This window comes from Sphingobium sp. TA15 (assembly GCF_037101235.1).
GTDB classification, from domain to species: Bacteria; Pseudomonadota; Alphaproteobacteria; order Sphingomonadales; family Sphingomonadaceae; genus Sphingobium; species Sphingobium indicum.
The window spans coordinates 1,010,111-1,063,615 of the sequence record NZ_AP025355.1; the positions used below are offsets into that span (position 1 = coordinate 1,010,111).

At 61.2% G+C, this 53,505-nt stretch carries 66 protein-coding genes and 2 pseudogenes (2 of these 68 only partly in view); 16 read left to right on the forward strand and 52 right to left on the reverse strand.

The annotated features are described in order from the left end of the window. The 6 genes from Sj15T_RS04945 to Sj15T_RS04970 all read right to left on the reverse strand — a co-directional run. On the reverse strand, positions 1-132 hold the beginning of the coding sequence (locus tag Sj15T_RS04945; protein ID WP_253720633.1) for a hypothetical protein. It extends 903 nt beyond the left edge of the window; 132 of the gene's 1,035 nt are visible here — the first part of the coding sequence; its start codon is at positions 130-132; its stop codon lies off the left edge, out of view. Next, positions 38-262 carry a hypothetical protein gene (locus tag Sj15T_RS04950; protein ID WP_013040152.1) on the reverse strand — a complete coding sequence of 75 codons (225 nt, stop codon included), beginning with the start codon at positions 260-262 and terminating at the stop codon, positions 38-40. Before Sj15T_RS04950 ends, Sj15T_RS04945 begins: the two co-directional genes overlap by 95 nt. 2 nt (positions 263-264) lie before the next feature. Then, on the reverse strand, positions 265-471 hold the full coding sequence (locus tag Sj15T_RS04955; RefSeq protein ID WP_013040153.1) for a PRTRC system protein C: 207 nt from the start codon (positions 469-471) through the stop codon (positions 265-267). A 45-nt stretch (positions 472-516) separates the two neighbouring features. Next, positions 517-945: a PRTRC system protein E gene (locus Sj15T_RS04960; RefSeq protein ID WP_013040154.1), complete on the reverse strand. Its 429-nt coding sequence runs from the start codon at positions 943-945 to the stop codon at positions 517-519. Positions 946-979: 34 nt separating this feature from the next. After that, entirely contained in the window at positions 980-2,641 is a 1,662-nt protein-coding gene (locus Sj15T_RS04965) for a PRTRC system ParB family protein (RefSeq protein ID WP_013040155.1), read from the reverse strand. Between the two features lie 353 nt (positions 2,642-2,994). Next, positions 2,995-3,282, reverse strand: a complete 288-nt coding sequence (locus Sj15T_RS04970; RefSeq protein WP_253720634.1) for a hypothetical protein — start codon at positions 3,280-3,282, stop codon at positions 2,995-2,997. A gap of 285 nt (positions 3,283-3,567) precedes the next feature. On the opposite strand from Sj15T_RS04970, the gene Sj15T_RS04975 reads away from it, so the two are divergent. Next, positions 3,568-4,155 (forward strand): hypothetical protein, encoded by a 588-nt coding sequence (locus Sj15T_RS04975; protein WP_013040159.1) that lies wholly within the window; start codon positions 3,568-3,570, stop codon positions 4,153-4,155. A gap of 26 nt (positions 4,156-4,181) precedes the next feature. Here Sj15T_RS04975 and Sj15T_RS04980 read toward each other — a convergent pair whose 3' ends face one another. The 14 genes from Sj15T_RS04980 to Sj15T_RS05045 form a co-directional block, all read right to left on the reverse strand. Further along, positions 4,182-4,601 (reverse strand): hypothetical protein, encoded by a 420-nt coding sequence (locus Sj15T_RS04980; protein ID WP_013040160.1) that lies wholly within the window; start codon positions 4,599-4,601, stop codon positions 4,182-4,184. Beyond that, positions 4,588-4,860 (reverse strand): type II toxin-antitoxin system Phd/YefM family antitoxin, encoded by a 273-nt coding sequence (locus Sj15T_RS04985; protein WP_013040161.1) that lies wholly within the window; start codon positions 4,858-4,860, stop codon positions 4,588-4,590. The genes Sj15T_RS04980 and Sj15T_RS04985 overlap by 14 nt, the downstream gene beginning before the upstream one ends. Positions 4,861-5,002: 142 nt before the next feature. After that, on the reverse strand, positions 5,003-5,641 hold the full coding sequence (locus Sj15T_RS04990) for a DUF1419 domain-containing protein (RefSeq protein WP_013040162.1): 639 nt from the start codon (positions 5,639-5,641) through the stop codon (positions 5,003-5,005). After that, positions 5,634-6,023 carry a hypothetical protein gene (locus Sj15T_RS04995; RefSeq protein WP_013040163.1) on the reverse strand — a complete coding sequence of 130 codons (390 nt, stop codon included), beginning with the start codon at positions 6,021-6,023 and terminating at the stop codon, positions 5,634-5,636. The genes Sj15T_RS04990 and Sj15T_RS04995 overlap by 8 nt, the downstream gene beginning before the upstream one ends. 88 nt (positions 6,024-6,111) lie before the next feature. After that, entirely contained in the window at positions 6,112-6,546 is a 435-nt protein-coding gene (locus tag Sj15T_RS05000) for a DUF4262 domain-containing protein (RefSeq protein ID WP_013040164.1), read from the reverse strand. Between the two features lie 36 nt (positions 6,547-6,582). Then, complete coding sequence (locus tag Sj15T_RS05005; protein ID WP_041385895.1) at positions 6,583-7,242, reverse strand: hypothetical protein; 660 nt, start codon at positions 7,240-7,242, stop codon at positions 6,583-6,585. A 553-nt stretch (positions 7,243-7,795) separates the two neighbouring features. Next, positions 7,796-8,599, reverse strand: a complete 804-nt coding sequence (locus tag Sj15T_RS05010) for an N-6 DNA methylase (protein ID WP_013040166.1) — start codon at positions 8,597-8,599, stop codon at positions 7,796-7,798. A gap of 267 nt (positions 8,600-8,866) precedes the next feature. Beyond that, complete coding sequence (locus Sj15T_RS05015; protein WP_013040167.1) at positions 8,867-9,106, reverse strand: hypothetical protein; 240 nt, start codon at positions 9,104-9,106, stop codon at positions 8,867-8,869. 1 nt (position 9,107) lies between these two features. Next, positions 9,108-9,473 carry a transposase gene (locus tag Sj15T_RS05020; RefSeq protein WP_338756205.1) on the reverse strand — a complete coding sequence of 122 codons (366 nt, stop codon included), beginning with the start codon at positions 9,471-9,473 and terminating at the stop codon, positions 9,108-9,110. Beyond that, on the reverse strand, positions 9,470-10,591 hold the full coding sequence (locus tag Sj15T_RS05025; RefSeq protein WP_013041582.1) for a phosphoadenosine phosphosulfate reductase family protein: 1,122 nt from the start codon (positions 10,589-10,591) through the stop codon (positions 9,470-9,472). Before Sj15T_RS05025 ends, Sj15T_RS05020 begins: the two co-directional genes overlap by 4 nt. Continuing rightward, complete coding sequence (locus tag Sj15T_RS05030) at positions 10,588-11,040, reverse strand: hypothetical protein (protein WP_013041583.1); 453 nt, start codon at positions 11,038-11,040, stop codon at positions 10,588-10,590. Before Sj15T_RS05030 ends, Sj15T_RS05025 begins: the two co-directional genes overlap by 4 nt. After that, the gene (locus Sj15T_RS05035) at positions 11,037-11,501 is read right to left on the reverse strand and encodes a hypothetical protein (RefSeq protein ID WP_013041584.1); all 465 of its coding nucleotides are present in this window, start codon (positions 11,499-11,501) and stop codon (positions 11,037-11,039) included. Before Sj15T_RS05035 ends, Sj15T_RS05030 begins: the two co-directional genes overlap by 4 nt. Before the next feature lie 11 nt (positions 11,502-11,512). After that, complete coding sequence (locus tag Sj15T_RS05040) at positions 11,513-12,160, reverse strand: hypothetical protein (RefSeq protein WP_013041585.1); 648 nt, start codon at positions 12,158-12,160, stop codon at positions 11,513-11,515. Positions 12,161-12,317: 157 nt separating this feature from the next. Beyond that, positions 12,318-12,806 (reverse strand): hypothetical protein, encoded by a 489-nt coding sequence (locus Sj15T_RS05045; RefSeq protein WP_013041586.1) that lies wholly within the window; start codon positions 12,804-12,806, stop codon positions 12,318-12,320. A gap of 114 nt (positions 12,807-12,920) precedes the next feature. On the opposite strand from Sj15T_RS05045, the gene Sj15T_RS05050 reads away from it, so the two are divergent. Continuing rightward, positions 12,921-13,115 carry a hypothetical protein gene (locus Sj15T_RS05050; protein ID WP_013041587.1) on the forward strand — a complete coding sequence of 65 codons (195 nt, stop codon included), beginning with the start codon at positions 12,921-12,923 and terminating at the stop codon, positions 13,113-13,115. A gap of 30 nt (positions 13,116-13,145) precedes the next feature. On the opposite strand, the gene Sj15T_RS05055 is transcribed toward Sj15T_RS05050, so the two are convergent. The 25 genes from Sj15T_RS05055 to Sj15T_RS05175 all read right to left on the reverse strand — a co-directional run bounded on the left by Sj15T_RS05055 (position 13,146) and on the right by Sj15T_RS05175 (position 37,131). After that, on the reverse strand, positions 13,146-13,808 hold the full coding sequence (locus Sj15T_RS05055) for a hypothetical protein (RefSeq protein WP_253720782.1): 663 nt from the start codon (positions 13,806-13,808) through the stop codon (positions 13,146-13,148). Positions 13,809-14,146: 338 nt separating this feature from the next. Then, positions 14,147-15,013, reverse strand: a complete 867-nt coding sequence (locus Sj15T_RS05060; RefSeq protein WP_013041590.1) for a hypothetical protein — start codon at positions 15,011-15,013, stop codon at positions 14,147-14,149. Between the two features lie 139 nt (positions 15,014-15,152). Continuing rightward, complete coding sequence (locus Sj15T_RS05065; protein WP_013041591.1) at positions 15,153-15,683, reverse strand: hypothetical protein; 531 nt, start codon at positions 15,681-15,683, stop codon at positions 15,153-15,155. 110 nt (positions 15,684-15,793) lie between these two features. After that, entirely contained in the window at positions 15,794-16,342 is a 549-nt protein-coding gene (locus Sj15T_RS05070; RefSeq protein ID WP_013041592.1) for a hypothetical protein, read from the reverse strand. Positions 16,343-16,367: 25 nt separating this feature from the next. Next, the gene (locus Sj15T_RS05075) at positions 16,368-16,868 is read right to left on the reverse strand and encodes a hypothetical protein (protein ID WP_013041593.1); all 501 of its coding nucleotides are present in this window, start codon (positions 16,866-16,868) and stop codon (positions 16,368-16,370) included. 56 nt (positions 16,869-16,924) lie between these two features. Beyond that, positions 16,925-17,626, reverse strand: a complete 702-nt coding sequence (locus Sj15T_RS05080; RefSeq protein ID WP_013041594.1) for a hypothetical protein — start codon at positions 17,624-17,626, stop codon at positions 16,925-16,927. A 263-nt stretch (positions 17,627-17,889) separates the two neighbouring features. Next, positions 17,890-18,351 carry a hypothetical protein gene (locus Sj15T_RS05085; protein WP_013041596.1) on the reverse strand — a complete coding sequence of 154 codons (462 nt, stop codon included), beginning with the start codon at positions 18,349-18,351 and terminating at the stop codon, positions 17,890-17,892. Positions 18,352-18,470: 119 nt separating this feature from the next. Then, positions 18,471-18,917 (reverse strand): hypothetical protein, encoded by a 447-nt coding sequence (locus Sj15T_RS05090; RefSeq protein ID WP_253720784.1) that lies wholly within the window; start codon positions 18,915-18,917, stop codon positions 18,471-18,473. Next, entirely contained in the window at positions 18,914-21,289 is a 2,376-nt protein-coding gene (locus Sj15T_RS05095) for a DNA cytosine methyltransferase (protein ID WP_253720786.1), read from the reverse strand. Before Sj15T_RS05095 ends, Sj15T_RS05090 begins: the two co-directional genes overlap by 4 nt. A 190-nt stretch (positions 21,290-21,479) precedes the next feature. After that, the gene (locus tag Sj15T_RS05100) at positions 21,480-21,713 is read right to left on the reverse strand and encodes a hypothetical protein (RefSeq protein ID WP_013041599.1); all 234 of its coding nucleotides are present in this window, start codon (positions 21,711-21,713) and stop codon (positions 21,480-21,482) included. A gap of 70 nt (positions 21,714-21,783) precedes the next feature. Beyond that, complete coding sequence (locus Sj15T_RS05105; protein WP_013041600.1) at positions 21,784-22,812, reverse strand: hypothetical protein; 1,029 nt, start codon at positions 22,810-22,812, stop codon at positions 21,784-21,786. A 16-nt stretch (positions 22,813-22,828) separates the two neighbouring features. Further along, positions 22,829-23,659 (reverse strand): hypothetical protein, encoded by an 831-nt coding sequence (locus Sj15T_RS05110; RefSeq protein WP_013041601.1) that lies wholly within the window; start codon positions 23,657-23,659, stop codon positions 22,829-22,831. 151 nt (positions 23,660-23,810) lie between these two features. Continuing rightward, positions 23,811-24,041, reverse strand: coding sequence for a hypothetical protein (locus Sj15T_RS05115; RefSeq protein WP_013041602.1), 231 nt, complete (start codon positions 24,039-24,041; stop codon positions 23,811-23,813). A gap of 167 nt (positions 24,042-24,208) precedes the next feature. Beyond that, a complete protein-coding gene (locus Sj15T_RS05120) occupies positions 24,209-24,718 on the reverse strand; it encodes a GNAT family N-acetyltransferase (protein ID WP_013041603.1) in 510 nt (169 codons plus the stop codon). Further along, positions 24,715-25,005 (reverse strand): DUF1778 domain-containing protein, encoded by a 291-nt coding sequence (locus Sj15T_RS05125; RefSeq protein ID WP_013041604.1) that lies wholly within the window; start codon positions 25,003-25,005, stop codon positions 24,715-24,717. Before Sj15T_RS05125 ends, Sj15T_RS05120 begins: the two co-directional genes overlap by 4 nt. A 209-nt stretch (positions 25,006-25,214) precedes the next feature. After that, positions 25,215-25,598, reverse strand: coding sequence for a type II toxin-antitoxin system VapC family toxin (locus Sj15T_RS05130; RefSeq protein WP_013041605.1), 384 nt, complete (start codon positions 25,596-25,598; stop codon positions 25,215-25,217). After that, a complete protein-coding gene (locus Sj15T_RS05135) occupies positions 25,595-25,852 on the reverse strand; it encodes a type II toxin-antitoxin system prevent-host-death family antitoxin (protein ID WP_013041606.1) in 258 nt (85 codons plus the stop codon). The genes Sj15T_RS05130 and Sj15T_RS05135 overlap by 4 nt, the downstream gene beginning before the upstream one ends. A 238-nt stretch (positions 25,853-26,090) precedes the next feature. Then, positions 26,091-26,618 carry a GNAT family N-acetyltransferase gene (locus Sj15T_RS05140; RefSeq protein WP_013041607.1) on the reverse strand — a complete coding sequence of 176 codons (528 nt, stop codon included), beginning with the start codon at positions 26,616-26,618 and terminating at the stop codon, positions 26,091-26,093. Then, positions 26,615-26,893, reverse strand: coding sequence for a DUF1778 domain-containing protein (locus tag Sj15T_RS05145; RefSeq protein WP_013041608.1), 279 nt, complete (start codon positions 26,891-26,893; stop codon positions 26,615-26,617). Before Sj15T_RS05145 ends, Sj15T_RS05140 begins: the two co-directional genes overlap by 4 nt. Positions 26,894-27,312: 419 nt before the next feature. Continuing rightward, entirely contained in the window at positions 27,313-27,624 is a 312-nt protein-coding gene (locus Sj15T_RS05150; protein WP_013041609.1) for a hypothetical protein, read from the reverse strand. Between the two features lie 14 nt (positions 27,625-27,638). After that, positions 27,639-28,400 (reverse strand): hypothetical protein, encoded by a 762-nt coding sequence (locus tag Sj15T_RS05155; protein ID WP_013041610.1) that lies wholly within the window; start codon positions 28,398-28,400, stop codon positions 27,639-27,641. 123 nt (positions 28,401-28,523) lie between these two features. Further along, entirely contained in the window at positions 28,524-29,507 is a 984-nt protein-coding gene (locus tag Sj15T_RS05160; protein ID WP_013041611.1) for a zincin-like metallopeptidase domain-containing protein, read from the reverse strand. 74 nt (positions 29,508-29,581) lie between these two features. Beyond that, positions 29,582-33,850: a strawberry notch family protein gene (locus Sj15T_RS05165; protein ID WP_013041612.1), complete on the reverse strand. Its 4,269-nt coding sequence runs from the start codon at positions 33,848-33,850 to the stop codon at positions 29,582-29,584. A 218-nt stretch (positions 33,851-34,068) separates the two neighbouring features. Further along, positions 34,069-36,099 (reverse strand): ParB/RepB/Spo0J family partition protein, encoded by a 2,031-nt coding sequence (locus Sj15T_RS05170; protein ID WP_013041613.1) that lies wholly within the window; start codon positions 36,097-36,099, stop codon positions 34,069-34,071. Positions 36,100-36,231: 132 nt separating this feature from the next. Continuing rightward, a complete protein-coding gene (locus tag Sj15T_RS05175; RefSeq protein WP_013041614.1) occupies positions 36,232-37,131 on the reverse strand; it encodes a toprim domain-containing protein in 900 nt (299 codons plus the stop codon). A 513-nt stretch (positions 37,132-37,644) separates the two neighbouring features. Between Sj15T_RS05175 and Sj15T_RS05180 the strand changes: the two genes are divergently transcribed. Continuing rightward, positions 37,645-38,529, forward strand: a complete 885-nt coding sequence (locus Sj15T_RS05180; RefSeq protein ID WP_013041616.1) for a MucR family transcriptional regulator — start codon at positions 37,645-37,647, stop codon at positions 38,527-38,529. Between the two features lie 122 nt (positions 38,530-38,651). Beyond that, positions 38,652-39,011 carry a WYL domain-containing protein gene (locus Sj15T_RS05185; RefSeq protein ID WP_253720787.1) on the forward strand — a complete coding sequence of 120 codons (360 nt, stop codon included), beginning with the start codon at positions 38,652-38,654 and terminating at the stop codon, positions 39,009-39,011. A gap of 90 nt (positions 39,012-39,101) precedes the next feature. On the opposite strand, the gene Sj15T_RS05190 is transcribed toward Sj15T_RS05185, so the two are convergent. Genes Sj15T_RS05190 through Sj15T_RS05200 form a run of 3 tightly spaced genes read right to left on the reverse strand, consistent with a single transcriptional unit; the run spans position 39,102 to position 40,336 of the window. Then, complete coding sequence (locus Sj15T_RS05190; RefSeq protein ID WP_013041618.1) at positions 39,102-39,398, reverse strand: DUF6429 family protein; 297 nt, start codon at positions 39,396-39,398, stop codon at positions 39,102-39,104. Between the two features lie 49 nt (positions 39,399-39,447). Further along, the gene (locus tag Sj15T_RS05195) at positions 39,448-40,008 is read right to left on the reverse strand and encodes a type II toxin-antitoxin system VapC family toxin (protein WP_338756206.1); all 561 of its coding nucleotides are present in this window, start codon (positions 40,006-40,008) and stop codon (positions 39,448-39,450) included. Beyond that, complete coding sequence (locus tag Sj15T_RS05200) at positions 39,998-40,336, reverse strand: hypothetical protein (protein ID WP_013041620.1); 339 nt, start codon at positions 40,334-40,336, stop codon at positions 39,998-40,000. The genes Sj15T_RS05195 and Sj15T_RS05200 overlap by 11 nt, the downstream gene beginning before the upstream one ends. 470 nt (positions 40,337-40,806) lie before the next feature. On the opposite strand from Sj15T_RS05200, the gene Sj15T_RS05205 reads away from it, so the two are divergent. Then, positions 40,807-41,058: a hypothetical protein gene (locus tag Sj15T_RS05205; protein WP_013041622.1), complete on the forward strand. Its 252-nt coding sequence runs from the start codon at positions 40,807-40,809 to the stop codon at positions 41,056-41,058. 19 nt (positions 41,059-41,077) lie between these two features. Here Sj15T_RS05205 and Sj15T_RS05210 read toward each other — a convergent pair whose 3' ends face one another. Continuing rightward, entirely contained in the window at positions 41,078-41,527 is a 450-nt protein-coding gene (locus Sj15T_RS05210) for a sigma factor-like helix-turn-helix DNA-binding protein (RefSeq protein ID WP_013041623.1), read from the reverse strand. A gap of 262 nt (positions 41,528-41,789) precedes the next feature. Here Sj15T_RS05210 and Sj15T_RS05215 point away from each other — a divergent pair, with 262 nt between their 5' ends. From Sj15T_RS05215 to Sj15T_RS05230, 4 genes are all read left to right on the forward strand, one after another. After that, positions 41,790-42,416, forward strand: coding sequence for an acyl-homoserine-lactone synthase (locus Sj15T_RS05215; RefSeq protein WP_013041624.1), 627 nt, complete (start codon positions 41,790-41,792; stop codon positions 42,414-42,416). Further along, a complete protein-coding gene (locus tag Sj15T_RS05220) occupies positions 42,413-43,324 on the forward strand; it encodes a phytanoyl-CoA dioxygenase family protein (RefSeq protein ID WP_013041625.1) in 912 nt (303 codons plus the stop codon). Before Sj15T_RS05215 ends, Sj15T_RS05220 begins: the two co-directional genes overlap by 4 nt. Before the next feature lie 25 nt (positions 43,325-43,349). Continuing rightward, positions 43,350-43,808, forward strand: a complete 459-nt coding sequence (locus Sj15T_RS05225; RefSeq protein ID WP_148225627.1) for a MarR family transcriptional regulator — start codon at positions 43,350-43,352, stop codon at positions 43,806-43,808. 189 nt (positions 43,809-43,997) lie between these two features. Then, positions 43,998-44,273, forward strand: coding sequence for an HU family DNA-binding protein (locus Sj15T_RS05230; protein WP_013041627.1), 276 nt, complete (start codon positions 43,998-44,000; stop codon positions 44,271-44,273). Between the two features lie 242 nt (positions 44,274-44,515). Here Sj15T_RS05230 and Sj15T_RS05235 read toward each other — a convergent pair whose 3' ends face one another. Beyond that, positions 44,516-44,707, reverse strand: coding sequence for a hypothetical protein (locus Sj15T_RS05235; RefSeq protein ID WP_013041628.1), 192 nt, complete (start codon positions 44,705-44,707; stop codon positions 44,516-44,518). 534 nt (positions 44,708-45,241) lie between these two features. On the opposite strand from Sj15T_RS05235, the gene Sj15T_RS05240 reads away from it, so the two are divergent. Next, the gene (locus Sj15T_RS05240; RefSeq protein ID WP_253720789.1) at positions 45,242-45,922 is read left to right on the forward strand and encodes an NADP-dependent oxidoreductase; all 681 of its coding nucleotides are present in this window, start codon (positions 45,242-45,244) and stop codon (positions 45,920-45,922) included. Here the strand turns inward: Sj15T_RS05240 and Sj15T_RS05245 are convergent. Together Sj15T_RS05245 and Sj15T_RS05250 are read right to left on the reverse strand one after the other, a co-directional pair. Further along, positions 45,919-46,194: a DUF1810 family protein gene (locus tag Sj15T_RS05245; protein WP_338057857.1), complete on the reverse strand. Its 276-nt coding sequence runs from the start codon at positions 46,192-46,194 to the stop codon at positions 45,919-45,921. The genes Sj15T_RS05240 and Sj15T_RS05245 overlap by 4 nt on opposite strands. 67 nt (positions 46,195-46,261) lie before the next feature. After that, a pseudogene (locus Sj15T_RS05250) lies at positions 46,262-46,483 on the reverse strand (hypothetical protein); the annotation flags it as partial. Between Sj15T_RS05250 and Sj15T_RS05255 the strand changes: the two are divergent. The 6 genes and pseudogenes from Sj15T_RS05255 to Sj15T_RS05280 all read left to right on the forward strand — a co-directional run. Further along, positions 46,468-46,737, forward strand: coding sequence for a prevent-host-death protein (locus Sj15T_RS05255; protein WP_013041631.1), 270 nt, complete (start codon positions 46,468-46,470; stop codon positions 46,735-46,737). The pseudogene Sj15T_RS05250 and the gene Sj15T_RS05255 sit on opposite strands and share 16 nt — an antisense overlap. Further along, complete coding sequence (locus tag Sj15T_RS05260) at positions 46,734-47,189, forward strand: type II toxin-antitoxin system VapC family toxin (protein ID WP_013041632.1); 456 nt, start codon at positions 46,734-46,736, stop codon at positions 47,187-47,189. Before Sj15T_RS05255 ends, Sj15T_RS05260 begins: the two co-directional genes overlap by 4 nt. A gap of 638 nt (positions 47,190-47,827) precedes the next feature. Next, positions 47,828-48,394 (forward strand): RNA polymerase sigma factor, encoded by a 567-nt coding sequence (locus Sj15T_RS05265; RefSeq protein ID WP_148225628.1) that lies wholly within the window; start codon positions 47,828-47,830, stop codon positions 48,392-48,394. Continuing rightward, positions 48,391-49,386, forward strand: coding sequence for a FecR domain-containing protein (locus tag Sj15T_RS05270; RefSeq protein ID WP_013041634.1), 996 nt, complete (start codon positions 48,391-48,393; stop codon positions 49,384-49,386). Before Sj15T_RS05265 ends, Sj15T_RS05270 begins: the two co-directional genes overlap by 4 nt. A 75-nt stretch (positions 49,387-49,461) precedes the next feature. Beyond that, on the forward strand, positions 49,462-52,032 hold the full coding sequence (locus Sj15T_RS05275) for a TonB-dependent receptor (RefSeq protein ID WP_013041635.1): 2,571 nt from the start codon (positions 49,462-49,464) through the stop codon (positions 52,030-52,032). Positions 52,033-52,187: 155 nt separating this feature from the next. Beyond that, a pseudogene (locus Sj15T_RS05280) lies at positions 52,188-53,505 on the forward strand (Atxe2 family lasso peptide isopeptidase) (its annotated part continues 554 nt past the right edge of the window); the annotation flags it as partial.

Genomic DNA, 53,505 nt, shown 5'->3' on the forward strand with positions numbered 1-53,505 from the left:
GATATCGCCCGAGAGCAGGACCGATCGCCCCGCGAGGTCACCCGAGGGGTGGGAGGCGCAGGCCCGCGGGCGGTTGGAGCGGTTCGTGGGCTTCGTTCGTGCCGCCGTTGGGATCGAGGACGATCCGCGCATGGAGGGTCTGCTCCTCGATCGAGCAGGCAGGACGGGTGAAGCTGGTCGTGTCGCCATTGTCATGCTCGATCCATTGGAGGAGGGTCATGCGCGGTGCCGCGGGAATGACCGCGCTTTTATCGCGCTGCATCGTCAGCCCTTGGTGCCGACGGCGCGTCGATATTCGGTGACGTGCGCGCCGCCCGACACACCGGCATCGACCATCTCGGCATTGAGGATCGCCGGATAGAGGGTGGCATGGTAGGCGCGCAGGCCAGCCAGGTCGTTGGCCAGATGCGGGGGCACCGGGAGGTCGATGCCGTCATATCGGAAAGCGCGGGTGAGATGGGTGATTTGCATGAGAGCCTCCTGGTCGATGATCGTGGAGAAGTTTGCGGCGATGCGTCACCAGAGGCTGGCGGGTTCCTCGGCTTTGGCGTCAGCAGGCGGACTGGTCGGCGTGGGACCCTTTACCGGGTTGCTTGCAGTTGTCTTGGACGACGCTGCCGCGGCTTTCACCTTCGCCGCCTCGGCGGCGGCGGCCCGGGCGGCTTCGGCCGCTTGCCGCTGCTCGGCAATCTGGTCGGCGAGCGTCTTGCGGGATGCGATGAGCTGCCCGAGCGCACCGTCCGCTCCCTTGGCGAGTTCCGCATCGATTTCCGCAGCGCTCGCGGTGAGCGAGATTGGCCGTGTCTCGCTCGGTTCGATACTGTTGGTAGCGCCTTCCGCCTTGCGTGGAATGACGGTCAAGGTGACGGTGTCGTCGGGGCCGGTGACGAGGTCGAAGCCGAGAGAATAATGGGTGAGGAGTGGGAGCAGGCTTGAAATCAGCATCGTTGTAATCCTTCTGGGCGTGCGGGAGAGCGGGTCAGGCGGCGAGTTCCGTGAGCGAAACTGCTGCTTGAGGAGCGATGTCATCAGGGGGCGGCCCATATTTGCCGTCGAGCGTCATGGCGCTGGGCAGACGTCCCGCCCAGTTGAACCCAATTGCATTGAGCATGCCGGCAATGAGGTCGGCCTTCTTGGAGCCGAGCCGCCGGGCGAACGCCTTGTCGCCCATGTGCGCGACCAGCCCGCATTCCTGGGCAATGAACTTGAGTTCGTCCTTGGTGTATCGCTCGAGGAACGCTTTATCGACCTGCCAAACGTCGCGCAGGTCGACTTCGAAGACCTTGGCGAGATCGGCGACGTGGCCGAACGTAAGCACGTCCTTGGCGTAGGCTGCACCGATGGCGGAAAGCACGGTCGCCGCTTGTGCATCAGATAGTGCGCGGATTTCCGCGATCTTGGCACTATAGTCGAGATCCGGGAAGTCGGCACCGACCAGCAGGCCGGCGCGCGCCTTCAGGGTATCCGCCTTGATCTGCGGAAGCGTGCCGGACATCGCGGCGACCAGGATCGCGGTCTGGGCTTGCACGGCATTGCCTGCCAGCGCCCGGGCCAGCGCGGTTCGCCACGTCGCTTCGCGAAGTTCACTGGTGCGGTCGGCAATTGATTTGGAGGTGACGGTCGGCTTGCGCGCAGCAGAGGAGCCGCTCGCGGAAGGGACCGGTGTCTGTGGTGCGGGCGGACGCGCTGTCGGTTGTTCGGTAGCCTGGGTTACATCCTTTGACGTCTCCCGGGAGTCGGTGGACGGTGCGGCCTCATCGATAGCCTCGTCCTGATCATCGTCTTCGTCGTCATCGGCCTCGTGATCGTGCTCTTCGTCGGTGGTGGGCGGAGCCACGGCCTGTGCCGCTTTCTCGGCCCGTTCCTGCTCCTCGAAGCGGATCGCCTCGGCTGTCTGCGTCTTCAGCTCGAAGCATCCGGGATTGGTGCAGTGCCCGTCGTCAACATGGGTCTCGAACAGGGTCCGTTGTGCGGCCGAGTTGAACGGGCAGGTCGTGCACTCGGTCCTGTCGAAGCAGGCGGCGGCGAGGTTCTGCGTAACCCGCATGAGCAGGTCGCGCGTCTTGCCCACATCCAGACCAGAGCCCAGGATCGTCTCGAGGGCCTTGTCCTGCTTGTCGGCGGGAATGGCGGCGAGCAGCTCGGCATGGCCGACCTTGATCCGGCGCTCGTCGAGCGCGAGCTTCACCGCGTCGGAGAGTTCGGCGAGCGCCAGGCGGCGGTCGAGCTTCGCCCGGGACCACCCGAGCCGCCGGGCGGTCTCCGCGCGATCGCCCTGGCATGCCGCGAGGTAGCGGACGGCGGCATCGGCCTGCTCTGTTTCCGACGGATCGTCGCGATCGTCATTTTCAGCGATCGCGGCGTCCAGCGCTTCCTGGTCGGTCATCTCGCGGATGATGACAGGCACTTCGCCATCGGGACCGTAGACCTCGAGGCCGGCCCGGTAGCGGCGTTCGCCTGCGACGATTGCGTAGATCTCGCCCTTCGGACGTAGCAGTATAGGCTGGAGGATACCGCGCAGGCGGATCGAGGCCACGAGCTCGTCATGCTTCTTGCTGTCGAAATAGCGGCGCGGATTGTCCCCCTTTGTGATCTTCGAAAGCGAAAGCGTGGTGGGGCCGGTCGGTCGGGGTGTGTTCACCGCTGATCTCCTCATGATAGGGCAGGCCCGTCCCTCAGGGTCACGTGCCTTCTTGAGCCCGATGCTCGCCTTCCCCCCTTCCCCCTCGTCTCCACGGCGGCTTGCCGCCGACGCCAGGTGAGCGGCATTATGGAATTTGGGGTCTTGGATTGGTCCAGCCCGCGGCGACGAAGGCCCTTCGGTGGCTAGGCGGGATGATTTTTGGGTTCGCCGTGCGGATGGATGGTGATCAGCTCATCGAGATAGCCGAAGGCAAACTGGGTCGGCGTTGCGCATGGTGAGCGCGGATCCTTTCCGCTCGGCTTCACCCCTGTTTGCGTGTTTTCCGTCGGCGTTTTCGAGAGACGCGGTGCTTAAATCTCGCCGCGAATGGCGGAGTAAACAGACTCGTCGAAAATGCGAGCGACGGCGGATTCGGCATCCCAGAAATGGGTGCCGGCGCGCAGGCGGCTCGCGACCCACAGCCCGGTTTCGAGCGTGCGCCAAGCGCCGATCGCAGTCCAAAGCCCGTGCGGCGAGAATTCGAACCAGAGATGGTGTCCGAGCTGATTGGCTTTCATGTCGAACGCCCAGAGGCCGTCGGACCTACGCTCGGCTCGAACATCAAGGCCGCTGTAGAGACCCGGCAGCATGCGGGTCATTGTCTCTCCATGTCGAATCATAGGCATGATTTGTGCTCCCGCATCTCGACGGCGGACCTCTTCGTGGAACGTCGCATGGCGTCGCTCCGGACCGCATGCGTTCGTGCCCGATGCTCCCCCTCCCCTTTCTTCTCGGCTGAGTGCAGCCGACGCCAGCAGCTGTGCAACCGCGAAGTTTGGGATCACCGTCGGATGCGTGCAAGCGGCGATCTCGGCCGGAGCGATTCTCTTTGAACTGGCGTTCATCAGAGGCGTATCTGAAGGGAAAAGGAGGCGCTGATCCCGGTGACTATATTGCAGCCGCTGACCCAAATGAAACGGGAAGCCCGCCGGACAATGGAGGCCAACCGGTTTCGAGCCTATGTAAGTCGCGAAGCAGAGGAAGCTGCTTATACGGTTCGAGATCAGGTGCTCGGAAAGCCTCTTCCGTTCAGTCGCTGGGAATGGCGTTCGGTGGCCGCGCCGGCTCACAAGCAGGGCGGTCTTGGCTGGCGGCTGCGCCGCTATCGCCTGCGGCAGCACATGAAGCGGGGTGGAATTCTGATCATTATTGGGCCAACCCGCTCAGGCAAGACATGCTTGCTCCAAGCGCTCACGTCGCTGCATATCATTAAGCATTTTTGGTCTAATATGATGCGCAATGTGGCCGTTCTGCCTGAAATGGTACCCCCATCTGGACTGTTTGCGATCGACGAAACGCATATGCATGCGCGCAAAGACATTATGCGCATTAACGAGCAAACGGCGAAAGAAAGGCGGGGATTCGCGATGGTATTCCAGAGCGCTGAATCATTCAGAAGCTTCGAGATTTCGCAATATCTCGCGAACCGGAAAGTCCTGATCCTGCAGTTTTTGCCGAAACAGAAGCCGTGAGTATGGGTGTCGGCAGCGCGATGGGGTCAGAGGTCCCGGTTGACGGGTCGACCTGCTGCCCCTGCGACGATCGCGTCACGGACGCGGCGGAAAAGCCCCGCTGGTAGCGCGCCGTAGCTGATTTCGCCTGACTTCTTGGTGATTGGCCGGATGTCGAAGCCCGGCCAGGAGAATTCATTCCACTCGCTCACGACGATCCAACTGTGAGCGGCCTTGAGTCCGAGTTGGCGACGAACGGCATCGGGAACCTCGATCGCGATCTGATCCCTGCCAGGCCGGGTGGTCGTCATCGGAACCACCAGCACCTTGTGGATCCCGTCGGCCGCTTGCACGACGACAACAACGGCAACGGGGCGATCTTTCACCCCCTCGTCGCGCCCCTGCTCAAATTCATACCGCCAGAGATAGCTGTAATTGATGACCTCACCGGGCTCAGGCAGTTCCAAGGCGAGCCTCGGCTTCTTCCGATTTCGGACCCGGTTCGACCGTGCGGATCGCCTCGATCATCTCCTCACTGAGATCGTCGAGGCTGCCTGCGATGCGTTCGCGTCGGCGCAGGCGTTGATATTCGTCGACAGGAACCATGACGAAGCGCAGGTGCCCGTTTTTCGTTACGCCGACGGGCCGTATCATTGCCTCATCCGAATAACGACCGAACTGCTTCTGCACGTCGCCTGACGTCACGATTTCCATAGCCTTCGCCATTTCAACTGGCCTCCTTATGCCGATCGCACTCGGCAAGATCGGCTCCCCTGATATACGGGACATCCGGAAAATCTTCAAGAGCAGGGAAATGCGGGAAGAGGCCCGAAGGAGCCGCAGAAGCCGAGTCGATGATCGGAGTGTATTAAACAGGCGGCACGTCAGCGTCGTCCGCTGAAACACGCGGCGATCCGGAGCTACAGAGCGAGAGCATGCCGGCGATCTCGTCACCGGTCAGATTTTCGAGGAGTTTGAGGACGGTGCCGAATGAGGGTTCGTAAACCAATATGGTCCGCTTTCCGCGGTGCTCGGGAGGCGATGCGTCAAGGTTCGCTTCTCCAGCGATGCCTTTGAAATCCGGATGAGTGTTGGCCCAGATAGCGTCCAGTTTTTCGGCGCGGATTTGAGTCTGGTTCGCCATGGTCTCGTGTGCGGCGATGGCCGATCGCATAGCCTCGGGGCTGCCGCGATCGGCGAAATCGCAATAGCCATGAAACCACCTCTTCCGTCCTTCAATCATGATTTCGCAGAAAATCGACCCGACAGTGCCGGCTTTCAGTTCTGACATGCCGAACATGCCCGACCGTATGAAGCGGGGCGGGAGCAGTTCGAACATATACTCATATTCGGCCTCCCTGATCTCGAACCATTGCCCGGCGAACGCTGCGCCAGAGTGAAGATTCTCAGGGGGCGCCCCGTCTGGCACGCGGTTGAATAACGCATACATTTGTTTACGTGTCGCGACGCCCTCGATGACCTTCGTGTAGGTGGGATGCTCAACCATGGGTGGAACTCCTTGTTGCGCCGAACCGCTCGTTTTCGGCCTGCAGGCGGCGGCGCTCAAAATTGAGGATGGCGATCGCCTCCGCCGGCGATGCATCCGGGATACCGGCCTCGTCGCGAGCGCGGAGCGCGGCGCTCGACATCACAGAGAGTTCATCGCGCTCGCGCAGGAGGGCGAGCAGGACAACGGCGGCGTGACCAAGTTCAGGAGCAGTCTTGCTGTTGGGATCGAAGACTTTTCGGAAATGGCCCGCTTTGGCGATCAGGTCATTAGCGACTGCTTTCAGATCCGGCGATTGCAGAGGGTATCGCTTTGCGCGGTGGTGAGGTTGTTGGTCATCCCGGCTCCTTTCGAGCGCCCGCCAAAATTCATATTTCCGCATCCTTCTCCGCCTCAAGGCCGATAGGGACCGGTCATCCGCGGGTGAAAGCCGGCTGGCCTTTGCGGGAGATCAGAGGTGGGCGTGGCATTCAGGCCAGGGGAACGCCGAAATCCGGATTGCAGCCCCTTTCGCCGGGATAGTGACCATCATAGTCGCAGAGAAGGACTTGAAGGACATCATAGTGGTCATGGCCGAGATATTGGCCGGCCTGGATCGTCCATTTGAATTTGGCGCCTTCGCTCGCCCGGCGGATGCGGACCGGGTAGCGGCCACCTAGGCCGATATCGCCGCTCAATGCGCGCTCCTGCTTGCGCATGATGGTGCCGAGGTCGTTGAGGATACCGCCGGCGACGGTTGCCCTGAAATTGCCGATCAGCAGCAGTTCGGGCAGGCCGCGAACGGCGTTACCGACCGTGTACACAAAGGCAGGTTCATCGTCAGATCCGAAGATCGCGAACAGATGCTGTCCGGTACGGTCGATATTGTCTTGAACGATGGACATCGGGTCGCGGGAAGTGGGCATGGGAGGCTCCGGAATCGAAGTGGTATTGGGTCGGGTTCAGTCGAGCCCGAGGGAAGCGGGAGACGCGGCCTGGAGCATCCAGCGTTGGCCCTTGATCCGTCGAAGGAAGTCCGTCGCTGCAGGTATGCGGCCGATGACGGTGCGAACATGCTGTTCCGCAACGACGCGGGTCGGCACCGTTCGGGTACCTTGTCGGATGGCATGACCGAACCGGCCCTCGGCCTCAAATATACCGAATGCCTGATGGCGAAAGACCAGATGGCGCGTGTCGCTCACCCAGTCCTGTGTTTGGAGGAGCCATGCATGGAGCGGTTGATAGGCGCTCGGTGAGCCACCAAAGCGACGGGCGCTCCAGTCGGCAAGTTCGTCGGCGCTTGGGACGCTCAAGGGGAGCCAGTCAGGGACCTGAAAGTCATCGAGCCAGTCTGCCGCCGAGATGACACCGTAACAATCCTCTTCGACATGTTGCCGCGCAATGGCGTCGGTGGGCACAGTCACACCATCTGCATTAAGAATGGTTGGCCCGAACAGTTCAGCAGCGAGGCCAATTCCCTCAACGTGATGACGAAGTGCACGGTGGGTGAAATGACATTGGGTCGCTTTGCTGGCGTCGAGCCAGTCGTGGACGGCCTGATAATCTTCGGTCACGCCGCCATGAATACTCACCGACGAGCGGGCATGATCAAAAGGGTTCATGGATATCTCCCTTGGCGGAAAAAGATTGACCAGCGTTGGGCTTGTTCGAAGCGCAGAGCGCCAGGAGAAGTCTGTCGAAGACTTCGTTGAGTCCGGACTGCGCGCACCATGTGTCGAAATCATCAGGGGCGCCTCGCGGCACAAGCGATCGGTAGAGGGGCCAAACGGCACGTGCATGTTCGAGTGGAAGCGGTGCCGAGCGCCACGCATGGTCGCCTGTCCGCCGCATTTTCTTGCGATAGGCCGTGATATCGCCTGACGCGACCGAATGGCGTCCGGTCTTGATATCTTCAAGAAAGGCACGAACCACCTCGTGAAGGTGGTCCGGCGCAGGCCTGTTGCCAAATGTGCGAAATTGGCCAATCCGAAGTGACAGAGGTGAGCCAGGCTCCCCGTAAAGGAGAAGCTCCAGGGTGGCCGCGTGTTGTTGACCTTCTCGGATCGACAAGATCTGTGTGTCACCGCTTCGGCACTGGCTGTAATAGCCCCCGACGCAATGACGAAGCGCATTGAACGGTCGACATCACACGATGGAAGGCAGAGTGGCCCCGGCTTAAAACAGCGTCAGCTGTTCGCCGCGCCGGCCGGGGGGACCAATGACGATCCTCGGACCTGCATCGTGGGGAGATGGACGTACGATCGCCGGCGATGCATCGTCATCAGATGGACGACGATGGCGGTTTGCAAGCTTTTGGGTCCAGCCCCCGAGGATATGGGCAGGCGTATACCAATAGTCCTGCATTTTGAGCGACAATGAGTCGCCGACGATGACCACCGCGGGAACATGCAAAAGCGATAGCTGGATATAGCACATGTGGACTGCCCGCCGGTCGATATCGACGGCCGTGACATGCAGATGGCGCTGGTAGTTGATGTCGGCCCCGCGCATCGTTTCGGCGAGCGCGATGACCATGGCGCCTGCACCGCAGGCGGGTTCCATCGCGGTCACGAAGCCCTCACACGCGATGATGTCTCGCATTTCCTGACTGTCGATGCCGGTCGCTTCAGCCATCATTCGACACACGCTGTAGGGCGTGAAGAATTGTCCTCGAGCCGCATTATGGAGTTCGAGTTCGCCGAAGATTGCGCCCAGGACGTCGCCGGGCTCGGATTCGAGCGCCATCGTGACCTCCGCGAAGATGCGAGGGAAGGTATCGACAACCTGGCGATCGTAGCGGCCGACGATTTCGAGATACCGCTGTTCCCGAGCATCCTTGCTGCGCAGATCCACTGCGTTGGAGATGCTCGTCGCCATCATTTCCATGCAATCGGAGAAGAGCGTATGGAGATCATGCCGATACTGGGTCGATCGAAAGAGTTTCAGCGCATTCTTGATGTGCTCGGACTGTGTGGCCATCGGCATTTTCCTGCTCGATTGGGCCCGTCGGCCCGAACATCCCCGACCTCGGTGACGCATCGGCCATCGAGTTGAGGTTGGACGGGCTCAAGGCGGGAGGATTGGCGGGTGCTTGGGGCGCAAGGATGAGCAGATGTGATCGAGAGGACGGGCGCCCCAGGGCCGTGCTGATGATCCTGGCAAGGCCCAAGGCCTCGCCCGATCGACTTTGCCCCTCCCCCTCTGCTCACCAGGCCAAGATTGAGGGGTACTTGGGCGCGGCAGGCGTCAGCGGGAGAAGCTGGTCAGATCGAAGAAGCACCCGTCATTCCCGATCGCGAGCAGTTCCTCATGGACATCGCCAGGTTTCAACGGCTGGTCCGACAGCGTCGATACCATGCCGACGAATCCGCCTTCGTCCATTTCACGCGCGATGTTCTCCAGCCCCATAGAGTAGAGTCGGGGGCGGTCCGAGCGGTCGAGTAGGATCGTCACTTGCAGGACGATCTTGTGTATCTGGAGGGTCATATCACGCTCTCTTGCTTGGGTTGCCGGATGGCGAGTACCCACCTGCAAACATGTCCGGCTGGACGGCGTGCCGCGCGAGCATTGCGCTGGCGAAAGCTTCGACGCCGTGCTGCGCGGCGCACGGGAAAAGATCGTGGGTGGCGAAGAGTCGGAAGCTTTCGTCCCGTTCCATCGCGCAGAGCCATTGTGCGCTGTCATCCCAGTCAATCAGCGCGAGCGCGAGGCAGCGCGTTCCGCCATAGGGATGCGGCTCGACGGGATCGGTAGGGAAACCCGGCAATGTCCAGAAGCGCCAGCCAAGCGGCGGGCATGGATCGATATCGACGTCGACGATCCATCGGTCGATCCTGGCAAGGATTCTCGTCATGCGGCCCTCTTGAGGTCGCGTTCTTCGATCAGCGCGGCAAATCGATCTCGGATCATAGTCGCGGTGGGATAGCGGTGCTGCAGCGCGTGGCGGTAGAGAAGTTCAGCGCGAACCTCGGCAATGCGAACCGCTTCGTCCCATGTCGGAAGGCGTGGTGGCCATCCTTTGACAAACCGTAGACCCTTGGGGAGAGACGCTTCCAGCGAGCGCCGTCGGCCGGCGTCGCAGCGCGCTTGATCTATGTCGCGCTTCAATGTTTCAGGGAGATGGTCAGGTGCGACGTCGGCGAGCCATCGGGCTGGCTGAAACGAAAAGGTGGAGTGCGCCTCGAGACCGACCAGGTGGTGATAGAGGGAAAGATTGTCCTGAACATTGGCGGCGATCGTCAGGTCCGGAAGCGATGCAAGGACGCAAAACGCGCAAGACAAACGGGTCGAACCACGGGCATAAGCCTCGTGCAGAGGTACATGATATTGCTCATGGGCCGCGAAGACATCCTGCGCTGTCCAGTCGATCAGCGGATGCCAGAGCATCATCCTGGTGCCGGCTGCATTTCCGCTTGGAGCGAAGCGAATATCGAGTTTCGAAACTGGCGTCAGCTGGCGAGCGCTGCTTTCGTCGCGACGGATACCGATGACCTGAACGACTGTTTCGCCACGAAGGCGTCGAGCCAGCTCGGGGCCGATGACATTCGCCTTCAATTCCGACGAACAAAACCTCAAGGCTGAACTCGACCACGGACCGATCAAATTATAGGTCAGGAGGTCTGCATAGCGACGGCAGCCGTCGCGAAACCGCTGCTCCCAGCGATCGACCATGTCGCCGGCGCGACGGCGCACCACGATGAGTGGAAGGCCGAGATGGCGGGATACCGCTTCAACGGTCGAAGGGGTTGTACGCCATTCGGCGCGTCCAAGATCAGCGTGAATGGCCAGGCGTCTGGAGCGCGGGTGGCCGATGGAATCCAGCAGCGCCGAAACGGTGGCAGCCGTGGCGCCGCTGTCCTTGCCGCCGGACAGGCTGAAGACGAACCAGGCTCGATCGCGGATGGCCCGTTCTATCGTTGCGTCGATGGCGACGGGTGGCAGCGCGATATTGGCTGCGAGGGCGGGCGTCATGATCGCGTGCCCTCCCGGAGACGATTCCAAACGTACAAGGCCGTGCCGATGGCCTCGATGACGTCTTCGCAGAGATGTTCGATGCAGCAGGCATAAAAGAAGCTCGCGCCACTTCCGATCAGCGAGGTCGATCGTCCAAAGAAGCGCGGTCCGCGTTCGCACCACAGGATCGCACGATGGGTTGCCGGCTTGTCCATGCGCCATGGTTCATCCCAGAATAGCCGAACCTCGATATGGATTTGATCTTCCAGAAGGGGATCGGCCGGCGTCCTGCGCAGGAAGATTGAGGCGCCGTGGGCGACAGATGTCGGGACGTCACCGGCAAACCAATATAGTTCGCCGGGAGGGACCAGCCATTCATGATGGGGGACCGGCTTGATCAACCGCAGACGGGATTCAGCACAAGCAAAGTCGGCAATGATCCGCTCCGCGAGATCTAAGGTCGTCATGCCGCCCTCGACTGCGGGAGCAGTTGGAGCCCGAAGGGCGCGTCGCCACTAGGGGTCACGCCTTTGCGATGGAGGAAGCGATAGCCGTCAGAGATGTCGTTGATGTGCGCGCGGATGACGGTGGTGGTGATTTCTCGGGGGGACCGGTAGATCGGTGGCACCGGGTTGGCGGTCATTTCGGGGAAAATCGCGTGAAGCAGCACCGCCTCGATCTGTTTGGCGATGCGATCGATGTCGCGGCCGGCATCATATTTGGCGAGGCCGGGTTCCATCCTGAGCCAGTCGAGCGGCGCGATCACCTCGGGCAGGCGGGCATAGGGACCGCCTTCGACGCCGTAGTTCGAGCGCATCGAGATGAGGGCGGACCGCGTGGGCGTGATCGCATCGAAAGGGATCAGGATCCGGTATTCGGCAAGCGGGAGCGTTCCCGCAATCCGTTTGCGGGCAGCGAGTATCTGCATGATGTCCTCCGTCAGGCAAAGAGGCGGGCCGGGGCGGCGGCCGGCGGGGTGAGCTGGAGTTCGCGGGTCAGGCGTTCCACGAAGATGTCGGGCGAGAGGACCTCTTTGATCGAGGCCCAATGATTGGGGCCTCCGGTGTAGTCCTGCCGGCTCGAGACGCGGCGGAAGAGGACGTGGCGCCGTTCGTCGGGCCAGTCGATGCCGATCATGACGTAGAGGTTGGAGCTGTGCAGGGAAATTTCGCCTGCGACAGCCGGCCCCCCGACGCAACTATGGATGTCATATTCGCCGCGCTCCAGCCGCAGCGCGTCGGCGAGGCGCTTGAGAACTCTTCGTCCCTCGGCATGGTAACAGCGCTTTGCCGCCTCATCGTAGCTGACGAAGCGGCGGGCAAGCAGGAGCAACAACGGATTTCGCTCGATCTCGCCGATTTCGGTGATGCAGGCACGCCGCAGGTCCGAGGCGGCAGGTTTGCCATCGGTTGCGACCGAACCGAGGTGGCGCGCGAGCAGCAACACGGCGGGGTCGGTCTCGATGTCCTTGCCGGCGTTCCGACAGTCCGTGATGGCCGCGCACAGCGCATGCAAGGCCCCCGTCGTGGTGATGAGGGCGGCGGGATCGAGCGCCTGGCGGTGGCGAAAGGCAACATCATAGGACATGGCGGCACTCCGGTTTGGGGCGACCAAGCGCGCCCGCCTATCCCCTCCCCCTCACCTCCTGCTGGCTGGATGACGGTCGAAATCGCCGGGAAATGGCCTCACTCGGGGTGGTCTTGCCAAACGAGGTGAGGGGGCACAGCGGTGGCGGGTTTTGAACTCAGGCCGTTGCGAGCGCGCCGTCATGTTGCGGAAGATGTTGGATCGCCGCTTTGCCCAGGCGCAGAACCGCGCGGTTTGCCGGGGCGGCTTCGAGCATTCTCGCGATATGGAATGCGTCGCCTGGATGAAGTTTGCCCGCTGGCGGGTAAGCACGGTAGTGGTCCAGTTCACTGGCAACACCACATTCGTTGAGCGCATAATCGAGGAGCGCGCCGCAGATCATGCAGTTTTTGGATGTGTCCTCATGGTGGAGTTCCGTCGCCGAGACGCGGTGATCTTCTCTTTGGTCCTCGGGAAGAAGCGGAAGCAACTTGGCCAGCAGCGCGTCAGCGCAGGTCTCGCAATATTCGTGCGCTTCGTCGCTGTAGAGGCTTTCGCCATTCCATTCGATCCTGAACTCACCCCAGATATAGAATGGCCGGAGCGGAACGATGCCGCCTTCCTTGGCGAACCTGTCGAGGCGGGTTTCGATGTGGCGGGCGTCCATGACGTTTCTCCAGGCTTGAGACATCCGTGATGCTATGATGCCGCGAGGCCGACTCAGTTTGTGCGCCGCTGGATGAGGCGCGCTGTGTCGGCACCGGAACAACCAGGCGGAATGATGATGCGGGAACTCGACGAAGAAGAGCGCCAAGTGCTGCGTGACCTCGATGCCGGAGTGTCCACCGCCGACCTGATCGCTATGGTCCGCGATCTTGCCGAGATTTTGCGCGGGCGCGGCCATGTGGTTCAAGCCAGCGTCGCCGAGATTGCGGCCGATCGGCTGAACCTGTTGAGCACAGGCGTTCGGGCCTGATGGCAAAGCGGGAAGAGTGTGGAATTTCTTCTACCAGGTGAACAGGGGAAGGTCATCGGTGGTGCCGGCATCGCGATCGATCAGGACATGCTCGAAGCCGCGTTCCCGGCCAAATTGCATCACTGCCAATAGATCCGCCGGGATGTCCGCGCGCGTCGCTTCATCGACCTCGCGCGTGGGAATGAACCACCCATAGGGTGTCTCGGCCAGCGGCAGAGGGCGATCATCGGATTTTTCGGAACACCATTGATCGAGGACATCTGCGGTGGGCATCGAGAGATGCCCGATGCCGAGAACGCAATATTGGCCTGTCTCGATCGGAAATCCGGACGCAGAAGGCCATGCCGCTTCGAGCTGCACCCGGTCAGTATGAACATGGTCCTCGGGATGCTTCTCGGAATAGACGCTCGCGACCTCCTCGTCACCGAGCGTCGCCGGATCGCGATTGTCGTTGATCTGGTCCCACCATTCGCGGCAGAATTCGCCGATTTTCTCCATCAGCTCGGATCGGGACGCGCCAACATAGCCATTGACGCCCTCGCTATGCTCGATCGTGCCGACATGGATTTCGATCGGCCATCGATCACCCAGGGCGCCCAGATTCTGAGAGGCTTCGGTCAAATCCTGGATGAGCGCCATCCGTGCAGGATCGTGGCCCGGTAGGAATTGAATGGCCGCGCAGGCGCGCGTCAAAAGTCGCGCGAGATCGCGCGGAGAGGTTGTGCTCATGCTTGTCTCCGGAAAAAATGCTGGAAGGGGATTCCAGTGCAGATCCTGCTTATGTGGGCGGGCTGTTCGCCACGGATCCGAGAGGGGGATTGGAGCCAGCTAAGGCGCTGGTCGTTCGGTTCCCGGGCCATCGCGAGCGTCGGGCGGTTGCGTCGTCAGCCAGACGATCCTGCGTTTGCCTGTGCGGGATCGGCCATTCGAGAGCAGTCCTTTGCGTCCGCAATTGCGGCAGAAGACGCGATTGAAGTTGAGGGGGATATCCTCCAGTTCGGGGATATGCTTGCGGCAGCGGTTCATCGGACTCAGCCTTCCGCCGACAAGCCAGCTGCGTGAAGCAACTCATCAGCGTCCCAGCCGAAATCGCTGGCAAATCCCTGGGCGACACATCTGGCATGGTCGGCACCACAATTGATACGGGACTGGCGAAGGTGCTGCGCGAGGCGGTCGAATTCGAGTGGATTGTCCGCCCGAGAGGGTTTGCGGTGTCGGCGTAATTCCTCGCGACGGGTTTCGAAAGCCTGAAACCCATCCTCAATGGCGATAGGCCGAGGCAGAGCCAGAACCTCAAGAAATCCGGTCTCGACCAGTTCGGTTTTGTCCGTCTTTTCCCTGCTGGTTCTGTCGAGCTTCACGTAGAAGCCGGCGAAATGCGCCTTTACGATGACGCCCTCGCGATTGCGGAAGCGATCGCCTCCGACCCGGGGGCGTTCGAGGATGCGAACCCGCGCACTGAGGCAAGGCTCCAGCGGGGTTGGGTCGGCTGGCGGAAGCGGCACCCATTTGCAAAGATCGTCGGACTCGGCCGAACATTCGTCACAGAAGGTGCAATCGTAGACCCCGCTGATCGCCCAGTCCTGAGCGTCGGCATCCCAGCGGGCGCTGGCGTCGCGGACAAGACTATCGCTGCCGCAATGTGAGCAGACCGGGCGGACGGGTCGCTCTGCCGGGATGGCTTGGGCGTCGACAGCCGGTTCAGCGAGACAGGCAAGGAAGCGGTCGCCATGGGCAAATAGGCCCCACGCGCGGACAAGCGCCGCATAGCGGGTCCGCTCCCGTTCATTGCGGAATTCATGCTCGGTCGCGGTAGAAATGCTCAGATACTCGTTGGCGACAGTCTCCGCCGCGGCATGGATCAGATGATCGATGCTTGTTGAATGCTGGATGCGCATGGTCTTCTCCTCAAGGCGCGCGATAGTGTCGGTCCCTCAATCCCGGGCTGGATCGAGGAGGCAGGTGGGCTTTGCGCTGGGCATGACGAAAGTGGCGGCGCCTTGCTGGCAAACGCGCGTCGCAAAGGGGCTGCTGAGATCAGTATGGGGTCGTGTAATGCAGTTCGGAGCGGACCCGAGCGGCCAAAATGTCCGGGCGGAGGAGTTCGCAGATCGAGGCTGCGATAAAGGTCGAGCCGGAGCCATCGCCGGATCGCGTGATCGCCAGTTCCTCGCCGATCATAACCTGATCCAGTGTGAGGCTGAAGACGAACTCGCCGGCGAACATATAGAGATCGCCGGATGTGCTGGCTTCGCCATATTGCCACAGGTTTGAACAGGCACCGGATGCGAAACCCAGCGCGGTGGCAAGCCGAGCCAAAGCCGCCATGCCGAGATCGTGAAAGAGATGCTGGGCATCATCGTCCAGCGGACAGAGTGACCATGCCAGCAGGACAAGATTGACGGCGTCGTTGATACACGGTCGAGCGCTCCGGGAGATCGGGCTGTCGACTGGACTGATTGGCATGAGGCAGCCAGGGCCCAGAAGCTGAGCGGCGCGCAGAATCTTCTGCTCGGCCTCAGCTGCCGGTGTCGCGATATAAGCCTCTATGAGATCGTGGATGGCCATGAACGCCTCCCTATGGATTGGTGACAGATTGGCCGGGTGCAGATTGCCGGCCGCGCTGCATCCGGCAGGCCCTGTCTGAGTGCGATGCCGCGGGCGTGATCAGACCGCGATCAGAAATCTGCGTGGATCATAGCCCATTCGGCCGGTGTGGCTCTGGTTCGTAGCGATGCCCGGATCCTGGCAGGATGGCGCCCAATATATGTCGTCCAGTCGCAGACCGTTTCGAGGCGAATGGTGGTGCCTGCGGGGGAATCGAAGATGAAGACCGGTTTTCCCTGACCAGTAAGCCGGAGGGCATTGAGCGCTGAACCCGGGCTAGCGCCGTCCCAGATCATGAAACCCAGGTCGGCGGCATCAGACATCGCACGGTCTTTGACGGCATGGAATTCATAGCCGTGGGCGCAAAACGGGGCGTGGATGCGGTGTATGGTCCATGGACCATGATAGTTGCGAGGGCGTTCCCCAGAGCAGAAGATGGTGACATCCCGATAGCCTGTTTCGGCGAGGAAGCGTTGCAGGGCGCTGTCGATCCCGTCGGCGTCTCCGATCAGGATCCGATATCCGCCCGCCACGATCCGCGACATCCGGTCAATGATCGCGGGGTGAAGGCGGGTGATGCTGCGGGATCCGCCGAGGAAGATCGTGGGCTGTGGGGACATGACGGTTTCCTTGCATATCAGCTGCTCATCGCCCCCTTCCCTCCTTCACTCTTGCCGCCCCGATCAGCAGTCGCGCTGCGCGCTTGAATCCGTCGTCACCCTGCTCCTGGATAACCACAAGATCCGGCTTGGTGCGACGGAGATGAACGGCAAAAGCGTCTGGATCCCGACCCTTCAGAGGTCGGCTGAATATTTGACCATCTTCGATCGTGAGGAGATGTGTTCTGGCCTTGCGCCGGAGGGCTGCCACCTGTTGATGCTCCGCAATCAGGTCGGAAACCTCGATCTCGAGGCTGTGATCCAGTTCCACATCAGCGATGAGGATTTTCGGACGGTTGGCCTTGAGCCAGGCATCAACCTCCTGCTCGGAGAGTGTTCCGACCTGACGGTAATGATCCGCACCACCATGGCCGTGGTTTCCGGCGAGAAAGGCGCGCACGCCATCTATCCAGATTTCCGCGGAGTAGCAGTTGGTCTCCTCCGAGAGCTGCCGGTTGAGCTTGAGCTTGCGAAGTTCGATGTTCATCGATCCTGTCCTAGTGGTGGGATGTAATGCTTCATCTGATGCAGGACTTGCGGCCTTTACAGTCCAATCTGCAGCCACTCGTAGACGAGGTGTCTATCGGGTTCGTATTCGCTGCCGATGGCAAAACGGACGCGCTTTCCATCACAAGCAAAGCAGGATGCACGGGGAAAGCTGAGATAGATTTTGCCTTCGAAGATGAGGTCCCCCGATCGCACGGCCTGTACCGTCCGCGTGGCCCCCAGCGCGGGATGACCCGCCGAGGCGGAAACGAGTTTGAGTTGGTCGCCGGGTTTGAGCTGGCGTTTGAAGGCAGTGAGCGGGATCAGCGATGCCACCGGATTGGCGTTGCCGCGCCGCGCGGCAAGCGCAGCCCAATAGGCGGGGCCGATGCGCACGTCGGTAGAGAAGGCGCAACTGATATAGTCCTGGTAGAAATTCGATCGGGTGAAGCTGAAGCGTTCGATCTGGTCGCGGACCCTGGCGGTGAACGCATCGCGTGCCGCCCTGTCCTGGAGATCCTCCGCTGCATCGAGAAGTTCGGCAATGATCGTCCGGCTGCCTGTGGAGGATTGGCGTCGAACCGAAAACTGAGCGTCACCGAAGATCTGGGGCAAGTGCCGTTCGATGCGCTTGCAGATCGATGGCAAGGGTTCGCGCTCACGGTAGAGATCGCCTTGATAGTGAAAGTTGCCCCGATCATCATGTTCGGTCTGGCTGTACAAACGTGGCGAGGGGTTCGCTGGCGCTGCCTGCGTCATGTGGATTTTCCTTTTCGGATTGTCAGGCCAGGAGTGCTGGGTCGAATCCGTCGGTCTCGGCCGTGTCAGTGCTCCAGAGGATGGAGTCGATCAGCATCGGGCCGCCTGCAATGACGTCGGCTTCCGGCAGGATAACCGGTGAAGCTGCGGGCGACCGCTGAACGATACAGTGAGGAACGCCCGTGCTTAGGTGACGGGCTATCGCGAGGTGTTCGAGCCGGCGAAGATGGTCGCCAGCCTCGTTTTTGAAAGGGACCGACACGTCAGGCCACCTTGGTGACGGACTCCGCTTCGCCGACGATTTCGATATAGGCGTTGGGATATCCGTGGCGATCGCGCCAGCTTTCAGCGGCAGCGCGGTCCGCGGCAACATGAAGCAGTTCGGGTTCGTCGCTCCATCGGTGCAAGACCAGGGCAGCTCCCGGGGATGGAACATCAACAATCTCGAAAGCGCGCTCGTCGGCGACTGAAAATATCCTGTTCACCGACAGGATGATGACGCCCTCGCTGCCATAATTGCCTTCGTGCAGGGTGAAGGTTGCAGGATAAGGTCGGCTGCCCCTACTCCCCGGAGACCGGCGGGTAAGACGTCCCCTGCCGTTACGGGCTTCCCAGGCGCGCAACTTGCGTTTGAAGCGATCCGGTGGCCGCGGTGTGCCATCCGAGTAACAAATGGTCGCGCCTAAAACCGCTTCGTCATAGATGGATTGGGCTGTCTTGGTCATTGATCTTCTCCTGATATGAAAAAGCCCGGCGTGTGCCGGGCGGGTTGAGAGTTATCGAGATGCGGGAGGGGCACCACGCGCGCCGTGGTTGGCGGACGCAGGCAAAGGCGGCGCACAGATCAGTTTGGCAAGGAGGGTATAGGTTCGTCCGCCTGAGCGTCGTGAGATGCGACCCAGCTCCAATATCCGAGCCTGGTTTCGCCATTCACGACTTCATATTTCCAGTCGTCCACTGGATAGTCGGGATGTTCACCCCAAGGTCCGCATATTGACACTGCATTTTCCATGACTTCACTCCTTCTCCTCTTTGCTACGGAGGATAGATTATTGGAAATGGCTCGTGCAAAATGCCCCGAGTACACGGAGACAGCAGCCCAGTAACTCGCCATGGGCGCTTTACGCTGGCGCCAGCTCTTTTCCGCCAAAGCGCGGGCATCGGCGCGGAGTTCGAGCAATATTGTGCGGATGATCTGGCGGATCGCAGGATCGAGGGCCTGCAAGTTCGCAATGGCTGGCAGGCGGAGTACCGGATTGCGGACCTCGGCGCGGCTGGATCGCTCGGTCATTGGACGAGCCTCATGATATCGCCCATTCCATCGAGATCGGTCGCCGCCTGCCAGCTATCGACAGCTAGTGCGACGCGGACCGGGGAAACCCAGATCGTCTTTTCGGAGAGCGTGAAGGTTTCACCCATTTCGGCGAGAAGGATCGCCTCGCCGATGACGCTGCCGATCTCGGCCGCGCTCTCGCTTGGGACCGCGTTGCCGATCCACTCGCGTTTCTCGGAATCGCTTTCACTCTCGAGGTCAAAGGGCATGCGGGCATGCCAGACACCGTCACGATCCTGATAGAAAATGGCTTCGGGATCGACGATCGACTGTAGCGCAGCGAGATCCAGCGTCGTGAACGGTCGGTGCCAGGTTCCGTCAAGCGCAATGATGCGGGCAACGAGCCGATCATCCGGCGCCGGAAGTGAAGGGCTTGGCCCATCATCGCACGAGGGATTCCCTTCCTCGTGGCGGGGATCGGCGACCGACCAATGGCCTCGGTCATATTTGGCGTAGGCTGGAACCGCATAGCTGCGATCTCCCCAGCCGACGACGCCATAATGGCCTTGCGTCGCATATCCGTCGCGTCCGGGGCTGTTGAGGCCGAGTGGACGTGGGTCGGCGACGGACAGCGCGCCCGAACCCACCCGATCGCTGCCGGTGACCGTGGGAGCCGGTGCCTCGGCCGAGACGACGCGCATCTTGTTTCGGTGCGAATTAGGCCCATAGCCGGTACGCGGATCGGCAACGGCATAGGCTCCGTCTCCGGTCGTGCTGGCGCCAATGACGGTCCGAGTCTGGCCGGACCAAGGCGTGATCTTATATTTTGTTGTCTTGTAGTCCCTGGTCTCCATCCTCGGATCAGCGACGGAGGGTGTGGCAGCGTTGAAGGCGACGACCCGATAGATGTTGTTGAAGCGCGGGCTTGCGCTGATGCGGGGGTCGGCAACCGAGTTGGGGCCGCCGCCAGCGACCATGCTGCCCGTGACGACACCGGCGGGTTTCGTCCATGGGCGAACGCCCATCTGAACGGATTTGGGATGACCAGCGATGCGGGGATCGGCGACCGCGAAGGATCCCGAACTCGGCTTGGCCGAGCCGATGATGGTATATGAGGCGCGTGTCCAGGGATTGACGCCGAGCACATGGCGGTGCGTGCTTATCCCATAGGCCGGGCGCGGATCAGCGACAGAGAAGCTGCCATTGGTCGGATAGCTTTCGCCCTGAACCGTGCCGGCGGTTTCCGTCCAGGCGCGTACACCGAGCGTCGAGGCACGGTCTCGCGCCGCGTAGCGGGGATCCGCGACCGAATGGGCGCCGTTGGTGGGACCGCTTCGGCCAGGGACGGTACCCGAAGCGTCGGACCAGGTGCGGACGCCGAGCACGTCGGAATTCCAGTCCGCCGAGTGGGGGCGCGGGTCGGCGACGCTGTGCCGTCCGTGAAGGGGGGAGCGCTGATTGCCGATGACGACGCCGGCCGTATCGGCCCAATCCATCACGCCGAGCGCATTCTCGCGGAGCGGCCGGTCCGGGACGATCCCGTAGTCGCGCAATACGCCATCGACGACGGCAAGTTCGTTGAGCGCCCGCCAATCGCGGCCCGCGGGGACAAGCGCCAGCCTGAGCCATGTTTTCCACTGCAGCATCGGAATGCGATGCATGGCGCCGGCCACCGGATCGCCGGGAAGCGGCAGCTTGCCAATCACCTCGCCGACGCCGCGCAGGCGCTTTTTCTCGGGCTCGTAAATGAAGTTAGGGATGATCTCGCGCTGGCGCGCGATGAGCAGGAAGCGCTTGCGGCTCTGCGCCAGACCGCCCAATTCACCGCAATCATGCACCGTCTCCGCGATGTTGTAGCGATAGGCCCGCAGGATCGCGGAGATATGATCAAGAAGAGCGCGACCCCGGGTTTGGATTCGCGGCACGTTCTCGAAAAGAATGATGGGAATGGGCCCATCCTTGAACGCCTCGCAGATGAGCCAGACGCCGCGCAGGGTGAGCGCGTTCAAAGCCTGGTAGCGTTCCGTCAGCGCCTGTTTCGAACTCAGCAGGCCGGAGAAGCCCTTGCATGGCGCGGAGAGGAAAATGACATCCGGCCGGATGCCGTCGGCGCCGACGAGCGCGCGCCAAACGTCGGCAGGCGTCGCCTCTCGCCAGCCAGGAGGCGGTTCATGACCGTGGAAGGCGCGATACTGCTCGCGCGAGAACAGGTCCATGACCGTACCTGGTGTACCGGTCAGCCGCTCGAAATTGCGGATGGCCCCGGCATCGACGTCGATCCCGCCGGTGCAGAGGAAACGCGCGACGACATTGCCGACCCGTGCCTTGGCCATATTGAAGCCGCGGGCACCGGCACCAAGGCCGCAGAAGACATGGGCGTGACGGATCACGCGCGTAGAGGGCGCTGCATGGAGCATTGGGGGACTTTCCGGGCTGGAGGACGTTTCGATCCCCTTCCCCCGCTCCCCTCTTGGCCGGCCCGATGGCCGGAAGGGTCATGGCGTCACGATGCTCGGCCGGCCGGCGCCTCACGCATCTTTGGTATGCAGCTTTGCTAGTGCAGGCTGTCCCGGGACAGCGTCACCAAGGCACTGAACTGCGTTCATAATCTTCGAGAATTACGTCCAGTGCGCGGGCTTCCTCATAATTGAGGTTGCGGTGGTCATCTGCATTGGCGTCGCTCGCCATCTCGATGACGGGATGGACGGATATGACCTGTCCGCCGGGCAGGCGGACCAGATTTGCGGAGCCAGGAAGAAAGGCGGAGCCCTCCGGCACCGAAAAGCTGCCCTGGATGCTGTAGTCAATGCGCATGACATACCTCCTGTGAATGCAGTCAAGGGCGTTCAGCCCGGTGTTTGTGGAAATCCGGAAATCTCGCGGGTCAGGGATTTTGCGCGTCGTCGCCCTCTTCAGCCGTATAGATGTCGGCCGCCCATTCCTGGATCCATCCGGCCGTAATTTCATTATGATCGAGGTCGCCCATCTCGATTTTAGCGCGGATTTCCTGATATGCTTGGGCGATGGCGCGCTGCCAGCGGTCAGCCGGGCGGGGTTCCGGGGCCCCCAGACCAAGTTCGCCCTGTCGAGGCCGGGCTGGCTCTGAGCGGCGCTGCAATTGGCGCGCCGTCCATCGTTCCATATGGTCGGCAACCAGCCTGTCGGTTTTTGCGACACCGCGCTGATTGGCATCGACTCTGGCAAGGGTACCATATGCCTGGCTATCGACCGCGATCACGCGATGCTCGAGCCCCTTCAGATAAGGCAAGCAATCTCCCTTTACTCCGAATCCATGGCAAAAAACGCCCTTTGGGAGGATGCGGTCGAGATGCTCGAAGACGGCGATAAGACCTTCAGGCCCGAAAATTTGTCTTCTGCAAACGCTGCCAATTCCGATGATGGTGCCCGGCTTCATGGATTGCCAGAGTGCATCGACGCAGCGTTCATAGTCAGTGGGCAGACGGCCTTGGATGACTGGCATAAGGCGGTCGAGGATACCGAGATCGGCGGCGCGCATCCTGCAGTCGCGGTTCGCGCGGATTGTGCGCGATATTCGGTCAAGCACTTCCTCGCGATCCCGTGCAACGGCTTCCTCGCAACAATAGTCGAGGCTCGCGAAGCGGCGAAACGGATAGCTGGCGGCGAGCGCCATATATTCATCCACGCTCCACGGTATTCCGTTGTACCGGACCATTGCTGAAAATCCGCCGCAATCGAGGTCAAGGCTACGGAGGCCTGCGGCATTGGCCAGGGTTCCGAGCCTCCATCCCGCCCATTCCCGCCACCCATCACGGCGCTTCCATCGTGACAGACAATTGGCTGAAATAAGGGCCGGGACACCCATCGCACGGGCGCGCTGAAGGATCGGGCCTTCCGACAGATGGGGAAGGCCGACAACGATCTCGATGGGCATGGCGTGCTCGCAAGCGTCAGTTATGACTATGGGCGAGGAGGTCGATGAACCAGAATTTGTCGACCTTGCGGATATCGACGACGGCGGCATTGTCGATGATGAAGCCGCGCACGTCGCGCAGATGGATCCAGTGCTGGTCGCCGCCCTGCGCCGCGGTGCGCTCGGTGCCGCGTCGGCGGGCCTTGAGGAGGCCGCGCGCGATCCAGCCTGAAACGGTCTTCGCATCGACGCCCATTAGCGTTGCAAGGCCATGGGCGGTAACGTGGTGGGGGTCCTCACGGGTGGCCCCCATGCGTTTGCCCATAACCGTGATCGCGGTTTCGGTGCGGACAAAGCCTAAGCGTTTGAGCATGCGCTGAATGGTTTTCGCGGACCGATGGAAATTATCATGCACGACGTCGCGTTCCGCATCGGTCCATGCAGGCTCTTTGAAGCGGGGCGTGACAAGCCCGAGCTTGCTGGCGCGCTTGGTCACCCACCAGCGAGGGCGGCCGACCGCAACGGCGAGAGCGTCGATGTCCCCCTTTGCCGGGGTTCGCTGGTAGGCGCGGCGGATCACGGCATCGATATGATCGGAGCTGGTCCAGCGCTGGCGGCGGAAATCATGCTTCTGTGTGCTCGGAGCCTGCAGCCCGAGTGTTGCGGCATGGTTGTAGATGGCAGTAGCCGTGCGTCCAGGCAGGTGGAGCAGGCAGGCTTCGACACCGCCCGCGGGGTAATGCTCGCCGAGAAGTTTCTCCTCGCGGGTTGTCCAGAAGCGGCGAGGCCCGCGCCTCGGCTCGCCTATGACTGGGTTGCGGTCAAGAAGTGCGCGGAGGTCCGCGGCCGGTTGGACTTGGAGCTGCATCGGGTGTCTCCTGCAAGATCACCCATCGCTTCCCCTCTCTCCTCTCAGCCGCGGTCAGCTTCGAGGGCAATGCCGCATAGCGGAGCTTGACCCTGCGGCCAGCCTCGCTGATCGCATCGGGGTTCGCTGCTTCAGAAATAGACGGCGGAGGCTATGCGCGGTCGCTCTCCCGCCCGCAGTAGCTATCCAGCTCCTCCCGCAGGACAGGATCGTCGAGTATGTCGCGGGCATCTTCATAGCCATCGGCTATCAAGTGCAACGCAACGGTTTCCCAGCTCCTGTAGGCGCCGGATTTCGCAAGCTCGCGGGCACGCTCAATGATTTGAGCGCGACGCAGCGCCCAGGGCGTTAACCGAGTGTCATTGTTGGCGCTTTTACTCATGAAACTGCTCCAGCAAGAAGCTGCGCGCTGTGGAGCACCCATAGCCCTTCACCGGATTCCAAATCGAGGGAGGCTATAAAGTGTGCGAGGGGTCGCGTCAGTTGTGGGTTTGGCGCCATGGTCGAGCCGATAGCTGGTTGGTCCGTGGTCATTCGACGTGTTTGCTATCAATGTTCAGACAATAGCGGCAGCGCCGTCGCGATGGGTAGATACAATGTCAGAGGTCGCTTGGTCAGCGGCGTGAAGCCGTAAGCGGTATAAAAAATGGCAGCCTGCTCGTCGATCGCGTCGGCAAAAATCGCATGGGCCCCGATGGGGGCCGTCGCGACAGTCTCGATCGCATCGAAAAGCAGCGCTTCACCGAGACCAAGCCCCCGATAGTCAATGTGCCGGCCAAGCCATCCAATCATCACGGCCGGGACGGTCGGGTAGCGGGGCAGCCTCGCGGCGAGCGCCTCTGGAACCTCGGTGAGCGGCACATTGCTCGACGATAACGTATAGAAGCCGGCAACTTTGCTTGTGTCCACCGCGCGCGCGACGAAACATTTCGCATAGTTCCGCCTCACATCCTGGGTCACGGTTTCCCGGAAATAGCGGTCTATGCGTTCGTTCCCACAAGTGAAGTCCGACCGCCGGTGAGATTTTACCAGCGGCTCGATCGCGAAACGGTCGCTCACTGTGGTTCGATCAGCTCGCGATGACGACTTGCGGCACGCTTCAGCCGGTCATTCGGCGTAGGCGGGTCGATCAATGCTTGCGCGAAGCGGATCTGGTCCTCACGCGCCAGGCGGAGGATATCGGCATCTTCCACCGCGCGCCGCGCATCCTCGCCGGCGGTCGCGAGAAGATAGCCGGTCAGTGTCATGCCGCGCAGGCGTGCGGCGCGCTGCATCTGATCGTAGACTTGCACCGGAATGCGGGCTTCCAATCGGGCGGTTTCCGTCTCTGCATTTTGCCTTGGCATGATCGCAACCTTTCGACCTTTATATACGGCAATATGCCGTATTTTTCAAGATCAGAAAGTGGCTATGTGAGCGTGGCGGATCCCCTGTCGATGTGCTGTCTTTCGTGAATCGGCGATTTGCGAATGCTGAATCCGCACACGGGTTTGACTCCATTGGCGACGTCGCATGTCTGTGAAATGATCCGGGAGTGTCTCAAACGTGGGGGCCATCAGGTTGCGCGTCCGATATCCGTTTTAGCGAAATCATCACCAACGAAGAGCAGTGGGCAAGCGTGTTCTTTGGCCACCTCGTAGGCAAAACAGTCGCCGAAATTCAGCGACGCGGGATGAATACCTTTGCCCCAACGCGCGTAGGCTAGGGCAACGCGTCGTGCGGCGGCGGGCGTCACGTCCACGATGTCAAACCCGAGGCCATCGATGAGGGTCCCGACCTCCTCCCCGACATTGCGCCGCTCCGATACAATCAGGGCTTCGGCAACTGTCCCGGCCGAGATCAGAATCTCGTCCTCGGCTTCAAGTACAGCGATGCAGGCGGTGGCTTGGGGCTCATCAAGGACAATAGCCATCAGCGCAGACGTATCGATGGCGATCATGCAGGCAAGCCATCGTCACCATAAAGGAAATCCTGGCTATGAGCCGCATCAGGTCCGGCCACCGCCTTGGTGGCGCCAGCACGTCGAGCGGCTTCAAGCAGCTGGCGGCGCTTTTTCCCGTCAGGAGCACGCTTGATCGGCACTAGCCGCACCGCTGCGTGCCCATGACGCGTGAGAATTACCTCATCGCCAGCTTCTGCACGGCGGACCAGTTCGGTCAACTGCCCTTTGGCATCGCTAACGGAAACTTGCATGCACCCGTCCTTTCGCATCTAAAGCGCCGGTCGATATTTGGACCATTAGATAGTCCAGGTCAACATGCCGTGCATCATCAACAGGCGAAGCTGTCGTTGCGAGGTTTTGCGAACCGGGGCAGGTGTGTTTCAGACTTGGTGTTGCGACCCTAGACAACGATATGGCGGACGGCCAGGCTTGGGGATCGCTATTGAAGCCGATGGTAAATGGGGTGACGTGGTGTATCCGCGCCAAGGGCTAGAATTGGCTTGCCGCTCTCAACTCGCGTTCCAGCGTTGCAAAGGGCAATATAAGCGTAAGCGGTTTGTCGTGCAGCGGAACGGCGCCATAGCTGGCATACCAAGCGGCAGCGCGCTCGTTTTTTGCATCGACGATAAGCATGACCCCGCCAACCTCCGCGGCAACCCGAATGCATCTGCGCGCGATCGCACCCAAGAGCTGACCGCCGAGGCCTTTCCCCTGCACCCGAATATCCGTCGCAAGCCGGGCGAGCCGGAAACCGGGCACCTCATGCCGGGCGAGTCCTCGTCTCACCAGTTCGGGTGTATCGGCATAGTCCATGCTGCCGGGCGCGATACTGTAGAAACCGAGAACCGTCTTGCTGTCGGCGTCGTCGATCGCGAGGAAGGTCTTGGCCCCGCCTAGTTCGTGGCTCTGCCGCGCGTAGCGTTGCAAAAAAATATTGAGGTCGTCGTCGCCACAATCGAAAGAGACCCGGTCGTGCGCTTTCGAGATGGCTTCCTCATACCATGACGGAAGCGTCATGCCTGCTTTGGCATCGCGGCGATGGCGGCACGTAATTTCGCATTCGCCGGCGGCGGGTTTTCGAGCAGATCGAGAACGAGCAGGCTGTCTCTCTCGCTCAGCTTCGTCCGCTCCGCCTCCTCGATCACGCTCTCGGCCTCACGGAGGGCCGACCGTGTGACAAAGGTGGTTAGGTCGGTATGCTTGAGCGCAGCCGCCCGGGCGAGCAAAGCCTTTTGCTCCGGTCGAATCCGCAGACTCATGCGCCTGTTATCTTCCACCACAGCTCGCGGCATCGCGCACCTCCATTCGTGCAACTTCAATTAGTACGCTATTCCTCAGCGCTTCGTCAAGCATGTGCGCCTTGAAAGCGCACACCGGAAATCGGTCGCTTTTCGAGTAGCATCCGAGGGGGACCATGGAATTGCGCCTGGCGGTGGCCTCGAAGAGAGGCCTAACCCCCACGCTTGAGACACATCCGAGGTCGCTTCACAAACATGGGACATTACTTATGCCGCCAAGCCGTTGTTCGGATTCAATTTTCAGAATCCGCCGATTCACGAAACTGTTCGCGCCGACAGAAGCGCTCTCAAGGGAACGAATGGCTCCACTAGGCTTGAGGCACTCTGAATCGAGTCTACGATCGATGGAGCCGGTTCACGAAAAAACCGGCATCCGCTGCAAAACACATGCGAGGGGCGCCAGCAAGACTATTTTACGCGATCTCACTTGTGGGATCGTGTTGGCGCGGCGCGGGCAGGAGGCGTAGCGGCACCCAGTCGTCGAAGATCGTCCCACCTCGCCACTGGGTGAGCCGGATAGTTAACGGTTCGGCGTAGTCACCGCGCGTCGTCCAGTAGCCGGCAGCTAGAATATCGAGATCGCCGCGCCATCGCGCAATCGGGGTGGGATCGAAAAAGGGGATGTCGGCATATTCGTCACCCTCGAGTTTGCGTTCGACGATATGGCCGGTCGCGACATGAACGGTCAGGCTTCCATGTGAGCCGTGGATCGTGGCGGTGGTCATGGCACGTCTCGCTATTATATGACGTAGCGGGCCATGTGCTCCCAGCAGAGCGACAGGGCCTCATCGATTGTTGTGACAGTGACGATGTCACACTGGATGTAGCGATGGCGGCCGGTACGGAGTTCATAGGCGGTAACGTCGATCGCATCGCCTTCCGGATAGCCATGGCCACGTGCTTCGTTGAACAGCGCGGGGAAGAAGGTCAGCCGGTAGGATGCATAAAGGCCGACCTGCCGCGCCGAAGGCGAACGGATCTGTCGCTCCGTCGCGATCTGCCGGAGCAGTTGGTCGGCTTCCTCGGATTGTCGGGGATACTCGGCGCGCAAATGCGCGATCGCGGCGGCTTCGGCCGCCGTTCCGAAGCCATCGATTCGCTGGCGTTCCAAAGTGAGCATGACCCGGCGCGCCGCCTCGAAGTGATCCTGATAGATATATTCCTCTATCTGGGAGTCGTCGCGATAGCGCACTGGCGCGAGGAAGCCGGCATCCAGCCAGCGCGCGAGGCCATTCTCGATCTGCTCGGCATAGGTGCAGGCCGTAGGATCGGCGGGATCATAGTGCGCCTGGATCTCGACATAGGACCCGAAGTCGTGGGCGCAGCGCGCGGGACGGAGGGAAACGCCGTCGGGAGGGCGTCCGTGCGTGGCGATGATCGCGGCGCGATAGCAACAGGCTTCGAGGAAAGCAGCGCGATCATAATTCCGGGTCACGCCCAGTTGTGCGCAGGCTTCTTCAGCCGGTGCACTGCCGATGGAAAGGATATGAGGTCGGGACATGGGGAAGCTCCGTAATGGGCAACATTCCCCTGCCCTTTCCCTCTTTCCTCCCGACGAAGGGAACCAAGACGATGTGCAGTTTCTCAGCTCACTCTTGGGCCGAACCGGGCTATTGGCGGGCCTTCAGGCGGCCTTGCTCATCTCAGCGGGAACATCGTCGTCGTTATCGGCCTCATCCCCGACAATGTCGCCCGCCGGATCGTCGTGTCGTCCGGCGAGGCCGAGTAGATAGCTTGCGGCCTCTTCGGCCTTCGAGGCGACCGTCAGCAGGGCTTTGCTGTCGGCCCTCAGTACATCAATCCAGCTCTGAATATAGCTTGCATGATTGTCGAGCAACATGACAGGGAGATTCAGTTCCGATCCAAGGATCGCCGAAGTCAATTCGGCACACAATTCCTCCACAGCATAGTCTTCATCACCAAATCTGTGACCGAATTTTCGGTCCAATCTGCTTTCTGCACCAGACCAATGCGCCAATTCGTGGCATCTTATCGCAGAATAGCAGTGGAAGTCTGCAAATGATTCGACCGGAGGCAGTTGAACATAGTCTTCCTGAATATGAAAATAGGCGCGATCGCCGCCATGGCGCACCTCGGCCGGTATGGCATCGAAGAACGCCATGAGATCCGCGACGCGCGCGGGATCGGGCTCGTTGCGCGCGACGGCGAGTTCGGGCTGCGCATAATAGCGATCAGGGAGGTCATCGATTTGATCGCAGTTGAAAACCGGATAGGAGCGCAGCACGCGCCGGGTCTGACGATCCTCTTCGCCAGTGATGGGATCGGCCACTGACTTCGCATAGCTTTTATAGAAGATCGCAATGGTTGCTTTTTCGCCCTTGCGGACTTGCCCGCCCAGCGCGGCGGATTGGCGATAGGTCATCCAGGTCGGGGAGCGGTAGCCCATGAGATCGGCTACCAGCCACAGCCAGAATATGTTCGCGCCGCGATAGGGTGTTCCGCAAACGCGCAAAGGACGTTGGGGCGCACTGCCTGTCCAGGGCTTGACCCACGGCTTGGTGCCGGTTTCAAGGCGTGCGATGATAGCGTCGGTGATGGTCTGCGCGGGCGAAGGAGCATCGCTGCGCGGCGCAAAGCGTCGAGGCATAAGGAATCTCCGGGAGGTTCGGTCTCCACACCATGCGGAGAGCCGATCCTCCCTTCCCCCCTTCCCTCCTCCGCTCAGTCGGCGATCAGCCGGGCGATCACCTCGTCCGCCTGGTCGACCGGGATGAAGAGCCTCGTCCGATACTGCACGACCTCCGTGAAGGCGCCGCGCGACTTGTAAAGCGGAAGCCTGGCGGCATCGAACTCCTTGAGTTCGTAGCGTTGCTGGCCATTGACCCGGCTTCGGATCAACCTCGCCTTGCCGAGCGCCGGGATGACGATCCCGTCCGGTCGCCGGGCGGCCGCCAGGATTTCCTGAACGGACAGCGTAACGGCTATTTCGATACCAAGCTGGTCCGCCATGCGTGCGACGTCGGCCGCGGCCACGATGCGTCCCAGCAAGCCGTTGCCGGCCTTGTCGGCGATCCGCCAGACCTCCATCGACCGGTCCGGCAGCTTGTGCCAGATCGGAAGCAGGAGGCCGGTCGCAAGATGGATGGTTTCGACGTCGATTTTTGACTGCGCTTCTGCAACCTCCTCGTGCCAGAGCGTCTCGAAAGTCTCGCTGTCGCAAAACTCCCAATGGCTCTTTGCGAACTCCGCCCCACCGATCCGTTCCGATCCAGTCGGCCGCTGTAGCCGCCATGCCGTTCTGAATTTGCCGTCATCGTCCATGTCCGGCCAGGTTGGCACGCGCAATGCTATGCGCCCGGAACGGCTGTTTCGCACTGGTAGCGCATCGGGCACATCGCTCCAGTCCCGCATCAGCGCCGCGTAGCTGAGCGCATGGCGCCTTCGGTGCAGTTCGAGATGAACAAGGCGGGTTTCCGCGCCGCTGTGGGGATCGGTTCGCAGCACGGTCGAGTCCAGTTCGACCAGGCGTTCGGTCATGATCGTCTCGACGCCCACATCGAGTGTACCAGCCTCGCGGGCTGCCTCGACACGGGCCTCGATGAGAGCCAGATATTCGGTGAAGATCGCGTCCTGGACCGAAATGCGCAGTGCAAGAAGGCGGTTCAGCCAGCGCTGGATGGGCGGCAGGTTCTCGACAAGTTCGCCACTGTCCTTGTCGACAAGTTTCAGGGCGGTCATCCGGCAAAAGTCGCCAAGACTGACGCTCTGGAGCTTGCCGGCGTGGAGCATTTGATACCATTGGCGCAGCGCCTCCAGAGCATATTCGCTCTCGAGATTGTCGGCAGGATCGAACATGTTCTGGCCGCCAGTCTGCCGCTGCCCGCGCGTGATCGCACCGAGGCTGTCGAGCCTGCGAGCGATGGTCGAGATGAACCGCCGCTCGCCGCGGCAATTTGTTGTGCAGGGCCGGAACACGGGCGCGGAGGCCTGGTTGGTCCGGTTCGACCGTCCGAGGCCCTGGATCGCTTCGGCCGCTCGCCAGCCAGGTTCCAGCAAGAAGTGGATGCGCCGATAGCCCGCACTGCGGCTGTCGCGGTCGGCGTGATAGCTTCGCCCCGTGCCGCCGGCGTCAGAAAAGACCAAAATCCTTTTCGAACCATCGGTGAAGGCCGCCGTTTCGCCTAGATTGCTGCGCGCGCTGCGTGTTTCCAACCGCTGCCGACCATCGCGGTCGCGGACAAGTCGCTTCGAGCGGCCCGTCACCTCGGCAACCTGGGCTGTTCCAAAATGCGCAATGATCTCATCGAGCGCAGACCCGATCTCCGGCAGCACGCAAAGCTGCTCTATCAGTGCGTCGCGTCGGTCGATTGCCTCCTTGCTGTGGACCGGATTGCCATCCTCATCGGTCATCGGTTCCGAGTACGGATTGCCATTCTCGTCGGTAAACACCTGCATCTGCCGGGTCGGGAAGGCATTCATGAGATAATCGATCATGGTCTGGGTCGGAGAAAGCTGGATATCGAGCTCCGCGCGCTCTTCGGGCGAAAGGTCGGCAAGGCGCCGATTGAGCAGTGCCTCGGATGTCGTCACCAACTGCACGACAGCGCTGTGCCCGGCATCAATCTCCTTTTCGATTTCCTGGATTACGGTAGGAAGTTTCATCGCCAGGAGCGTGCTTGCGAAAAACCGCTGCTTTTGGCTCTCGAAGCGACTGAGAGCGGAGCCCTTTGCATGCGCGTTGAGCGTCCGCCCACCCATGCGATCGACGATGCCGGTGGCCTCGAGGACCGCTTCCAAGCCGGCATGAATCACGGCCCACGCATCGGCATAAGCATCATAAACGGCAATCTGGTCGGCCGAAAGCTGGTGAACCAGCATGTCATATTCAACGCCCGCAAAGGAGAGCGCGCGGGCAGTATAGAGGCCGAGCGCCTTCAGGTCGCGGGCAACGAGCTCGAGAGCGGCCACACCGCCTTCGGTCATCTGGGACATGAAGACATCGCGGCTACCAAAGGCGGTCCCAGGGCCCCAGAGGCCCAGGCGGCTCGCGTAGCAGAGATTGGCGATGTCGGTCGCCCCGGTGGCGGAGACGTAGAGGATCCGCGCCTTGGGAAGGAGGTTCTGCAGGCGCACCCCGGCCAACCCCTGTTCGGAGCCTTTCTGGGTGCCGAACTTCGTCTCGGTCCCGGCAGCGTTTGCCATGGCATGGGCTTCGTCAAAGACGATCACACCGTCATGGTCGGATCCAAGCCACGCCAGGATCTGCTGTAGGCGCGACTGTTGATCGTGCCGTTGGGATCGCAATGTGGCGTAGGTTACAAAAAGGATACCGGTGTCCATCGTGATCGATGTGCCGGGAGCGAAGGCGTCCAGCGGCTGGATGTCGAGCGGAAGGCCGCCCAGCGCGCAATGGTCCCGGCGGGCATCTTCGATCAGTGCTGAAGACCGGCTCACCCAGACGGCCTTGCGACGTCCCTGGCTCCACTGGTCGAGCATGATGGCCGCAACCTGCCGTCCCTTGCCGGCGCCCGTCCCGTCCCCGAGGAAGAAGCCCTGTCGATATTCGGCCCCGTCATCCTGCTCTACGAGGAGTGTGCCTGCTTCATTGGCCTTGAAGCGCCCCGGAAGCATGCGCTCGAACGCCTGGCCGGCATGGATAACCGTCTCGAGCTGCGCATCCGACAGGGCGCGGATGGCACTGGACGGAAGCATCGGACGATAGGTGGGCGTGGGCGGCAGGATAGATGCCATTGCCGCAGATTCGACCAGGGGTGTCGGATGAAGCCGCGCGCCCTCTATGTCGATTCGTGCGACGCGATACGGGACATAGACGCCGACGGGCTCTTCTGCAGGAAGTGGGTGTTCGCGCACGGCATAGTCGAGTGGCCGGGGAGCATTGTCGGTGGCGGCAACTGCTTTGGGAGCGAGGGTGCGCGGTGCCGAGAGCTTGCCGAGGAGGCTGCCTGCGGCCGGACGGCGAAGCAGCGGCGCGGGTTTGCGCATGATGCTGGCAGCGGTGGGTTCGCCTACGAGGCGATCGCATTTGGTGACATGGGCAAGAGCGTCGGCGAGGCCGTCGCAGGCGACGCGCTGCGTTTGCACATCGGCGATCTTGTCGAAGACCAGGATGCGCGTATCGATGCTCGTGCCATGTTTGACGAAGGCCTTGCCCACGAGCAGGTCAAGCCGAGGCGGAAGCAGCTTCTCGACAACAGCGTATCCGTCTCGACCGCTCGAATGCGGGGAGAACCAGGCCGGCATGATCGCAACGCAGCGACCGCCCGGGGCAAGCCGCAGAAGTGCCGAGCGGAGGTGACGGGCGCCGGCATGGGGATCATCGCCGCGCGTCGTGCTGCGGCTGTAAGGCGGATTGATGAGAATGACGGACGGGCGGACGACCGGCGAGAGAAGATCGTCGATATATTCGGCATCGTAGCGCGTGACGATCTGGCCGAGCACGCCTTCGAGCAGTGCGGCGCGCTGGGGATCGATTTCATTGAGATGCACAGGGATGTCGCGGGGAAGCCATGCCGCGAGCATCCCGGTCCCAGCTGAGGGTTCGAGAACCAGATCTGACGGAAGGATATGGGCAGCCCGAGCGGCGACGAAGGCCAGGGTGAGCGGCGTGCTGAACTGTTGCAGTTCGATCTGGCCTTCCGAGCGGTAGCTCTGCGTGGACAAGCCGAGCATGCGATCATGAAGGCGAGCAAGGATGTCGGCATCGCCCGCCTGATTGAGCCAGCCCTTGGGATTGCGCACGCTGAGAACCTGTGCGGCCTCGAGCGCATCATAGGCATCGCGCATGGCCCATCGGCCGGTGGCGTCGGTAGAGCCAAAGTGCGCCGTCGCGCGGTCAGCCAGCGTCTTTCGGTCGATCGTCGTGCCGCGGAGCAGGTCCGGTACGAGGCTATGGGCGATGGCGAGAAGATGCGGTGTCCTGTCGTTCGATAGGGCAACGTGCGTGAAGAGGTCAGGGGCAATGCTGGCCATGGGAAGTCTCCGTCTCTGGATGTCGGCTCCCTCCCTTCCCCCTCTCTCCTTCTGTCCTGCTGCCCGGAATGACGGGCACGCTCAGCGCGCGGTGATGCAGCGGATGTCGGGAAGGCAGAAAGGCCGGCGTGCGATATCGCGTCGCGCCCGAAGGGTGAGTGGTCGAGGAGCAAAAAAAGGACCGGACGCATGATGCGTCGCGGTCCCATTCCGTGCGATCAGGCAGCGTCGGCGAAGGTGTCGGGGTTGTGCATCGCTCCCGTGTCGGAAGCCTCATCGCCGAGATGTGCAACCTCGACGGCCGGGTTCGAGGCGTCCAGGCGGGCCGAGAACGACATTTCGGTAGGCACCCAGGCCAGGGCCCGTTCCTTGGCATCAGCCTCGATCAGGCTGTCGCCGCGGAACAGCTTCTCGGCGGTTGTCGCAAGATCGCCCTTCTTGGCCAGAGCGTAGCGATGCCTGAGCTCGGGACCGCCTACCCGGTCGATGGCGTCGAGCGTCACGTGTTTCGGCGCGCGGTCGAAATAGTTGAGCGCTGTGGGCCTCCACCAGGCCGCGACGTCGATCTCGAGCTGCTCTCCGACGTGGCTGATGAAGATGTCGCCCGTTTCGCCATAGGCGGTCGGGATGAGAGTGCGGGCGACAGCCCATCCGAACCATGCGGCGCGCATGTCATCATCGAGAGCGCGGAACGCTTCGAAGCGTTCGATCGGCGTCACCAATTCGGCCCAGCTACGGTCCAGCGTAGATTCAAGCTCGGTCCAGCGCTCGGCGGCCTGTGTACCGCTCTTGAAGTCGCTGAGGGCGCTTTCGGGAGTGCGGCACGCCAACGTGCTCGGCAGCAGGCTGCCGTCCTGATCGGCATATCGGCAGACCACCTTGTCCACCATCACGAACGTGCCGAGCATGAGCGCGAAGTGGGGGTCGCTGGCGACATGGAGGGCGACCAGTTCGGTCTTCTGGTGCGCAAGTTCGTCGGTGAGCCGTTTGGACAATCCCTTGGCCTTCGGCTCCTCAGCCACTCCGGCCAAACCTTCGGAAGATGGGCTGCGTTCATCGGCGACAGCATCTTGCGCTGGGGCGCCCGGCGCCGGCGCCTCCACCAGCTTGCCATAGAAGTCCTGGTGGAGTTGAAGCGAGCCGTCGCGGGACAGATAGACGAAACCGATTGCCGACGATTTCTGTTCGTCACTGATGGTCGGCATCGGCGCGAGCAAGCGCTCACGCTCCACGCCGAGGCCATCGTAGCGCGCTTGCTGTTCGTCCGAGAGGCCGCCCTCGCCGGCAGTCGTCTGAAGCTCCTCGATCTCCTGCTCGATCACGGCCACGCGGGCCTGAGCTTCATCGTCGAGTGCGGGTGAATCGAGCTTGATCGTCTGGAGAGCGCGCGCCTCGGACCAGATGTCGGCCGAATCCCCGACCACGCGAACCTCCGCGAGACCCATGGCATCGCGCGTGTCGCTGGCGAAGCAGGCAAGCTTTTCGGTAACGAGGCGATCGAGCAGTTCGGTGTCCAACCATGTCTCGCCGCCAGCGTCGTCGTAGAGATCGGCATCGATCCGGCCTCCCGCTGCTTCATAGACCTCGCGTCCGACCAGGCGGGCGCGCGGATCGGTGCCGCGGCAACCGCCTTCCTGGACCATGCGCCGCACGGTGTAGGCGTTGATGCCATAGCCGCCGCGCGAGAGCTGCTCGTACACGGCCTGCTGGCGCGCTGTGTCGCTGGTGGTCGCATAGGCCATGGCGATATCGAGGCTGATCTTGCCGTCGCGAAGGGCATCGAAGACGACGTCGGCCAGCTTGGCAAGCCGCATGCGGCCGAGCACGAACCGTTCGGTCAGCCCGAAGCGGCGTGCCACCTCGGCGGGGGTCTGTCCGTCGCGCTGGGTGGCGTGAAGGAAAGCGATGCATTCGTCCGTTGGCGACATCTTGAGGCGCTGGAAATTCTCGGCGAGGCTAGCTTCCTGTGCATCGCCTACATCCGCCATCGGCTTGACCGGAATGACATAGTCGGCCGGCAGTTCACCGGCGGCGATTGCAGCCTGTGCCTGTGTCAGACGGCGGCCACCCGCGGTGATTTCATAATGGCCCTTCCTGCGCGCCTTGGGCACGCCGATCAGGTTTTGCAGCACGCCTCGGGCGATGATGTCGGCGCGCAGCTGTGCGTCGGCCACTGGATCTTGTGATTTTCGTACGTTCAGCGGAGATACGCTGAGCTTCGATGCAGGGATGTAGAGGATCTCGGTCATGTCGGTTCTCCGTCATGCCCGACGTCACCATGACGTTGCGGGCGCGGAGCGCCGGCATCGAAGATGCGATGGCGGACACTCCGCCCGCTTTACTCCCTCTCTCCCTCCTGGCACCGCCCGATAGGGCGGCATTCAAAAGCCCTGCTTCAGGCGACGCAGCCAGACATCGTTCCAGTCGCCCCACCCGCGAGGAGGCCAAATCGTTTCGATGGTGCGGCCCGGCCGGGCATGGGCCTCAAGCGCGAGCGCCTCGGCGCGCCGTCCTGCCTTTCCCGGGTCGGGAAGCAGGATGAGCCGAGTGACATGATCGGGGATAGCAATCTGCCCAAAGCGCTCGCTGCCAAGGGCAGCCCAGACAGGAATCTCATGAAGAAGGGAGGCCGACCAACTCGTCTCAATCCCTTCGGCAATGCCGAGGATGTCCTGCGCGGGCATTAGCCGGACAGCGCCTGCGTCCGGCGCTCCGAGCGCCATCTTGGGGTTTTCGAGATCGAGCGCCTTGGCCGGGATCGTGATGTCGAGGAAGTTGCGCTGGATGGCGACGAGGCTGCGCGTGTCGCGGATGGCTGCGATCAGTGCTGGTCTGTAGCCCAGCCCTCGGTCGGTGCCGATCGGCGTGCGGGCCAAGTAGCGAAGCTCGGAATTGTACCCCGGCAGGCCCCGCTCCTGCAGATAGTGCTGCGCTGGCGTGCCCGCGAGCGGCCGCGCCCGATCCCAAATCTCTTGCGCACGCTGACGTCGCCAGAGCGCAGAGCTATCAGGCGCATAATCGTCGGCCCCGCTTGCTTCGACAGTCGGCACATAGTCGGTATCGAGGATACGCGCGTTGCGGATCGCTCTGAGAATGTCGACGCGGTCACAACCGGCAAAGCAGGTGAAGAGCAGGCTCGTCCGCCCGACGCGGACCGAAAGGCTGGGATCACGATCGGCATGCGCGGGGCAGCGACACATGCCGCTGCTTTTTCGCCAATGTCCCTTCAGGGCTTCGACGATACGGCGGCCTGCAGTCTCGAGTTCGATGGTGGCAGTCATGAGGGTAGATCCGGTCTGATGATACGATCGACCCCTTCCCCCCTCTCCTGATTTTTGGTTGTCGAAGACTGGCCCGTGTCGGCCAGATCGAACCGGTTGACCAAATACACTGCCGGCGGCGCATGACAGCGATGATGTACCCTGGCCAAGTTGCGCGCCGAACGCTGGATCGTACCTCTCAAAACGAGCCAGGCAGACCGCGATGAGTGAGATCGCGCCTGCAATGTTTAGGTGCTAACGGCGTCATCATGAGCCCATGCGGGTTAATCATGGTTGAATAGCGAGAATTTGGATCCGACACTTTGAGGTTCAGCAGAGAGGCGGCCCGCCTTTGCGGCTGCTACATCGCGATCAGGTCGACATCCTGTGTACGGAAGCTTGCGACCAAGGCCATTGCCTTGGCCGGGGCTTTGACATCTGTTTGGTAACACGGCAGGAAGTTTACCTGTTCGAAAACAGGGCCGCGTATCGGTTTGAGCCCGCGCACTCGTCGCACAATCCAGGAGATTCTACATGTCCGAGGCAGAAAAGCCCGATCTCACCTCCCTGACGGTTCAATTGTTGAGCGCCTATGTTTCAAACAACACGGTTGAAAGCAGTGAGTTGGCCGGGCTGATCCAATCGACACGCGCCGCGCTGTCCGAGGACAAGGCGCCTGACGCTCCCGCGGCGCCCGAATTTGTCCCGGCGACGACGGCGCGCAAAAGCCTGGCCTCGCGCGATCACATCATCAGCATGATTGATGGAAAGCCGTACAAGACGCTCAAGCGGCACCTCGCGACAAATGGCCTGACACCGTCGGAATATCGCGAGCGCTATGGTCTGCCACGCGATTATCCAATGGTCGCGCCCGGCTATTCCGAACAACGCCGTGAAGTTGCGCAGCGACTTGGGCTCGGGCGGAAGCCCGCTGTTGCAAAGCAGGATGAGGAAAACAAGATTGTGGATGCCGCTCCCGCGGCTTCTGCGGAGGCACGCGCGCTCGACAATGCCGCTGCCCCGGTTGCGGCGCCTGTCCCGAGCGAAGCGCCTGCCAAACCGGCGCGTACGCCGAGAAAGGCTGCGAAGGCTCCCGCAACGAAGGCGCGTTCGGTGAAAACGGCAGCGGCAGCTGAGCCCGAAGTCGCGCCACAGGAAGCGCCCGCAACGGATGATGTCGCCGTGTCGGAGGCCGCACCTGTCGTCAGCGAAGCCCCTGCGAAACCGGCGCGGAAGCCAAGGAAGAGCGCAAGCGCTGTCGCAAAGGAGGCCAGCGTTGCTGAGAAGCCGGCAAATGGGGATGCAGCAAAACCCACGCGCGGACGTCGAAGCAAAGGGAACGAAGTGACATCCGTAGTCGAAGCCAAGGCTCCCCGGCGCCGGAAGGCGCCCGCACAGCCTGCCGTTGAGGCGGGTTGAGAGAGACTATAGGGGGCGCCCGTAGGCGCCCCCTTTTGTGATCCCGAATGAGGAGGCACCTCTGGGATAGTCGGGCAGACGACCCGATTGTTCTTCGGCCTCGAGCTTTCTAAAGCTGGCTCATGAGCAGCTCGAGACCAACATTGCGCCTGAAGCTTCCGGACGAGACGGAAGATCCACCGGTAGTGGATTTGCTTACGCAAGCGATCCGCGAGCAGCTGTGTATCAGGGCAACGTACAACCGGGGGCTCGTTCGCATGGCACCGCACATTCTCTATACGCGCCATGATGCTCTTTTCGTTGATGCGGTCGTGACGGAACGTAACGGTGCCGCGCCTGCGGAAGCCAAGCTGGGGTCGTTCCGGCTGACTGGCCTGAGCGGCGTCGCAATGACCATGGAGCCCTTCCGGCGGTTTGTTTCGTTCGATCCGACTGACGAACGATACGTCGGCAGGACGATCGCTACCGTCGAACAAGACTGAACGCAGGTAGCCGTAGATCAGGATGCATCGGCGTCCAACTTCAACCGAAGATTGCGTTCATGGCGGCATAGAGCATGTCGCGGCTATGATTCATTCCAGCGCATCATCGGCGGCTCTGCTCGGAGATCGCGTGAAGAGTTCTCGAAAAAGCCGCTCACCTTCGGCCAGTCCTTCGTGAGTGAGAAGAACGGACTTGGACTTTCGGACTGGATCCGTGATCAAATTTCGATCATGTAGCCGTTCCATGGCGGACCAGTCGAAGCCCTTCCATGCTGTGCCTGTCGTATCGAGATTGAGCCAGAGCAACGCAAGCACTAGCTCATCGAGGCGTTCGGTGTCGTAATTCACTCGCCGATCCTCCACAATGTCTTTGTTGAAAATGGGCATCGCGACACTCTACCTCGACCCTTGGGTACGGGCCGCCGCGTGTCTATGCTCAGAAATAGATGAATCGACCGTGCGGCGCGAGCTGTTGGATCAAGTCGAACTCGTCCCGGTTTGCGGTCAGCACCGGCAGGCCCGCCTTGGCGGCCGTCAGGAAAATGAGCGCGTCGTTGAGCGCTTCCTTGCGCTGATGCCGCTGGTAGGTCTGGGTTCGGGCGAGCGTGCCGGCGATAAGGCCCGCTTCGCTCCAAACCTCCGGGTCCGGAGTCAACAGCCGCGTAGGTTGGATGCTGACGATGAGGCCCGCATAATGGTCGCGCAGTTCCTTCCAGCCAGCGCTCGACGGGTCGGCATTGGCGACGCCGGTGGTCAGTTCGCCGATGCATATCGCGCAATGAAATAGCAGCCCGCGATCGACCAGCGACACCGCAGCGGCTGGCAGCGTGCCGGCGGCATCGTGAATATAGACGGTGGTATCGACGAGGATCGCTGCTCGTCCTTGGCCGGCGATGTCAGCGGCTGCGACCAGCGCTTCAGATCCGCGCGGTGCAAGCTGACTGAGATGTTTGTCCGGTTTAACGCATCTGAGATTCTGACACAGGTCAATAGTCAAGCTCATGGTCCGCACCCAGCTTGCCGCGCGTTCTCTGCATATAGCTCGCCGCTGGATCGGGCTGGGCCAGCATCGCCAGCGCCAGCAGACCGAGCTCGGTCGGCTTGGTCGCGCCGCTCTCGTGCTTCGCTGCGTCGATCAGCGCCTTTGGAGCGCGAAAGCTGACATGCTCGGTCGAATCGCCGTCCAGTAGGCCCGTGCGACGGGCTTCTTCCATCACCACGGACGCTACTGTGATACGCTTGGGTGTGGCCGAACGCGCTCGCCCGGCAGCCCCGGCCTTCCCCGGACGCTTTCCGCCTTTCGACGATGCTGTGCAGGTGACCATGGCGGACTCCTTATGTGTGCACGATAATCGCTTTTGTCACACAAAACAAGGTGGTCGCCCAAGCCCGTCGCCGCACTGGGAGCGGGGAAACGCCGCGATGGTAATGATGGGATCGATAATTAAGGTCGCTTCGGCCTCTGCGGATAGCGCTGCTACGCGTGTTATTCCTGAGGCAAGGCCGTACTATTCCGGACATACCCTGCGGCGTGATTGATATGATCGGCGACGACGGCTGGCCTTTCACGAAGATTAGGAAGCCCGAGCCGGTTCCGCAACGGCCCCGGGCCGATAAGTGGCGCGCTGTCGTTCCCGGCCTGTCGCCTCCCAAAACGGAAAAGAATTTCCTCCGAAATGGATGTTCCGGAGTCGAAAGCATCCTTATGACGGTATCGGGATTCGTGAGCACGTGAGTTAAGCGAGCGTGCTTTCGCGCCAACAGAATCCGCGAATGAGAATGGAAGGTGTCGATAATGCCTCATCTGGCCTGGTCGAGAGCGCGCCATCGCATGCAAGCGGATGATCCAATGGTCGCCGAAGCCATCCGTCTTATGGAGAAGGCGCTCAATCTGTTCGACAATGCAGGCATAGGAACAGCCGCCTTTGCCTGCCACCTGTCGATGGCCATTGATTGCGCTCAAGCAGCGTTCGACGCGGATGGGGTGAGCATGCTTCGGCAATTTGGCGACAATGAAGCCCTACCAGAGGGTGGGAGCCTCCATTAGGCAGCGGACGGGCATCGTCTCAGAGCGATCGACTATCCAGACAGGCGATTGCCTGGAGCAAGTAGCGACGCGTCTTTCGTCGGCTCATTCCAAGCAAGCGGGCCACCTCCGCGACGGTCAGGCCATAGGATGCTGTGAGGTAAAAGATCTGCCGGGCTGGAGGTGGAAGCATGTCGAGCTTTTGTGCTGCTCGCATTGCGGTGCTCAGAAGGTCGGCTGGCATGTCGTCACGGCCGACAATGAGCCAGGCCCGGATCGCTATACCCGATGCGCGAACATGGAATTCAGTTTCGAGGGCATCGATTTCGATATCCCGGCGCTCGCTGCAGTGGGCGCGCGCGAAGGCGATCACCGGCGGGCCAGAGCGACGGCCGGAACCGAGTGATTGTCGAGATGGACTATTTTGAGCCGAGCGACGAAGACGGTGGGCAATGGCGCGAATCAAGCGCGCGAGCGTGAGCCATGACATAAGCTGTTCCTAGGCGGGGCCGAGCTTCCAACGACCAGCGCAGGAAGATCGAACGGGGGAGACTGCCCCTCTCCCACCCTCTTCCCTCCTCAGGCTTCCCTCCTCAGGCCATTATGCGCCTCAATCATGCCCGGTGGCATTTGCTTGCGGGAAAATCTCGATTCGACTCGGCGAAATGCCGGCGAAACCCTCTTTGTAGCGGGATGAACGGCGACGATTTCCCGGTGACGATCCCTGTCTTCTGAACAGGGAGTGCCGAAGCATGATCCAGATTTTCCAAGGTTCGCTCGCGCTGGGAACCAACGCGCTGTTTGATGCGATGCATCGCGATCGCAAACGGATCTTCGTTGATTTGCTAAAGTGGGATGTACCCGTTGTCGAGGGTAGATACGAGGTCGATCAATTCGATGACGAGCGCGCGGTCTATCTGGTGGCGCCCGACTCCGATGGCGGCCATCGTGGGTCGATCAGGCTGCTGGCCAGCGACGGGCCGCACATTCTCGGCTCGGTTTTTCCCTGGCTTTGCGAGGATGACGTTCCCCGCTCACGACACGTGTTCGAGATCAGCCGGGGATGCCTTTCCCCCCGATTGCGGGCTGCGGAGCGACTGCAGGTCCGAAATGCCCTGACTACCGCTGCCGTGGAATATGCGCTGCTCCATGACATCGAGAGCTTCACCTGCATCGCTGACTCTGGCTGGCTGAGCCAGATTCTCTCACTCGGATGGGACTGCTGGCCGCTGGGTCTTCCTGTGAAGATCGGCCGCGTTCTGACCGGCGCTCTCAAGATCGACATCGGCTCGGACACGCTGCGAAAGTTGCGCGAGGCGGGGACCTACGCACCGGCACAGCTCATCTTTGCGGTACAGGCCGAAGGAGTCGCGGCATGAAAATCATGTCTTTCGCCGCGGCGCGGCCCCGCTATGACGGTCACACAGATATCGTCACCCGCTTGTTTTCTCAGGGATATTGCGTCGTCGAGGACGCGGTTGGACAAGGCGATTTAGCGGCCCTTCGGCGTGACCTTGAACCGCTGTTCGAGCAGACACAGCGTTCGGTCGGACCATTCTACGGTGATGCCACGAAGCGGTTTCATGGTTTGCTTCGCCGCAGCCGCCACATGGAGACGTTCGTGCTTCAGCACGATATTCTCCGCGCGGTCGAAACGGTCCTCGGAAACCACTGCGACTCGATTCAGCTCAATCTTACCCAGGCAATCGAGATACTCCCGGGAGGCGAGATGCAGCCGCCCCACCGGGATCAGGACATGTGGCCGCTTCGCACGCCGGGCGTCGAATATCTCGTCAATGTCATGTGGCCGTTCACGCCTTATTCGGCTGACAATGGTGCGACGGTCATATGGCCGGGAAGCCACCGCCGACAGGACGAGATCGTCATCGACGAGAGCGAGGCGATCCCGATCGAGATGGCGCCGGGGTCAGCGCTGCTGTTTCTTGGATCAACACTTCACGCCGGCGGGGCAAACAGGACTCGCGCTCCGCGGCGCGGTATGATCGTGAGTTACAGCCTGGGCTGGCTGAAACCTTATGAACTGCCGTGGCTGGCCTACCCTCCCGAGGTAGTCAGCGCCTTGCCCCGGGAGTTGGCCGAATTGGCCGGCTATCGGGCACACAGGCCCAATTTGGGAACCCACGAAGGACGTTGCCCATCCTACCTTCTGTCGGGCGAGCGTGCAGATCTCGGTGCGATCGACGCTTTGCTGCCCGAGCAAGAGGAACTCATCGCCCTTTATCGGACGGGCGCCTTGGCGCCATCCAACAGCCATGCGGCTCCCTGAGAGCGGCAACCAGCGAGTATGAACCATGAATAGAACGACAAGAAGCCGCGATCCCGCGGCGCTTTGCCGGGTGGAGGCGTGTCGCCTGCTCATTGCCGAACGCAAGCAGATCGGTACGCATCTGGGTTTCGATCTTTGTCCGGTGCCGGCATGGGATATGCTGCTCGACCTGTATATTGCCTTTCACGAGGGTCGAGAGACGCATATCTCTTCTCTGTGCCTCGCTGCTAATATCCCACTGTCGACGGCACACCGGAAAGTCGGCGAGATGGTGCAAGAGGGAATCCTGCAGCGCGGCTTTGCCGGTGGGCGCGTGACCGTCGACTTGACCGGGAAATATGTCGAGAAGCTTGATCGCCTTTTCGACGACTTGATTGCAGCCGTGTTCGCCGATGGGATGTATTTTCCGAACCTGCCGTGCCAGACCTTGGGCGGTAAGTCCTCACTCGGTAATCAGGATGTCGCGCAAGGCGCAGGTAAATGAAATCCTGCGCGGTATCCTTTCACTCCGAGTAGCTGCCCGGTGAGTCGCCGCTTGGATCAACCTGAGATTATTCAATAAGATGCTGAGAGCGCTTGATCTCTCGCAGTTGATCCCGTTAGCTATCGCGTCAGGCCGCGCATCGGAGCGATTGCCGAGACCACATTGACCTGTTGAAAGGAATATAGACGGATGAACAATAGCGATCTAGCCGAGGCGGTTGCAGGCGCACACGGGCTCAGCAAAGCGGACGCCAAAAAGGTGGTCGACACCGTCTTCTCCACGATTGGCGAGGCTGCGGCAAAAGGCGATGAAATTTCGCTCAACGGTTTTGGCAAGTTCAAGGTGAAAGCGTCTTCCGAACGCCAAGGTCGCAATCCCGCGACCGGCGAGACGATCACCATCAAGGCATCCAAGAAACTTGGCTTTACACCCGCCAAAGTCATCAAGGACAAGCTTAACGGTTGATCTGGAATTTGGCGGCGTCTCATGTGCGCATGAGACGTCGTCACGTTGCCATCGCAACAATTTTCAGGACAGTAGACCAAGAGCCTTAAGTGCCGTTGGTCTGCCGACGGCATCAGGTGAGATGATGGCCGCGTTAGCGCGAGCGATTGAGCGCGCATGAGAAGCGAGCTTGGATCGGGCAGATCATGCCCGAGCGTTGCACGCGAAGGCAAGCTGTCGACATGCAATGATTGGCACCGTCCTCAATGAAAATCGTCGTTTCGTATGCGCAGGATTTCCTCCTGCTCGGCGGCGGTGCCGTAGGGAGGTGATGCCAGGGTCCGACCGCGCGGCGCCCAGCTCGGATCGCGCGAATTGGAGTCACCGCCGTTCTTTGCGCCATCACTGCGTCCCGGCGCGACCGCGAAGTCCATGCGGCCGATGCTGCGCAGCATGTCGTCATGGTCGGCGATCCCGTTGCAGCTGATGTGTGTGACCTCGCCCCCTTTCTGGAGTAGCGAAATCAGCGAGCGAGAATTTCTGCGTCAGATGGTTTCGCATGCCTTATTTCGAGCGTCATCGGCGGCGAATGTCGTTCCCCGCAACGCGTTGCGCGTATCGAAGCGTCCCGCATTCAGGCATAGTGGTGACCATGCGAGCGTTTGTTCTGACCAAATATGGCGGCCCCGAAGCAGCCGAATTGCGCGAGGTGCCGCAGCCGCGCCCCGGCCCGAACGAGGTTCTGGTGTGGGTGAAAGCGGCGGGACTCAATCCCGTCGATTTCAAAATCCGCCAGGGCATGTTGAAGGTCGTCCAGCGCTACCGCTTGCCCACGGTGATGGGCAACGACCTGGCCGGCGTCGTCGAGGCGCTCGGCGAAGGTGCATCCCGCTTCGCGATCGGCGACCGGGTCTTCGCCCGCGTCGCGAAGGACGCGCTCGGCGCATTTGCCGACTATGCGGTCATCCCGGAAACCCCTCCTGGCGAAAATGCCCGCCTCGCTCGATTTCGAGACAGCAGCGGGCGTCCCGCTCGCCGGTCTCACCGCGCTGCAAGCGCTGCGCGACGAACTGCATCTCAAACCAGGCAGCAGCGTCTTCATCCCCGGCGGTGCGGGCGGCGTCGGCACATTCGCCATCCAGATCGCCAAGTGGCTCGGGGCGGAGGTCACCACCACCGCGTCACGGCGCGGCAGGGCTTTGGTTGAGCGGCTCGGAGCGGATGTCGTGATCGACTACACGACGCAAGACTTCGCGGATCAGGTCCGCGACATGGACGGCGCGTTCGACCTGCTCGGCGGCGACACGCTTCACAAGATTTTCGGCGTAGTGAAGTCCGGCGGAAAGATCGTGTCGATCGCGGGTCTGCCCGAGCCGGAGACCGCGCGTAAAGATCTGGGCCGCGGTATCGGACTCGCGGCTCTGTTCTGGTTTGCAAGCTATCGCTCGCGCGCCGAGGCCAGACGGCACGGCGTCGCCTATCGGTACCTGTTCATGCACCCGAGCGGCGCCGAACTCGCCGAACTCGGCCAGCTCATCGAGGACGAGAGGCTCGAACCCGTCATTGACCGGGTGTTCCCCTTCGCCGATATTGCCGAGGCGTTCACCTATCTCGAGGCGGGGCGAGCCAAGGGCAAAGTCGTGGTGCGGATGGACGACGACGCCGGCTAATCGGCTCCAAGCAACTGCAAGGTCTCTGCATCACGCTCGCCGCCGAACCAGCGATCAAGTGCTGAGGCCAGAAGCGCCGAGGGCTGCACGGCCTCGAACAAGGTCAGCGACGATCGCAGCTTCATCGCGTCGATCGCACCGAACACCGCGACGGGATCGCTGATCGGCAGATCCTGAAGCGCCGTCACGCAATCGCGATACCGGGTGCCCAGCACCGGATGATCGAGATAGGTACGCGCTTCGTCGACCGAGCGGATGCCGTAAAATCTCACTTTCTGGCTGCGGCAGACCCGCAAGCTGCAGGAAGATGAACCTGATCCAGTGCGACCGCTTGGCGTCGCGCCGTATCTCGGCAAGCGCCGTCGCATAGGAGGATCGCTGCACTTCGACGAAACGCTCCAGCGACCGGTCGTCGGCGTCACAGCAGCTCGGGCTGCGCCGCGAGCGGCGGATAGCGTACCGACGCCCCTCTTGCTTAAAATGATGGACTTTCCAAGTGACCATCTTATATGACCAGTCGTAACAGTTGACCATGAGGAAGAGCCATGCGTGCTGAGACATACGGCGCGGCCGATTTCAAAACGAAATGCCTGGCGATCCTCGATCGGCTAGCAAGCCGCGACGTGGACCAAGTGACGATCACCAAGCGTGGCCGCGCGGTGGCGGTGCTTACGGCCCCGCCGAGTACTGCCGATGCCGTTGGAACCCTCCACGGCTTCATGCGCGGTTCCGTTTCCGTGCCACGGGGCATCGATCTCCTCGCTCCCAGCCTTGATGAAACCCTGACTGCGGAAGACGGCAAGCTCCACGGATGACGAACGGTCAAAAGCCGACGACTGCCCCTCGCGCGGTGCTACTCGATACATGTGCGGTCATCTGGCTCGCCAATGGCGATTCCATCGCGCCTGCGGCACTCGAAGCCATCACCCACGCGGCATTGGCGGATGGCGTGTTCGTGTCGCCTGCCTCAGCGTGGGAGGTTGGTTTGCTAAGCCGGGTTCGGGGCGATAAATCTCCTAGTGTTGCCTTTCTGCCCGATCCACAAAGTTGGTTCGCCAGTTTCATGGCGGGACCGGCAATCAGGGAAGCGCCGCTCCTGCCGGAAATCGCAATCGCCTCTTCGCTCTTACCAGAACCCCTTCACGGCGATCCTGCGGACAGGTTCATCATTGCGACCGCAAGGCATCACCGGGTTCCGGTCATCACACGCGACGGCAAGATCATTGAATATGCTTCGGCTGGCCATGTAAGCGTTATTGAGTGCTGAACAGCGCGACCGGTGAGCCCGGAGCACAAGGACGAGCGTTACCCATGGCTGATGAGGCGTGCGCTCGCACGGTCAACGATCTGAAGCGGCTACATACGCATCGCTGATGTCCACCATCGATAAGCCAGGTTGCACGCCCAGCGAGATTTTTGCATAGCTCGTCCGCAGCTGAAACGAGCGTTCGAAAAAAATCGGGCTGCCGCGGATTCCCCCCAACCTGAAGAGCCTGATCTGCGGATCAGTTGGGAGAAATGGGGATACCCGTGGGATCTTGCACCCGCGCTGCTCTCCTTGCGAGGTGTTAAATACACCAAAAGCTTGACGGTGTGATCCACATTCGGCTTGCGTCACCATCTCGATCGCGCCAACTAGAGCTGTTCCCGTGAACAGGACGGGAATGGGGCCTGGAAAACCCCTCAAGCAACGCAGCTCGGTCACAGCAATGCGGCCGGGTGGCATGCGCGCATGTCCAACCGGCAACGGTAAAGGCGCATGCGCTCTGCGCGTTGCCAGGGTTTTTCCACATCCGGCTTTGGCCGTCGCCCCGAGTGGACATAGGGCGCGACGCGAATGGACCAGAGCACGGAACGAACATCGGTGAATCTCGGCTGCATTCTGCCGCATCGGGCGTGTGCGTGATGCCGCCGCGGCTGAACGGACACGCACAGCCAAACGGCATCGTGGCCGAAAAGTCCGATGGAGGCCCCGAGCCTGCTGGTTTTCCTGAATTCTATAGAGATGAAGTGCCTGCCCTGGTGCGCTTCTTCCGCAGGAGGCTGAGGTCGTCTGATGAAGCAGAGGATCTTGCCCATGAGGCGCTTGCCCGCTTCCTGCGGGCATCCCCTGTGACGCAGATCCTGATGCCGCAGGCCTATCTCAAACGGATCGCAGGCAATCTCCTGCGCGATCGGGCGGAAAGTGCATCGACCCGTTTGGCGGATTTGTCAGTTCCCTTGGACGAGAGTATGGAGCCACCAACGCCCTATGATCAGCATCGCGAACTTGTCGGTCGCGAGGAGCTCGAGCATTTCAATGTAGTCCTTCAGCAGTTGAAGCCGCGCACGTTGGAGATCTTCTTGATGAGCCGCGTGGATGGCTACACATACAAAGAAGTAGCGAAGAAGTTGGGAATGACTCTTTTTGGCGTTAAGTGGCACATGTTGAGAGCTATCGAGCATATTGATCGGCATCGGAGGGACAGGTGAGCGGTGGCCGATATTTCTCAAGGGCGCGACGCATCGATCGGCAGGCCCATAAATGGGTTATGCGCATGCTCGACGATCCTCAACGTCATGCCGCGAAGCTACAGCGCTGGATGGCTATCAGCCCCGATCATCAGGCAGCATATAAGCGGGTCGTAACCGAGGTCGGCTATGCCAGCGATGCCGCCACGCTTATGCCGTCGCTGCGCGCGAGCACAGAATCCAGCCGATCGACTTGGCAGCGGCCTACCTATTTCGCCGCAGCCACTGCGATCGCCGGTGGTCTCCTCCTCGCCGTCGGTTGGCATTTCTATTCCTCCAGCACGGCAGTCCTTCCCAGCCCGCTCGAGCAGGTTCAAACTGTGGCGATAGCCGATGGTGAAAAGGAGATAAGGCTCGCGGATGGCTCGACCGTGCTCATGCACGGCGCAACCACACTCAGCATCCGCTACGGCTCTACAGAACGCGCTGTCCATCTTCTGAGCGGCCGCGCGCGTTTTGACGTCAAACATGATCGAGCTCGTCCCTTTGTCGTGTACGCGAAGGGTGGCAGCGTGACCGCTGTCGGAACAGTCTTCGAGGTTAGCGTAGAGCGGGACGTCCAGGTGCGCTTACTCGAGGGGCGTGTGCGGGTTGCGATGCCACCGAAGGTCCACGAGGCGAAAGGTCGAGAAGTGCTTCTCGCCCCCGGGGAGAAAGCCGCGTTTTCGCCGGCGCCAGAACCGGCACAACAGCCATCTATCAGCGAGAGGCAACCTCCTCAGCGGAGCCTCAACACGTTCGATGATGTGCCCGTCTCTGTAATTGTTGCCGAGGTCAACAAGCGATCTTCGACCAAAATCGAGCTGGTCGATGAAACTGCGGGCCGGGAAAGAATTTTTGCAGACCTCAACCTTGATGATGCCGACGCTGTAGCTCGAAGAATCGCGAGAGGCCTTGGATTGACGATCGACCGCAGCACACCCGGTGTGATCCGGCTTTCGAAAGGCCACTAACCGCTTTCGCGCATATTCCGTCTGACCCAATGCAGCCGCCCCACGGAAAGGGGCGGCCTCAATTGGGGGCTCGGAATGAGATACTATCGAAGCTTCGTTCTCTGCGGCGCGGCCGCACTGGCACTGACGATCAGCAATGCGAGCTGCGCTCAGGAGCCTGGTGAGCGTGACTACAACGTCGCGGCACAAGACCTCAAATATGCGTTGCGCGATATGGCGCGACAATCCGGGCTGGAACTGGTCGCCCAAAGTGCCGCGCTGGCGGACAAGAAAGCGCCCGCACTGCGCGGCCACTACTCTGCCGTTGAAGCACTGAATTTTCTTCTGGCCGGCACCGGCCTGACCGCTGAGATCAGCGAAGGTACGATATTCATAAGGGGGCGATCGGAGCCGCCCGTCGCGGCGGCTGTCGCTGAAGGCGGAAGTTCCGATATCGTTGTGACGGGCTCGCGGATCCGCGGAGCGGCGCCGGCGTCCCCGGTCATTGCTTTATCCCAAACGCAAATACGCCTACAGGGGCAAAACAACCTCGGAGAAGCTATTCGTAGCTTGCCGCAGAACTTCTCCGGTGGTCAAAACCCCAGCGTCGGTGTTGGGAATTTTGGAGCGACCACCACCAATTTCAACGGCACATCCAGCCTAAATCTGCGGGGCCTCGGCCCAGATGCATCCCTTACATTGCTGAACGGGCATCGCTTGGCATATGATGGCGCAATTCAGTCAGTTGATATTTCGGCTATTCCTTTAGGTGCCGTCGATCGTATCGAGATAGTCGCTGATGGCGCTTCTGCGCTCTACGGATCCGATGCAGTTGGCGGTGTCGCCAACATTCTCATCAAGCGTGACTACGATGGCCTGGAGGCTTCATTTCGGTTTGGTGCCGCCACAGATGGTGGAAACGTACAGCAGCAATACACGCTGGTGGGTGGCCGTAAGTGGTCGAGCGGCGGTTTCATAGCCGCTTACAGTTACGAACATGATACACCCATTTTGGCGAGGCAGCGATCCTATGCCAGCGGTCTCTTCGGACAGGAAGACCTCCTACGCTACCAGAGTGTGCACAACGCGCTCTTCAGTGGGCATCAGGATATTGTCGAAGGCGTAGAACTGGGGCTCGATGCAATTTACAGTCACCGCGCGACCGGTGGGAATCTCCCATATACCACGACTAACGATGTCTTTTTTAGCGGGCAGATCGATCGAACCAAAGCAGAGTCTTTCTCAATCGCGCCATCGATAAAGGCAGAACTCGGTGGGGACTGGAGAGTCAGCCTAACTGGCACATATGGCAAGGACAGCACCCGCGCCCACTCGGACTATTACAGCGCGGGAGATGTCGTCTTCGTCTACGCCGGCTGCAATTGCAACGAACTGAAATCGGTCGAACTAAACGGAGAAGGGGCGCTCTTCGAGCTACCTGGAGGAACCGCCCGGCTGGCTATCGGCGGAGGCTACCGCTGGATTGGTTACAAGGTCACTGTCGGAGGAGTCTTCAACTATACGGCTTCACGCGACAGCTACTTCGCTTATGGTGAAGTGAACCTTCCATTCGTAAGCCAGCACCAAGGGATTCCATTCGTCAACTCACTCACACTGACAGCAGCGTTGCGGTACGAAAACTATCCCGGAATGGATAAGGTCGTGACGCCAAAGGTCGGATTGATCTACGCGCCGACCGAAGATTTGACCATCAAGGGTAGTTGGGGAAAGTCATTCAAGGCGCCTACGCTCGTTCAGGAGAATTTTCCGCAGTTTGCCTATGTCTATCCCGCGAGCGCTATCGGCGCTGTCGGTGTGCCGTCTGCAGCGACGGTTCTTTACCTCGAAGGCGGCAGCAAAACGCTGAAGCCCGAACGCGCCAATACCTGGAGCGGTACCGTCGTCCTCCACCCGCGCGCCCTTGCCGGTCTCAATCTGGAGGTCAGCTACTTCGACATCCGCTATCGCGATCGCGTCATCCAGCCGATTGCGTCACTGGGCGGCATTCTATCCAATCCGATTTACCAAGGTCTTATCACCTACTCCCCCTCGCTGCAGCTGATCGATTCGGCGATCGGGCGCGCAGCAACTGGACTGAGCAACCCTTTCAACGTCGCCTATGATCCCAATGATATCATCGCCTTGATAGACAATCGAAACGTGAATGTCGCGGCGCAGAAGTTGCATGGCATTGACCTCCTTGCGTCCTATCGCAGCGATCTGGGTGATGGCCGGTCACTGACGTTCAGCGCGAACGGAAGTTACCTCAAAAGCTCGCAGCAGCTAAGCAGCGCACAGCCAAGCGCGCCGCTTGCGGGGACGATATTCAATCCGCCGCATTACCGTGGGCGCGCAGGCGTCGTTTGGGATGACCCTTCGCTCGTATTGGCGTCATACCTGTCCTACATTGGCGGTGTGACCGACAATCGGTCCACGAGCACGCGCCATGTCGGGTCGATGACGACACTCGATCTGACCGCCGTGGTGCATCTGAACCGAGCGACAGGAATCTTCGGTGGGATTGACCTCACCCTTTCCGTTCTGAACGTCCTGAACGACAAGCCGAGTGTGATCAGAACCGGCGTAGACTACGAGACCCCCTACGATTCTACAAACTACTCGTCGGTGGGACGCTTTGTCAGCCTCACGATTACAAAGCGCCTCTGATGCGCATTTTAGCGTGGACAACAGGAGCCTTGATCCTGTTGTTATCCTGTCCGGCGCTCGCAAGCGCGGAGTACGCCGCGCAAGCGTCGCCGGACTGCGCTGATATCATTTCAGCGACCGGGCATAGTCGGGCAAGCCGCCTGCAGCCGGAAGATATGATAAGGTTGAGGGATATAGGTCCGCCTGACGGCTCTGCAGCGGCGGCCGGTTTGATCAGCGCTTCGCCGGATGGGCGTCATCTGGCTTTCCAGATACGACGGGCGGATCCCGCAGCAAATGGCTACTGCCTTGCGATGGTAGTGATGGAGGCGCGGCCTGGCGCGGTGCCGCGCATCGTCGATCAGGGTGGTGTGCTCATCAGGTATCAGTACGATGATCTTTGGGGCTTGGCCGGGTGGCCAACCGGCTGGCCGGTCGAGATTGTACCGCGCTGGTCGGCTGACGGCCAATGGATTGCTTTCCTGAAAAAACAGGGCGCCCGGGTTCAGGTTTGGCGAGCGCGCGTCGATGGGAGCTCCTCCCAAGCCGTCACGCGTTCACCAGACGATGTCGTCGGTTTTGCGTGGACAGGGGACGGCGGCATCATCTTTTCGACCCGCCCCGAATACGGTCGTCGACTGGCCGCAATCGAAAGCGAAGGGCTATCTGGCTTTCTTTTCGACGATCGGTTTTGGCCGCTTGCTCGCAGCCGCCCAATGGTACGAGCAGGCTCTTCATTGGTCGCCTTTCACGTGAACGTCGAAAGCCAGGAACTTCGGTCCGCTACGCCGGAGGAAGCGCGCACCGTGGGTGCAGTACAGGAGGAGGAGCGCGTTGAGCGGCCGCTTCTTTCGGTGGTGCGGGAAGGGCGAAGGGCGTGGGTCACGAAGCGCGAGCCGCAGCGTTATGTGTCGCCTACATCCCTGTCGGTGACATTGCCGGACGGGACCACAGCCACATGCACATCCACGGCCTGCGATCATATCGTTGACCTTTGGTGGTCCGCCGGCAGCGCTGGCGTGCTGTTCCTCGCGCGAACGGGTTGGGGAAGCAGCGATCTTTCACTTTTTGCGTGGGATCCGTCGGTTGGATCACCTCGCAGGATTTTGGCGACGGCGGATCTCCTGGTGGGCTGTCAGCCGACCGGGAGACACTTCTTCTGTCTGCGAGAAGGATCGACTACGCCCCGACATCTGGTCGACATCGATCTCGTCACAGGGACGTCGCGCACCCTGTTCGAGCCCAATCCGGAGATTGCATCGCTGCGCCTCGGACAGGTTCAGCGCCTTCAGTGGAGAAACAACCGGGGGCAGGAGTGTTTCGGCGACCTCGTGCTTCCACCAACGCATAAGCCCGGGGAGAAGCATCCGCTCATCGTAGTCCAGTATCAAAGTCGGGGCTTCCTGCGCGGCGGTACGGGCGATGAATATCCCATCTTCCTTTTTGCATCACATGGCTATGCCGTCCTGAGCTTGCAGCGGCCACCGGAACGGG

Excerpts from the sequence above, each read along its gene's own strand:
- Sj15T_RS05020 (WP_338756205.1), bottom strand. The coding sequence starts at position 9,473 with ATGACGAGAATCCTTGCCAGGATCGACCGATGGATCGTCGACGTCGAT.
- Sj15T_RS05275 (WP_013041635.1), top strand. The coding sequence starts at position 49,462 with ATGAGATACTATCGAAGCTTCGTTCTCTGCGGCGCGGCCGCACTGGCA.
- Sj15T_RS05085 (WP_013041596.1), bottom strand. The coding sequence starts at position 18,351 with ATGACCAAGACAGCCCAATCCATCTATGACGAAGCGGTTTTAGGCGCG.
- Sj15T_RS05045 (WP_013041586.1), bottom strand. The coding sequence starts at position 12,806 with ATGGACGCCCGCCACATCGAAACCCGCCTCGACAGGTTCGCCAAGGAA.
- Sj15T_RS05105 (WP_013041600.1), bottom strand. The coding sequence starts at position 22,812 with ATGCCCATCGAGATCGTTGTCGGCCTTCCCCATCTGTCGGAAGGCCCG.
- Sj15T_RS05225 (WP_148225627.1), top strand. The coding sequence starts at position 43,350 with ATGAATAGAACGACAAGAAGCCGCGATCCCGCGGCGCTTTGCCGGGTG.
- Sj15T_RS05080 (WP_013041594.1), bottom strand. The coding sequence starts at position 17,626 with ATGACGCAGGCAGCGCCAGCGAACCCCTCGCCACGTTTGTACAGCCAG.
- Sj15T_RS05145 (WP_013041608.1), bottom strand. The coding sequence starts at position 26,893 with ATGCCGCGAGCTGTGGTGGAAGATAACAGGCGCATGAGTCTGCGGATT.
- Sj15T_RS05240 (WP_253720789.1), top strand. The coding sequence starts at position 45,242 with ATGCCCGCCTCGCTCGATTTCGAGACAGCAGCGGGCGTCCCGCTCGCC.
- Sj15T_RS05140 (WP_013041607.1), bottom strand. The coding sequence starts at position 26,618 with ATGACGCTTCCGTCATGGTATGAGGAAGCCATCTCGAAAGCGCACGAC.
- Sj15T_RS05200 (WP_013041620.1), bottom strand. The coding sequence starts at position 40,336 with ATGGTCACCTGCACAGCATCGTCGAAAGGCGGAAAGCGTCCGGGGAAG.
- Sj15T_RS05040 (WP_013041585.1), bottom strand. The coding sequence starts at position 12,160 with ATGTCCTATGATGTTGCCTTTCGCCACCGCCAGGCGCTCGATCCCGCC.
- Sj15T_RS05000 (WP_013040164.1), bottom strand. The coding sequence starts at position 6,546 with ATGCCCACTTCCCGCGACCCGATGTCCATCGTTCAAGACAATATCGAC.
- Sj15T_RS04995 (WP_013040163.1), bottom strand. The coding sequence starts at position 6,023 with ATGCGGAAATATGAATTTTGGCGGGCGCTCGAAAGGAGCCGGGATGAC.
- Sj15T_RS05035 (WP_013041584.1), bottom strand. The coding sequence starts at position 11,501 with ATGCAGATACTCGCTGCCCGCAAACGGATTGCGGGAACGCTCCCGCTT.
- Sj15T_RS05165 (WP_013041612.1), bottom strand. The coding sequence starts at position 33,850 with ATGGCCAGCATTGCCCCTGACCTCTTCACGCACGTTGCCCTATCGAAC.
- Sj15T_RS05235 (WP_013041628.1), bottom strand. The coding sequence starts at position 44,707 with ATGCTGCGCAGCATCGGCCGCATGGACTTCGCGGTCGCGCCGGGACGC.
- Sj15T_RS05005 (WP_041385895.1), bottom strand. The coding sequence starts at position 7,242 with ATGAACCCTTTTGATCATGCCCGCTCGTCGGTGAGTATTCATGGCGGC.
- Sj15T_RS05015 (WP_013040167.1), bottom strand. The coding sequence starts at position 9,106 with ATGACCCTCCAGATACACAAGATCGTCCTGCAAGTGACGATCCTACTC.
- Sj15T_RS05265 (WP_148225628.1), top strand. The coding sequence starts at position 47,828 with ATGCCGCCGCGGCTGAACGGACACGCACAGCCAAACGGCATCGTGGCC.
- Sj15T_RS05070 (WP_013041592.1), bottom strand. The coding sequence starts at position 16,342 with ATGTCCCCACAGCCCACGATCTTCCTCGGCGGATCCCGCAGCATCACC.
- Sj15T_RS05215 (WP_013041624.1), top strand. The coding sequence starts at position 41,790 with ATGATCCAGATTTTCCAAGGTTCGCTCGCGCTGGGAACCAACGCGCTG.
- Sj15T_RS05125 (WP_013041604.1), bottom strand. The coding sequence starts at position 25,005 with ATGCCAAGGCAAAATGCAGAGACGGAAACCGCCCGATTGGAAGCCCGC.
- Sj15T_RS05185 (WP_253720787.1), top strand. The coding sequence starts at position 38,652 with ATGAGCAGCTCGAGACCAACATTGCGCCTGAAGCTTCCGGACGAGACG.
- Sj15T_RS05150 (WP_013041609.1), bottom strand. The coding sequence starts at position 27,624 with ATGACCACCGCCACGATCCACGGCTCACATGGAAGCCTGACCGTTCAT.
- Sj15T_RS05090 (WP_253720784.1), bottom strand. The coding sequence starts at position 18,917 with ATGACCGAGCGATCCAGCCGCGCCGAGGTCCGCAATCCGGTACTCCGC.
- Sj15T_RS04985 (WP_013040161.1), bottom strand. The coding sequence starts at position 4,860 with ATGGCGAAGGCTATGGAAATCGTGACGTCAGGCGACGTGCAGAAGCAG.
- Sj15T_RS05100 (WP_013041599.1), bottom strand. The coding sequence starts at position 21,713 with ATGCGCATTGACTACAGCATCCAGGGCAGCTTTTCGGTGCCGGAGGGC.
- Sj15T_RS05130 (WP_013041605.1), bottom strand. The coding sequence starts at position 25,598 with ATGATCGCCATCGATACGTCTGCGCTGATGGCTATTGTCCTTGATGAG.
- Sj15T_RS04990 (WP_013040162.1), bottom strand. The coding sequence starts at position 5,641 with ATGGTTGAGCATCCCACCTACACGAAGGTCATCGAGGGCGTCGCGACA.
- Sj15T_RS05110 (WP_013041601.1), bottom strand. The coding sequence starts at position 23,659 with ATGCAGCTCCAAGTCCAACCGGCCGCGGACCTCCGCGCACTTCTTGAC.
- Sj15T_RS05175 (WP_013041614.1), bottom strand. The coding sequence starts at position 37,131 with ATGACTGCCACCATCGAACTCGAGACTGCAGGCCGCCGTATCGTCGAA.
- Sj15T_RS05155 (WP_013041610.1), bottom strand. The coding sequence starts at position 28,400 with ATGTCCCGACCTCATATCCTTTCCATCGGCAGTGCACCGGCTGAAGAA.
- Sj15T_RS05075 (WP_013041593.1), bottom strand. The coding sequence starts at position 16,868 with ATGAACATCGAACTTCGCAAGCTCAAGCTCAACCGGCAGCTCTCGGAG.
- Sj15T_RS04955 (WP_013040153.1), bottom strand. The coding sequence starts at position 471 with ATGCAAATCACCCATCTCACCCGCGCTTTCCGATATGACGGCATCGAC.
- Sj15T_RS05180 (WP_013041616.1), top strand. The coding sequence starts at position 37,645 with ATGTCCGAGGCAGAAAAGCCCGATCTCACCTCCCTGACGGTTCAATTG.
- Sj15T_RS05230 (WP_013041627.1), top strand. The coding sequence starts at position 43,998 with ATGAACAATAGCGATCTAGCCGAGGCGGTTGCAGGCGCACACGGGCTC.
- Sj15T_RS05255 (WP_013041631.1), top strand. The coding sequence starts at position 46,468 with ATGCGTGCTGAGACATACGGCGCGGCCGATTTCAAAACGAAATGCCTG.
- Sj15T_RS04970 (WP_253720634.1), bottom strand. The coding sequence starts at position 3,282 with ATGACCCGCATGCTGCCGGGTCTCTACAGCGGCCTTGATGTTCGAGCC.
- Sj15T_RS05065 (WP_013041591.1), bottom strand. The coding sequence starts at position 15,683 with ATGGCCATCCACGATCTCATAGAGGCTTATATCGCGACACCGGCAGCT.
- Sj15T_RS05205 (WP_013041622.1), top strand. The coding sequence starts at position 40,807 with ATGCCTCATCTGGCCTGGTCGAGAGCGCGCCATCGCATGCAAGCGGAT.
- Sj15T_RS05135 (WP_013041606.1), bottom strand. The coding sequence starts at position 25,852 with ATGCAAGTTTCCGTTAGCGATGCCAAAGGGCAGTTGACCGAACTGGTC.
- Sj15T_RS05170 (WP_013041613.1), bottom strand. The coding sequence starts at position 36,099 with ATGACCGAGATCCTCTACATCCCTGCATCGAAGCTCAGCGTATCTCCG.
- Sj15T_RS05160 (WP_013041611.1), bottom strand. The coding sequence starts at position 29,507 with ATGCCTCGACGCTTTGCGCCGCGCAGCGATGCTCCTTCGCCCGCGCAG.
- Sj15T_RS05220 (WP_013041625.1), top strand. The coding sequence starts at position 42,413 with ATGAAAATCATGTCTTTCGCCGCGGCGCGGCCCCGCTATGACGGTCAC.
- Sj15T_RS05025 (WP_013041582.1), bottom strand. The coding sequence starts at position 10,591 with ATGACGCCCGCCCTCGCAGCCAATATCGCGCTGCCACCCGTCGCCATC.
- Sj15T_RS05190 (WP_013041618.1), bottom strand. The coding sequence starts at position 39,398 with ATGCCCATTTTCAACAAAGACATTGTGGAGGATCGGCGAGTGAATTAC.
- Sj15T_RS05210 (WP_013041623.1), bottom strand. The coding sequence starts at position 41,527 with ATGTCATGGCTCACGCTCGCGCGCTTGATTCGCGCCATTGCCCACCGT.
- Sj15T_RS05060 (WP_013041590.1), bottom strand. The coding sequence starts at position 15,013 with ATGCGCATCCAGCATTCAACAAGCATCGATCATCTGATCCATGCCGCG.
- Sj15T_RS04950 (WP_013040152.1), bottom strand. The coding sequence starts at position 262 with ATGCAGCGCGATAAAAGCGCGGTCATTCCCGCGGCACCGCGCATGACC.
- Sj15T_RS05260 (WP_013041632.1), top strand. The coding sequence starts at position 46,734 with ATGACGAACGGTCAAAAGCCGACGACTGCCCCTCGCGCGGTGCTACTC.
- Sj15T_RS05115 (WP_013041602.1), bottom strand. The coding sequence starts at position 24,041 with ATGAGTAAAAGCGCCAACAATGACACTCGGTTAACGCCCTGGGCGCTG.
- Sj15T_RS05030 (WP_013041583.1), bottom strand. The coding sequence starts at position 11,040 with ATGACGACCTTAGATCTCGCGGAGCGGATCATTGCCGACTTTGCTTGT.
- Sj15T_RS05010 (WP_013040166.1), bottom strand. The coding sequence starts at position 8,599 with ATGGCCACACAGTCCGAGCACATCAAGAATGCGCTGAAACTCTTTCGA.
- Sj15T_RS05050 (WP_013041587.1), top strand. The coding sequence starts at position 12,921 with ATGATGCGGGAACTCGACGAAGAAGAGCGCCAAGTGCTGCGTGACCTC.
- Sj15T_RS04960 (WP_013040154.1), bottom strand. The coding sequence starts at position 945 with ATGCTGATTTCAAGCCTGCTCCCACTCCTCACCCATTATTCTCTCGGC.